The sequence below is a fragment of the Micromonospora sp. NPDC000207 genome, assembly GCF_040300925.1.
Classification (GTDB): domain Bacteria; phylum Actinomycetota; class Actinomycetes; order Mycobacteriales; family Micromonosporaceae; genus Micromonospora.
In genome coordinates, this window is record NZ_JBEPEQ010000027.1 from 1 (window position 1) to 53,136 (window position 53,136).

Genomic DNA, 53,136 nt, shown 5'->3' on the forward strand with positions numbered 1-53,136 from the left:
CCATATTAAAATGCATAAGATGTCAAAGGAGTTCATTAATGTGGTGTATGGATTTCAGACGTTTGCTCTTCATATCTTCCGGACCGGGCGCGCCGACGCCGGCACGGCCGGTCCCGGCCGACGGTCGGCCCGGTGGGTCGAAGACCCGGCCCGCCCAGCCGACGGTCGTGTCGACGACGCGGCAGCCCGTCCCGGTCGAGGGGGTCCGCCAGGCCGCCCCGCAGGTGGTGACGGCTCCCCAGAGCCCGAAGACGCCCCCGGTCGCGGTGACCGGGGCACGGTCGGGAGGCGCACCCCGGGCGTCGACCACCGCCGGACCGTCGACCCCCGCGAACGCGGCGGCGACGGAGCGGGCCGCCGCGCCCACCGGGGGGACCGAGACGCCGTCGGAGGTGACCAAGCCGCCGGTGGGGTCGATCGCCACGCCGGGCAGCGAGTCCCGCGGACCCATCGTCGGGCACCGCAAGCGGTCCCGGCGACGGGCCGCCCCGGTCCTGGCGGCCACCGCGGTGCTGGCGGTCGCCACCGCCAGCGGGTACGTCCTCAACCAGAACCCGGGACAGTCGGGCGGCCCGACGGCCCCGGCGGCCGAGGTGGCGTTGCCGCCCGAGTCGTCGATCGACCCCGCCCTGCCCCCGCTGCCGGACCCCTTCCCTGTCGATCCGGCCAGCGCCGACCCGGAGGCCGACCCGGACGCCGACCCGACCGCCGACCCGGGTAGCCCCGCCCCGACCCCCAGCGGGACCGCCCCGGCCGGATCCCCACCGGAAGCCGGTGGCACCCCCGGACCGGCCGGATCCCCACCGAGCCCGGCCACCGGCGGAGACGGTCGACCCGTGGCCCCTCCGCCGGTCAGCCGGACCAGCGACCGGCCCGCCGCGCAGAACCCGGCACCCCCGGCGGCCACGACGATGCCCGGCCGGGTCAACAGCTCCGGCCGGAACCTGGCCCTCGGGGGCGTCGCCAACGCCTCCAGTGTCGAGGTCAACGCCGTCTGGGACGCCCGGTACGCCATCGACGGGAACACGGAGAGCCGGTGGAGCAGCGCCTTCGGCTCCGACCCGCAGTGGATCGCGGTGGACCTCGGTGACGTGTGGCAGGTGACCCAGGTGCGGCTGCTGTGGGAGCGGGCGTACGCGACGGCGTACCGGATCGAGGTGTCGACCGACGGCAGGACCTGGCGGGCCGTCTACCGGACCACCACCGGAGCCGGCGGAAGCGTGACTGTCGCCGTGCCCCGCTCTCCGGTGCGCTACGTGCGGGTGGTCGGCACGGCCCGGGCTCTGCAGGGCTACGGGTACTCGCTGCACGAGATCGAGGTGCGCTGACCGGACTGATGCGCCCGGAGTCGGCCTGTCGGAGACGCCCGGAGCTGGGTCTTTCGACCCGGCTCCGGGCGTCGGTCGTAGCCGGAGGTGGACGGGGCCGGCGTCAGCCGGCGGCCTGGAACGCCCGACCCACCACAGTCGCCTCGGTGCCGCTGCGGAACAGTCCGGTCCGGTCCCGGTCGGTGGCCGGCAACCCGAACCAGGCGTACCGGTGCACGTACGAGGTGTTGCCGAGCATCTTCGTCGCGCCGGTGAGGAAGGCGGCCTGCTGCTGCTGGGTGGGGAAGCGGACCGCCCCGCCGGAGAAGTCCATCAGCGCGAACTCGGTCAACCAGATCGGCAGCCGGTACCGGGCGTACACGTCGGCGAGGTAGCGCTGGAGCTGCCCGACAGCCCGCTCCGAGTCGAAGTCCCCGCCGTACCAGTGCAGGGCGATGAAGTCGACCCGGTAGCCGCGCTCCTTCGCACCCGACATGAACCGGTCCAACCAGCCGCCCGGGTCGGCCCCGCCGTACGCGACGGCCGGACTGCCCAGCCGGCTACCCGTCGACATCAGCCTCGGCCACAACCGCAGCGCCTCCTCGACGCTCATGTTGGACTGCTCGGCGAGGTCCGGCTCGTTGAACCCGAGCAGGTACGGCCCGGCCGCCCGCGCCTCGGCGAGGGCCTGGTCGGTGACGCTGCCCGGACCCCAGATCATCGGTACGAACTGGACACCCCTCGGGGTGTCGATGCCCTCACGTCGGGTGCTCCACGTGTAGTACCAACTCGCCGTCGACGCCTCCAACGCCTGACTGACCCCGTCGAACCGCCAGGCGCCGACGCCCTTCTTCGCGGAGGTGACCGCCGCCTGCGGTGCCGGGGCGGTACGGCGGGGCGCCCGGCTCGACTCGACGGCCTCGGGTGCTGCGGCGACCCGGGTCGGGGAGGGCGACGGGACGGTGCTGGGGGTGGGGGTGGGGGAGGCGCTCGGGGACACGCTCGGCGACCCGGCCACGCCGGGGGTGAGCACGACGCCCGGACCGTCGAGGACCTCGATCGGCGGGGCCGCGCCGAGGGCCGTCTGGGTCGGTGCGGGCGGGGAGACCCGGGCGGTGGCCAGTAGCCCACTGCCCAGGAGCACCGAGGCGACCGCGAACGCGGTCAGCGCCAGTCGGCCACCCGGCCGGTTGACGAGGCTATTCTTCATACCTCCATGACGGACACGAGGGGGCGGGCGTTCATTCTGAGATCTTGGGACCGGGCCTAGGCCCATGTGAGTCCTTCGCCTCAGGACCGCCCGAGCGACGCTTTACTAGCGTCCGTCACGAGCGCGTGGGGATCAGCAGGGCCAGGGGAGGCGGCAGCGGTGAACAGCGACGTGTGCACGAAGGTCCGGGAGACCGACACCGACATCGACACCGACGCGGACCGGGAACGCCGGATGCGGGCGGTCTTCTCGGCGAACGCCCAACCGCTGTACTACTTCCTCCTGCGGCTGACCCGGGGGCAGCGTGAGGTCGCCGAGGACCTTCTCCAGGAGACGATGCTGCGGGCCTGGCGGCGGCTGCCGGACCTGCCCGACGAGGCCGAGATGGTCCGCCGGTGGCTCTTCATCGCCGCCCGCTACCTCGCCATCGACGCGGCCCGGGCCAGGTCCTCCCGCCCGACCGAGGTCTACGGTGTGGACGTCAGCTGGGCGCCGGCCCCCGACGGGGCGTACGACGACCTGTTGAACCGGTTCACCCTCGCCGACGCGCTGCGCAAGCTCAGCCCCGAGCACCGGACGGTGCTGGTGGAGCTGTACTACGGTGACGCCTCGGCGGCCGAGGCCGCGGCGCGGATCGGCATCCCGGAGGGCACCGTACGGTCGCGCTCGTTCTACGCGCTGCGGGCCGCACGCGGCATCCTCAGCGGCGTCGACGAGATGGTCTGACGACCCCACGGGTGTCATCTCCGTTCAGCCCGCGGCGACCACGCCGGCCGGGTTGCGCAGTGACCAGCTCGCCGCCGCCACCGCCACCGGGGACAACCAACCCAGTCCACCGGCGACCGCACTGACCGCTCGAAGCAGGTCGGACGGCTCGAAGTGGTCGTACACCAGGCATCCCCGGACCGGGGTGCGCAGCTTCGCCGTGATGGCGTCCCGGTCGGTCGCCCGGGTCAGCAGCAGCACCCGGGAGCGTCGCGCCAGTGCGCGTACCAGGTCGGTGCCGTCGGGGCTGGTCACCCGGTCGTCCAGCAGGGTCACGTTCGGGCGGAGGCGGTGCGCCAGCCGTACCGCCTCAGCGCCGTCACCGGTGAGCCCGACGACCCGTATCCGCTCGCCGGTGTCGAGTACCCCACGCATGGTGGCCTGCTCGAACCCGCCCGGGTGCACGATCAGGGCGCTGACCGTACCGGCCCGGCGGGAGGCGAGGTCGCCGACGTCGCCCATCACCTGGCCGTCGATCCGTCGTTCATTCGTCTGCCATCCGCTCGGCGTCCACTCCGGCGGAAAATGCCCCGCCGCCCATACAACGCGCCGGGGGGCGGTCCCGTTCAATCCATGCGCGACTTTCGCCAGAACTTCGGGGGCGGACCTATTCCCGGCCCGTCCACCTGACGACCGCCTCGGTCCGGTTGGTGGCCTGGAGCTTGGTGAAGATGTGGTTGAGGTGGTTCTTCACCGTCTTCTCGGTCAGCAGGAGTCGCCGGGCGATGGCCGCGTTCGAGTGCCCGGCGCAGAGCAACTTCATCACGTCCTGCTCGCGGGGGGTCAGGCCGAAGCCCTGCCGGGTCCGGCGCAGCTGCTCGTCGCGGTCGACCCCCTCCCGTTCCCGGTCGGCCTGTTCGCGCAGCAGCGCGATGGTGACCGAGGCGCTGCGTGGCGACAGCCACCCCTGGCCGGAGGCGACCGACCGGACCGCCCGCAGCAGCTCCGCCGGGTCGAACTCCCCGTGGACCAGGTAGCCCCGGGCCCCGCCGCGCAGCATGGCGGCGATCAGGTCGTCGGCGGAGTCGCTGGTCAGCACGAGTACGGCGGAGCGTTCGGCGAGCGTGCTGACGACGCTGAGCCCGTCGGCGATGGGCATCCGGTAGTCCAGCAGGATCACGTCGGGGACCAGCCGTTGGGCCATCGTCACGGCGGTCCGCCCGTCGGGTGCCTCGCCGACGATGTGCAGGTCCTCGGCGCTGGCGAGGTATCCGCGCAGCGCCATCCGCACGATGGGGTTGTCGTCGACGATCATGACCTCGATCACCAGTGCACCGCTCTCCGGGAGGATCCCTGCTCGACAGGGGCGGCCCCCGAGAGGGGGATCCGCGCCTGCACCGTGGTACCGGTTCCGGGACCCGAGTCGACGCGGAGGGTACCGCCGACGGCGTGGGCCCGTTCGGTCATCCCGACGATGCCGAAGTTGCCGGAGGCGGAGAGTCCGGTCAGCTCCGCAGGGGTGGCGAATCCGGCCCCGTTGTCCCTGATGGTCAGGACGAGGTTCCCGTCGTACTGGTCCAGGTCGACCCGGACCACTGTCGCCCTGGCGTGCCGGGCCACGTTCTCCAGCGCCTCGGCGAGGATCTGGTTCAGTTCGTACCGGGCCGCCACCGGGGGTTCGACGGCGGTGGTGGCGACCCGTACCGGCACCCGCGTCCGCTCGGACCAGGCCTCACACACCCGCCGTACCTGGTCGGGGAAGGGCCGGTCCAGCACGTCGCTGCGGAGCCCGGACAGCAGGTTGCGGGCCTCCCGGATCGCGGTGTCGGCCCCGACCGAGACGGTACTGGCGAGCTGCTCGGCCAGGTCGGGTTGGCGGCGGAGCAGGTTGGGCAGCGCCACCGCGGCGAACGACACCCCCCGCAGGGTCTTGGCCACCGAGTCGTGCAGTTCCCGGGCCAGCCGGGCCCGTTCCGAGGCCGCCGCCGAGTGGTGGGCGCCGGCGACCGCCGTGACGGAGGCGTCGATGTACCGGGCCAGGCTGGCGGTCACGACGGCGGCACCGATCCCGCAGACGATGAAGATCATCGGGAAGGCGAGGACGAACGGGGCGACGATGGAGGTGGCGGCCTCGGTCCCGGCGGTCTTGAGCAGTTGGGTGGCCACCGCCAGGCCCAGCCCCGCGTTGACGATCCACAGCAGCAGTCCGTGGTTGCCCAGCAGGGCCCCGCTGAGCGCGGCGTACCCGGCGGCGTAGCAGAAGTAGGCGAGCCCACCCTCGGTGAGTATCAGGACACCGATCATCAGGGCGGCGTCGACGGCCAGGACGCACAGCCGCCATCGGATGACTGTGGGCCACCGGCCCAGCACGCTGACCTGCACCATCGTGATCACGGTGATCACGGCGAGGGTGCCGGCGGCTCGCCACGGGTCGTCGATCAACCGCAGGCCGATGCCGACGGCGGCGAAGGTGAGGACGAGCCGACCCAGGAGCATGGCCCGGCACAGGGCGGCGTACGCGACGAAGCGGCTCATCGGACGCCGGTCAGCTGATGGTGATCTTGTCGATGTCCGGTGGTGGCCCGGTGTCATTGAAGAAGCGCAGGCTGACCCGGCCGGCGGGCAGGGAGGCGGTGTACTGCAGGGTGTGCTGCTTGTCCCAGCCGGTGCCGGTGACGACGTGGGTGGTGGGGGTCCGGTCGTTGACGGAGATCTTGATCTCCCGTTGGCCATCCACCTGGTAGGTGACGGTGATGGTGCGCCGACCGGCGGTGGGGTTGTTCAGGTAGGCGGTGAGCGTCCCCAGGTAGCGGACGCGGGCACCACCGTCGCAGGCGGAGCAGGCGGCGACCTTGGCGCCGCCGCCGAGGTCGTTGCCGGGGTCCTCGGCCTGCACGGTGATCGGCTTGAACGACGACGAGCCGGAGTCACGCGTCGGCGTCGGGGTGGCAGGGGCGGTGGCTGTGGGTCCGCCCTGCTCCGGCTGCTCGGAACGGCTCGGGGTGGGGGTGGGCCCGGTGTCGCGGGGGCTGGGGCTCGGCCCGGAGGGGGTGTCGGTCGGGGTCGGGGTGGTGACCGGCGGGGCGGCCGGGCCGCCGTCCGGGGTGGACCCGACCTCCGGGGGCCCGCTCGGGGTGGCCGCGACCCCGCCCAGGGACCGGTCCGGCAGTTGGTCGTCGGCGGGGGCCAGCTGCGGGGGGATCACGACGGCAGCCAACACGATCCCACCGGCCAGGGCGCTGATGCCGACCCAGTGCGGCATGCGGATCGAGCGGATGGGATCCGGTGGGGCGGCCAGCAGGCGCGGCACGGAATCGGCGGTATCGAAAGCCGCTTTGGTGGGCACCACTCGACTCCCCGCGGTATGAGCCATGAACCGGAAGCGCGATTCGTCTAACGGTACACCGGATGTCGCACCTTGCCGACGTCCACCCGACCGCCTGACGTGCTGCTATCCGTCCTGCGCGGAGCGTGAGATGTGTTCGGGCGGGCGAGGTGACGGTAGGTGTCGGCTCCATTCCTCCTCGCGCGGACCTGGGCCTCGACGGTGCCCGCCTGGGTCCTTCGCCTCATTCGTCCCGGCCTCGGGTCTGGTTAGCGTACGCCGTCGTCCAGACTCGATTCGTTGCTTTCTCGGAGGCTTCATGGGAACCCCGATCTCGCCGTCGTCCGGCCCACGCCGGTTGCGTCTGCGCTATGCCCTGGTGGCGGCCGCCCTCGCCACGACCGTCGGTGTGGCGTCCTGGACGGCGGTCGGTCCGCTGCAGCTCACCGGTGCCGAGAAGGCCCCGGCGCCGCAGGGCGAGCCGGTGCCCGCCGTGGCACCGGAGCACGAGCACTCCTCGGAGCCGACCGAGGAGGCCAAGCCGGCCCCGGCCGCGTCCGAGTCCAGCGAGACGAAGCGGCCCCGTCCGCAGTCGTCGACCGGGAGCCCCCACCAGGGACACCGGGCCCCCGCGCCCGGCGAGTACGTCCTGGCCGAGAACCCGGTGACCGGGGTGGTCCCCTCCACGAAGACCCCGCCGCGCAAGGCGCACCGCGAGTTCCAGGCGAACTGCTCGGTGAGCCACCGCCTGGACGACGACCCGATCGTCTTCTTCAACCAGGCGGGTGCCTCGCACAACCACACCTTCATGGGCAACACCACCACGAAGGCGTCGAGCACCACCGAGTCGCTGATGCGCGGCTCGACCCTGTGCCGGGTCCCCGGCGACCGGTCCGCCTACTGGATGCCCACCGTGCTCAACGGTGACCAGCCCATCCAGCCGGTCGGCCCGCAGGTCATCTACTACAAGAGCGGTGTACGCGACTACACCAGCGTCCGGCCGTTCCCGGTGGGCCTGCGGTACCTGGTGGGCAGCCCGATGACGACCGCGCAGCAGTTCGCCGCGGCCCCCGGTTACCAGAAGGGCTGGGAGTGCGGCGACAGCTACGACAACGTCGACTTCCCCGCCAACTGCCCGTCCGGGACCCAGCTCAACATCCGGATGCAGGCACCGAGCTGCTGGGACGGCAAGCACCTGGACTCCCCGGACCACGTCAGCCACATCGTGTACCCGAGGGACGGCGTCTGCCCGACGAGCCACCCGGTCGCCGTGCCGATGCTCGAGTTCAAGATGGCCTTCCCGGTCAGCGGGGACATGTCCCGGGTGAAGCTCGCCAGCGGCAGGGGCTTCACGTTCCACTACGACTTCTACAACGCCTGGGACGCCCCGACGCTGAGCGCGCTGGTCAAGCACTGCATCAACGCTGGTCGGCAGTGTGACGCCCGTGGCTACTCGCAGTTCGATCCGCAGGCCGGTGCGGCCCTGGACGAGCACTACCAGGTCCCGGGCAGCCGTACGGTCCTGGACCGCAGCGGGTGGACCGCCACCGCGTCCGGTGCCGGGCGGGGCAGCGAGCCGGCGAAGATGCTCGACGGTGACCCGCGCAGCCGGTTCACCACCGGCAACCCGATGGTGAACGGTCAGTCGGTCACCGTGGACATGCGCTCGTCGCGTTCGGTCAGCGGGATCTCCCTGGTCAGTAACGGTGCCGACTACGCCCGCGGCTACCAGGTGTTCCTCTCCACCGACGGGTCGAACTGGGGTTCCCCGGTCGCCAGCGGACCGGGGGCGGAGACGATCGCCGCGGACTTCTCGCCGCGTAACGCCCGCTACATCCGGGTGGTCCAGACCGGGTCGGCCAGCAACTGGTGGTCGATCTCCGAGTTCGTCGCCTTCTCCCGGTGACCGTCCGGTAAGACCCTTCCACCCACCGGCGCCGAACCGCAGGGAGCGAACCCGGATCGGTGTCGGCCGGGGGAAGTCCAACCGACCACTGTCAGCTTGCTGACAGTGGTCGGTTGTCGTTCACTGTAGAAGTCCATCGTGGGAGGCATGGTCTTGCGTTCTCCCGTCGGCGGGTGGGGGGATCTGCTCCGGCACCCTCCGATGCCCGCGCCGGTTCGGGTCACGGTGCTGCTGTTCGGTCTGCTGGCCCTGTTGTTCGCCCTGGCCACCGTGCATCGACTGGTGTCCGACTCCGGGTCGATCGGTGCCGCCGCGTTCTTCGCCGTCATGGCGGTGGCCAGCGTCGGCGTGGCGGCCGCACTGGTCACCCGGCGACGCTGGGCGGCCTACCCGGCGTTCGCGCTGTCGGCTCTGCTTGCAGTGGCCTCGTTGGGCATGTTCGGGGCGATCACCGTCGTCGGGATCGGCCTCCTGGCCTGGGTGCTGGTGGCGCTCAACGGCACCGCCGCCCGCGTCTGGCTCAGCGGGCGTCGCCGACTGCGGTGACAGGTGGGTGGGATCCGGAGCGACCGGGGGTCCCCCACCGTGTGCGGGACCCCCGGTCGTGGTGCGCCTCGGATCACCGGGGTTCGTACGTCTGGCAGTCGGCGATGTCCTGACCGGGGCCGACCCGGATCGACGGGGCGTTGCACTCCAACTGTTCGTTGAACCGACAGTCCGCTCGCTGGCAGGCGCCGACCTGGGCGATCACCCGGTCCAGTCCGCCCTTGGCGGAGGTGTCGATGAAGGTGGTGCAGGCGGCACTCTCCTCGCCGATGGTGATGGCGAAGGCGTGGCAGCCGTCGTGGTTGTACCCGCAGTCGGTCACCGTGCACTCGTGGACCCGGGGCATCTCCAGCATGTCGGTCATGATCAGCCTCTTCTCACAGGTGGTGTCCGGTCCCGGGGTTACCCGCTGACGACCCGGTGACGCCCCGAGAATCTGCCCCATTTCGGGGTGTTTCGGGAAGGGCTGCCTCACCTGACCGGGTCTGCCGGGTGGCCGGTGTGGCACTCCGGGTGGCGATCGTCGGGAACCAGCCGGCACGGCTGTGCGACTACTCCTCGACGCACCGCCCCGAGCGGCGTCGCCGCTGCCAGTCAGGAAGGCCCGCCCATGTCACTCGCCCCGGAGCTGCCGAAGACGGCCCCGTCGACACCTCCACCCGCCGGACCGCCCGGACGGCGGCAGCCGACCTCCGGCGCCGGTGCCCTGCTGTTGCGGCTGCACTTCTACGCCGGGGTGCTGGTCGCCCCCTTCATCGTGGTGGCGGCGTTGACCGGGCTGTTGTACACGGTCGTACCGCAGCTGGACGCGGTGGTCTACCGCCAGGAGCTGTTCGTGGACGCCGTCGGTGACCAGCCCCGGCCGCTCGCCGAGCAGATCGCCGCCGCCCGCGCCGCCCACCCGGACGGCACGCTGACCTCGGTCACCACCCCGGCCGCGCCGGACCGCACCACGGAGGTGGTGTTCTCCCTGCCGGAACTGGGAGAGAAGTCGCACACCGTGTACGTCGACCCGTACACCGCTGTGGTGCGCGGTCAGTTGGTCACCTGGTTCGGGTCGACCCCGGTGACCACCTGGATCGACGACCTGCACCGCAACCTGCACCTCGGCGACCTCGGTCGGCACTACTCGGAGTTGGCGGCGAGCTGGCTCTGGGTCGTCGCGCTCGGCGGCGTGGTCCTGTGGTGGCGTCGCAGCCGTGGGCGGCGGTTCCTGGTGCCCGACCTGAAGGCCCGCAAGGGGGTACGCCGTACCCGGGGCTGGCACGCGGCCGTCGGGGTGTGGTTGCTGGCCGGGTTGCTCGTCCTGTCCGCCACCGGGTTGACCTGGTCGCGGTATGCGGGTGGGAACTTCGGGTCGGCGTTGGACGTCCTGGACGCTCGCACCCCGCAGGTGTCGACCTCGCTCACCGGTGCCCCGGCGGTCTCCGGTGGACACCACGGTGCCGCTCCCGTCGCCGTCGAGGTGGACCCGGCCGACGCCGACACGGTGCTGGGGGTCGCCCGGGACGCGGGCCTGTCCGGGCCGGTGACGGTGACCCCGCCGGCCGAGGCGACCTCGGCCTGGCGGGTCGGCCAGGTCGACCAGGTCTGGCCGACCCGCTCCGACGTGGTCGCCGTCGACCCGTCCGCCGGGACCGTCACCGACCGGGTCGACCACGCCGACTGGCCGGTGCTGGCGAAGCTGACCTCCTGGGGGATCCTCGTGCACATGGGCGTCCTGTTCGGGGTGGCCAACCAGATCGTCCTGGCCGCGCTCGCCGTCGGTCTGCTCTGCGTCACCTTCTGGGGATACCGGATGTGGTGGCAGCGTCGCCCCACCAAGGACGGTCGCCGGGCGCTCGTCGGTGCGGCGCCGGCCCGGGGCGCCTGGGACTCCGCTCCCACCTGGCTGATCCTGGTCGGGGTCCCGGTGAGCATCGCTGTCGGCCTGGCTCTGCCCCTGCTCGGGGTGAGCCTGCTCGGGTTCCTCGTCGTCGACGTGGTCGTCGGTCTCCTCAGGTCCCGCCGGGCGCGGACGGGGGCACCCACCGCCTCCTGATCCCCGTCGTGCCGGACGACCCCGCCCCCGGCAAGGGGCCGGGTCGTCCGGCCTGGTCGCCTTGGTCGGGGACCAGCACGATCGGTCGCCTCAGCCGGGGGCCGGGGCGAGTGGTGTTCGACCGGGGGACCGGTCAGCGCGAGTAGTGCTCGACGACGAGCTGCTCGTCGCAGATCACCGGCACCTCGGCGCGTTGCGGGAGCCGGATCAGCCGCGCGGTGAGCCCGGACAGGTCGACGTCCAGGTACGGGGCGGTCCGTTGCGGAGCGTGCGCCCCGGCGGCGGCGACGAGGAACGGGGCCTTGGTCCGGCTGGACTCCACCACCCCGATCCGGTCCTCCGGCTGCAGCCGGGCCGAGGGGCGGTCCACCCGTCGACCGTTGACGGTGACGTGACGGTGGGTGACGAGCTGGCGGGCCGCGTAGATGGTCCGGGCGAAGCCGGCCCGCAGGACGAGGGCGTCGAGGCGGCACTCCAGGTCGACGACCAGCTCCTCGCCGGTCTTGCCGGGCCGGCGTACCGCCCTGTCGAACGCCCGCCGCAGTTGCCCCTCGCGCAGGTCGTACTGGGCCCGCAGGCGCTGCTTTTCGAGCAGCCGGACCTTGTAGTTGCTCTCTGTCCTGCGGGCGGCCCGGCCGTGCACTCCGGGCGGGTACGGGCGGCGTTCGAAGTACTGCACGCACTTGGGGGTCAGCGGGATACCGAGTCGGCGGGACCGCTTGATCTTCGGGCGGGACTGGTTCATCATCACCTCTCAACTAAGGTAAGCCTAACCTAATCGGAGGTGGTGGAGTTGGGCAAGATCCAGCAATCCCCGGCGATCGTCGACACCCCGGCAGTGCGGCTGCACGCGCTGCTGGCCCGCGCCGACTCGCTGACCCTGCACACCCCGCACCACCGGGCCGAGCTGTTCGCCCGACACGCCGTGACGCAGGCCGGTGGGCTCCGGCTCACCCTCCCGGCGGCGGCCGGTCTGGCCCGGCACCTCGTCGACGTCGGGGAGGTGCCGGCCCGGGTGGAGTTCGCCGAGCTGGGTACCGGCCGGACCGGTGACCGGGTGCGCGCCCGCGCCGCCCTGCTCGGGTGGCTCACCCCCGACGCACTCCACGGCGACGACCTGGTGGCGCACCTCGACCTCGCCTCCGCCGACCTCGTCGACCCGGACGGGGCGGAGGAGGTCGACCCGGACGAGTTCCGTGCCGCAGCCGGCTGTCCGCCCGACCCCTCGGGCCGCTACTGCACATAGGTTGCAACAGCCTCCCTGTGGCGGTATTCATGAGGGGGGATGCCGTTCGGTGTGGACGCTGCCGGACGACACACCCGGCCACCCCGGCGCTTGCGATGATCCGAGCCTCCGCCGGGGTGGCCACTCCGCTTCGCCGCAGCCCTGCGACGACCTCGACACGCCCGGACCCGACATGTTGGGTGTGACAATGCTGCGCTCCCTATATATGGTGTCGAGCGCAGCTGGTTCGGCCGTTCATCCCGAGCGGACGAGGCAAGAGGGAACCCGGTGGGAATCCGGGACTGCCCCGCAGCGGTGAGTGGGAACGACCGCCGTCATCAGCACTGGGCCGACACCGGCCTGGGAAGCGACGGCCAGTAGGAGACCGGTGATCCCGGCCAGGCCCGCGAGTCCGAAGACCTGCCAGCGCGCCGCGTACCCCGCAGTGGGTGGGCGGCGGTCCGAGGCCGCGTGGGACGGCCGACGCCCTCGCGAGCCCGCGTCGACACCGGCGTGCGTCCGCCGGTGTCCGTCCCGTGCTGCTGTCGGACCCTCCGGTCTCGAACTCGCGAGGAGTCAGTGGTGACAGTCACCGAGATGTTCCCGGCCGCCGCCGTCGGCGAGTCCGACCCGTCCGGGCCACGACGGGTCCGGGTCCGCACCCGTGACGGCGCCGTCGACCTGGTCGACGCCGGCCAGATCGCCCACTCGGTACGCCGGTGGGCCGCCGACCTGACCGACGTCGACCCGATGCGGGTGGCCACCCGTACCGTCGAGGGCCTCTACGACGGCGCGAGCAGCGACGAGGTCGACCGCCTCGTGGTGCAGACCGCGGCCGAGCTGATCGGCACCGAACCGCAGTACTCCCGGCTCGCCGCCCGGCTGCTGGCCGCCGAGGTCGGCACGGAGGTCCGGGGGCAGGGGCTGGCGACCTTCAGTCAGGCCGTCGCCCACGGCCACACCCTCGGCCTGATCGGCGACGACACGGCGCGGTTCGTCGCCACCCACGCCGACGTCCTCGACGCGGCCGTCGACGACGCCGGTGACCTGCGCTTCGAGTACTTCGGACTGCGCACCGTGTACGACCGCTACCTGCTCCGCCACCCGACCGGCCGGCAGGTGGTGGAGACCCCGCAGTACTGGTTGCTGCGGGTGGCCTGCGGGCTGTCCCAGGAGCCGGGGGAGGCCGTCGAGTTCTACCGACTCATGTCGAGCCTGGCCTACCTGCCCAGCTCACCGACGCTGTTCAACTCCGGCACCGCGCACACCCAGATGTCCTCCTGCTACCTGGTCGACTCTCCGCGTGACGAACTCGACTCCATCTACCAGCGCTACGCCCAGGTCGCGAACCTGTCGAAGTTCGCCGGTGGCATCGGCATCGGGTTCTCCCGGGTCCGCTCCCGGGGCGCGCTGATCCGGGGCACCAACGGCCGCTCCAACGGGATCGTGCCGTGGCTGCGCACCCTGGACGCCAGCGTCGCGGCGGTCAACCAGGGCGGCCGGCGCAAGGGCGCGGCCTGCGTCTACCTGGAGCCGTGGCACCCCGACATCGAGGAGTTCCTGCAGCTGCGGGACAACACCGGCGAGGACGCCCGTCGGACCCACAACCTGAACCTGGCCAACTGGATCCCGGACGAGTTCATGCGCCGGGTCGAGGACGACGGGATCTGGTCGCTGTTCGACCCGGACGAGGTCCCCGGCCTGTCCGACCTGTGGGGGGCGGAGTTCGAGGCCGCGTACCGGGCCGCCGAGGCCGAGGGCCGCTACGTGCGTCAGCTGCCCGCCCGGGAGCTGTACGGCAAGATGATGCGGACCCTGGCCCAGACCGGCAACGGGTGGATGACGTTCAAGGACGCCTCGAACCGGCTGTGCAACCAGACCGCCGAGCCCGGCAACGTCGTGCACCTGTCCAACCTGTGCACCGAGATCATCGAGGTGTCCAGCGACTCCGAGACCGCCGTCTGCAACCTCGGCTCGGTCAACCTCGCCGCCCACCTCGCCGACGGGGACCTGGACTGGGCGAAGCTGCGCGCCACGGTGCGGACCGCCGTCACCTTCCTGGACCGGGTCATCGACATCAACTACTACCCGACTCCCCAGGCGGCGGCGAGCAACCCCCGCTGGCGTCCGGTGGGGCTGGGCATGATGGGCCTGCAGGACGTCTTCTTCGCCCTGCGGCTGCCCTTCGACTCGCCGGAGGCCAAGGAACTGTCCACCCGGATCGGTGAGGAGCTGTACCTCACCGCCCTGGAGACCTCGGCCGGACTGGCCGAGCGCTTCGGCCCGCACCCGGCCTTCGCCGAGACCCGGGCCGCCCGGGGACAGCTGCAACCGGACCTGTGGGGGGTCACCGGCGTCCAGACCGACAGGTGGTCGGCGCTGCGCGAGCGGGTCGCCGCGTCCGGTCTGCGCAACTCGCTGCTGGTGGCGATCGCCCCGACCGCCACCATCGCCGCCATCGCCGGGTGCTACGAGTGCATCGAGCCGCAGGTGTCCAACCTGTTCAAGCGGGAGACCCTGTCCGGTGAGTTCCTCCAGATCAACACCGCCCTGGTTCGGGAGCTGAAGGCGCGGGGGTTGTGGACCGACCGGATCCGTACCGAGATCCGCCGGGCCGACGGGTCGGTCCAGGGGGTGTCGGAGCTGCCGGCGGACGTACGGGAGCTGTTCCGAACCGCCTGGGAGCTGCCGCAGCGGGCGCTGATCGACCTGGCTGCCGCCCGCTCGCCCTTCATCGACCAGTCGCAGTCGCTGAACCTCTTCCTGGCCGCGCCCACCATCGGCAAGCTCTCCTCGATGTACCGCTACGCCTGGAAGTCGGGACTGAAGACCACCTACTACCTGCGGTCGCGTCCGGCGACCCGGATCCAGCAGGCCACCGTCGCCGCCGGTTCGACGGCCGTCGCGCCCGCCGTCCTGGCCGGTTCGGCAGCGGCTGCCGCCTCCGCGTCGTTGGTGGCAGTGCTGCCCAGCGCCGCCGAGGCGGAGGCCCTGGCCTGCTCCCTGGAGAACCCGGAGTCCTGCGAGGCGTGCCAGTGACGGTCTCCGCGACACCCGCCGCCGTGCCACGCGACCCCGACGCCACGAGGACCACGCACATGCTGCTCGACCCCGGGATGAACCTCACCCTCCGGCCCATGCGCTACCCGCACTTCTTCGACAGGTACCGCGACGCGATCAAGAACACCTGGACCGTGGAGGAGGTGGACCTGCACTCCGACCTCACCGACCTCGACCGGCTCAGCCCGGCCGAACGGCACCTGGTCAGTCGGCTCGTCGCGTTCTTCGCCACCGGGGACACCATCGTCGCCAACAACCTGGTGCTCAACCTCTACCAGCACGTCAACTCGCCCGAGGGGCGGCTCTACCTGTCCCGTCAACTGTTCGAGGAGGCCGTCCACGTCCAGTTCTACCTGAACCTGCTCGACACGTACGTCCCCGACGAGCAGGAGCGGGCCGAGGCGTTCGCCGCGATCGAGAACATCCCGTCGATCCGCCGCAAGGCGGAGTTCTGCTTCCGGTGGATCGACTCCATCGACGAGCTGCGGGAGCTGCGTACCCGCGAGGACCGGCGGGCCTTCCTGCTCAACCTGATCTGCTTCGCCGCCTGCATCGAGGGGCTGTTCTTCTACGGCGCCTTCGCCTACGTCTACTTCCTGCGGTCCCGGGGTCTGCTGCACGGCCTCGCCTCCGGCACGAACTGGGTCTTCCGCGACGAGTCGATGCACATGGCGTTCGCCTTCGACGTGGTCGACACCGTACGGCGGGAGGAGCCGGACCTCTTCGACGACGACCTCTCCCGGCAGGTCGGCGACATGATCGCCGAGGCGGTCGAGTGCGAGGTCCAGTTCGCCGAGGACCTGCTCGGCCAGGGGGTGCCCGGTCTGACCCTGACCGACATGCGGGAGTACCTCCAGTACGTCGCCGACCGTCGACTGGCACAGCTCGGCATCGCCCCCCGGTATGGCTCGGCCAACCCGTTCGGGTTCATGGAGTTGCAGGACGTGCAGGAACTGTCCAACTTCTTCGAACGTCGGGTCTCCGCGTACCAGGTGGGCGTGACCGGGACCGTCGCCTTCGACGACGACTTCTGACCCGTCCGGACGGTTGTTCCCGCCGCAGTCGCCCTCGGTGACTGCGGCGGCGGCGTTGACGTCCTCCCCGGACTGGCCTTGGCCTGGGTGCTCCCAGGCCAAGGCGGTTCGTCACCGCTTCGCGGCGTCGTTACTCGGTGGTGTCGGACCCGGCGTCGGCCTTGTCGTCGGAGTCGGTCTCGGCGGTCGGCTCGGTGGTGGCCTCGGCCGGCTTCGCCTTGGTCCAGGAGAACTCGATCTCGACGGAGAGCTCGTCGCCGTCCTCCTCGATCTCCAGCTCGCACTCGACCTCGTCGGCGACGACGACCGCCCCGCCGGCACCGTAGAAGATCTTGCCGGTCTCCTCCAACTGGCTGGCCAGCTGGCGCAGCCACGCGGCCAGGTCCGCCCGGGACACGGTCCGCTCGTCCTCGTAGATATCCATGCCCGACATGATGTCATCCCACCCCGGCAGAGCTGATCATGGGGAGGGGGCATCGGACCGGGATCACCGGTGCAGCCTCCGATAGATCGGGGCGAGGCGTCTGTGCAGGTCACGGTAGATGTCGAAGGTCTCGTCGTAGACGGCCCGGTGCGCCGCTGTCGGCTCGAAGACCCGGTCGGTGCGGACCAGGTCGGGCAGGTCGGCGAAGGTGACCTGCCCGGTCCCGACCGCCCCGATCCACCCGGCTCCCCGGGCGTTGACGGCCAGCGGCCGGGCGTCGCGTCGGATCTCCACGTCGAGGACGTCGGCGAAGATCTGGCACCACGACTGCGAGGACGCGCCCCCGCCGGTGATCGCCATCGAGGTGACCGGGGCGCCGAGGAACCGGTCGACGGCCCGCATCAACCACCGGGTGTTGAAGGCGACCCCCTCGAAGACCGCGCGCAGCAGATCCGACCGGTTGGTGTCCAGGGAGATGTTGACGAACCCGGCGCGCAGGTGCGGATCGTCGACCGGGGCGCGTTCGCCGTACAGCCAGGGGGTGTAGAGGACGCCGTTGGCCCCGGCCGGGACGGTGGGCAGGATCGCGTCGAAGGCGTCGAAGATGGACCCCTCGTCCCGGGTGACGTGGCCGGCCCCGACCAGCGGGTCGTCGAACTCCACCACCTTGTCCCGCAGCCAGGTCAGGTTCGCCCCGGCGGTGGCCTGCAGGGCGGTCATCAGGTAGCGGTCCGGCAGGGCGCACGGCACCGCGGCGATCCCGGCGGCCACGTCGGTCTTCTTGCGGGGTACGTGCGCCGCGACCCAGGACGAGGTGCCCAGGTAGAGGTGCGGGTCGTGGTCGCCGGTGGTGCCGGCCCCGACGGCGGCGGCGGTGTTGTCGACGGCCCCGGCGACCACCCGTACCGACTCCGGCAGGCCGAGGTGGACGGCGGCGGCCGGGGTGAGGGTGCCGATCACCTCGGTGCAGGCCACGATCGGTGGCAGCTTGTCGGCGTCGATGCCGCAGTCGGCGACCAGGGCGGGGGAGTACCGGATGTCACCGGGGCGCCGGTTGTCGGTCACCCACGAGGTGAGGATCGAGTCCACAGTGGCGACGGTCCGCCCGGTCAGCTTCAGGTTGATCCAGTCGAGGACGTTGAGGAAGGCCGCGGTCCGGGCGTACACCTGCGGCATCTCGTCGCGGACCAGGAGCATGTGGGCGGCCGGGTCCTTCCCGGTCGCCGAGGGCATCCCACCGGTGAGCCGCAGCCACCTGGCGATCCGCCGCACCGACATCCCCTGGTACGCGGGGAACCCGCCGAACTGTCGGCGCAGGTTCGCCGCCCCGCGCATGTCCAACCAGCTGATGCAGGCCGTCAGGGGCTCCCCGGCGGCGTCCACGGCGATGGTCCCCTCGCCCTGGGTGGAGGCGCACACCACCCCGACCGCCGCAAGGTGCTCGGGGTGGGACCGTCCCAGGTCGGCGGTGACCTCGCCGAGCGCCGACCACCAGGCGCGCGGGTCCTGCTCGGCGCCCCCACCGGGCAGGACGTGCAGCGGCACCGCCCGCTCCGCCCAGCCGGTGACTGTGCCGTCGGCGGCGACCAGGGCGGCCTTCATCCCGGAGGTGCCCAGGTCTACCGCGAGCACCTGCGGGGCGGGTGCCGCCATTCGCGTCAGACCCCTTCGACCAGGGCGAAGACCTGGTCGAACCGGGTCAGGGCGTCGTCGATCACCTCGTCGGTGTCGGCCATCGAGGTGTACATCCGGGACCCGGCGAGGGTGATGACCCCGTGGGCGGCGTACGCGGCGCCCATCTGTTCCATCAGCCGTTTGCGGGCCTTGTTCTCCTTGAGCAGCTTGACGGGGTTGCGCATGTCCAGCAGCATCACGCCGCTGCACTCCAGGTGCACGATCGACCCCTGGTTGTAGGCGACGTACGGCAGACCGTAGCGGTCGATGAGGCGTTGCAGCCCCCGGGTGAGCCGGTCACCGGCCCGTCCGGCGATCACCGGGGCGTTGGTCCGGGCCATCTCCTCGATGGCGAAGTAGCCGGCCGCGCAGGACAGCGGGTTGGCCGACAGGGTGCCCCCCACCTGGATGTGCGCGCCGCTCCTGCCGTCCAGCCCGGACCCGAACACTGCCATCACGTCGGCCCGTCCACCGACCCCACCGGCCATCGGGTAACCGCCGGAGACCGCCTTGCCCAGCACCGTCAGGTCGGGGGTGACCCCGAAGTAGCCGGCCGCCCCGCCCAGTCCGAGGCGGAACCCGGTGACCACCTCGTCGAAGATCAGCAGCGCGCCGAACTCGTCGCAGAGGCGTCGGACCCCGGCGTTGAAGTCGCGGGGGGCCGGACGGGTGCCGGACTCCGGGCCGACCGGTTCGACGATCACCGCCGCCGTACCGCCCCGGACCCGGTTCTCGATCAGCTTGCGGCGCAGCTGCCCCAGGTCGTGCGGGAAGGACTCGCGGGTCCGGCTGGTCGCCCCGAACGGGATCCCCTTGGCGTTCATCCGGTACGTCCCCGGCACCCGCAGCCCGTAGACGACGGTGTCGGACCAGCCGTGGTACGCGCCACCGACCTTGATCACCATCTTCTTGCCGGTGAAGGCACGGGCACCGCGTACCGCAGCCATCACCGCCTCGGTGCCGGACCCCAGCGCCCGGTACATCTCGACGTGCGGCAGGTAGCGGTGGATGATCTCGGCGAGTTTGAGTTCGTACTCGTGGAACAGGCCGGTCACCGGCCCGGACTCGCGGACCACCTCGGCGACCTTATCGTTGACCGGGGCGTAGTTGCTGCCCAGGATCGTCGGACCGCCGGCCTGGAGGAAGTCGATGTAGACGTTGCCGTCCCGGTCGACGAGGTGGGCGCCCTCGGCCTTGTCCACTGCCAACGGGAAGGGGTAGTTGAAGGCCAGGTTGTGCTGCACCCCGCCGGGGATCCGTCGCTTGGCCCGGTCGGTGATCTCCCGGCTGGCCCGGCACCTGGTGTCGAAGTAGCCGAGGACGTCGAGCAGGGCGTCGTGGCGCAGCCCCCGGACCGGTTGGGCGGTGAGCGCCTTCAGCCGCCGCATCACGTCGTCGACGTCGGGGTACTCACTGATCGCGTACCCCGGTCGGGCGGCCTCGTCGTCGGCGGCCGGGGCCTCGGACGCGGACCCGGCGGTGGTCTCGGCGGCGTGGGCGTCGGCGCTGGGCAGTTTCTCGTCGGCGGGGACCCGACGCGGTTCGACGGCCTTGGTGATCTGCGCGGCGATCCGCTTCTCGTCGGCGCGCAGCTTCCCGAAGGCGATCTCCCTGATCGCCGTCGGAACGGTGTAGACCCGGCCCGACTCGGTGGTCAACGCCAGCAGGTACGCGATGGAGACCTTCTCCAGCAGGGCCATGTTGAACACCGCCCGGTCCGGGTCGGTGCCCAACGCGACGATCCCGTGGTTGGCGAGGATGAACGCGTTGTCCCCGGAGGCCACCTTCTTCTGCACGTTGCGGGCGAGGAACCCGGTGCCCGAGGGGGCGTAGTCGACGATCGCCACCTCCCGGCCCAGGAACCGGACCTGCTCGTCGGAGAGGGCCGGGATCGGCTTGCGGAGCACCGCCAGGGCCGAGGCGTACGGCTGGTGGGTGTGCACTATGGCGTTGACGTCGGGCCGTTCCCGGTAGATGTTGGCGTGCATCCCGCACTCGATGGAGGGGGCCAACCCGGCACCGGAGTCGTCGGGCACGTGCCTGCCGTCGAAGTCCACGATGCAGACGTCCTCGACCCGCATCCGGTCGTAGTCGTAGTTGCTCGGGGTGACCGCGTACAACCGGTGACCGGGGATCCGGACCGACACGTTGCCCTCGGTCGCCTTGAGGTAGCCCCGTTCGAGCATCGTGGCGCACATGTCGACGACATGCCGGCGGGACAGGCGGTGCTCCACGGGATCCTCCTCGCTCGTCGTTCCCGACCATCCTCGCCCGGCCGGTCCGACGGATCACCGTCTCCCGGGCAGCGAGAAAACCGGCCCGATCTGTCACCGCGTGACAAAATCCGGTGGTGATCCCGTCGGTGACCCCGTGGCGACGCCTCCCGGTCGACCTGGCGACCGCGATGCGTCCGCAGCTCGGCACGACGGTCGGGGCGGTGGCGGGGGCGGTCACCGAGGCGACCCCGGCCTTCGCCGGCATCTCCGACGCCAAGTTCGACAGGGACGTCCACACCGCCGTCGAGGTGGCGTTGGAACGCTTCGTCGACCTGGTCGGCACCGACGAGCCGGCACTGCCACCCCGGTTCCGGGCGGTCTTCGTGGCGTTGGGGGCCGCCGAGGCCAGGGAGGACCGGGGGCCGGAGGCGCTGTTGGCGGCACTGCGCACGGCGGCGCGGCTGCTGCTGCGGACGGCGTCGGAGTCCCTGGCCGGGCTGCGTCCCGTCGACACCCGGGAGCTGATCGACCTCGCCGACGCGGTCAGCGCCTACGTCGACGAACTGACGGCGGCCAGCACCGACGGGTACGCCCAGCAACTGCGCGAGCAGGCCGGGGAGGGGGACCGCCGCCGTCGGCACCTGGCCGAGCTGCTGTTGCGCGGCGACGGCCTGGCCGAGGCGGTCGAGACGGCGGCGACCCGGGTCGGCTGGTCCGACCTCGGCGCTGTGGTGCCGGTGCTGCTGCCGCAGGACGAGGCGCGCGACGCCCGGTTCCGCTACGGGTCCGACGCCCTGGTCGCCGAACGCGGTCGGGACGCGGTCCTGCTGTTGCGGGCGGGTGCCCGGACGACCCGTGTCCGGCTGGTGGAGGTGTTGGCCGGCCGGTCGGCGGTGGTCGGCCCGGCCCTGGACTGGTCCCGGGTGCCGGCGGCGGTACGGCTTGCCGAACTCACCGCCGAGACGACCGGTCCCGGTCCGGGGCCGGTCTTCGTCGACGACCAGCTGACCGCGTTGACACTGCGCGGGGAGACCGGGGCGTTGGCGGTGCTCACCGACCGTCGTCTCGCCCCGCTGGCCCGGTTGCGTCCGGGGCAGCGGGACAGTCTGATGTCGACCCTGTACGCCTGGCTGCGGCACTGGGGTTCACGGACGGAGGTCGCCGCCGAGCTGTTCGTCCACCCACAGACAGTCAGCTACCGGCTGGGCCGCCTCCGTGAGCTGTACGGCGACGCGTTGGAGGACCCGGCCGCCCGGTTCGAGCTGCTCCTGGTGCTGGCCCGCCGACTTGACCACCCGGTGACCGCACCCTCGGGCCGGGACCGGGCCACCCGGTGACCCCACCCCCCGGGCCGGGACCGGGCCACGTGAGAGGGGTTCCCGCCGTCGACAGGCGGCCGTTCCCTGCGCCTCAGGCGGAGCCGACCCCGGCGGCGAAGTCGCTGAGGGCGATCCGGTTCGGCAGCCCGGTCTTGGTGATCAGACTGGAGACGTGGCGCTCCACCGTCCGGGGTGACAGGTGCAGCCGCTCGGCGATCTCCCGGTTGCTCAACCTGCCGGTCAGCAGGCGCAACACCTCGAACTCGCGGACGGTGACCCCGGCCGAGCGCAGCGCCGACGGGATCTCGCCGGCACCCTGACGCCGCTGGGCGACCCGGGCCCCCGCCTGGCGCAGCAACGCCCGACAGGCCCCGGCCACCGGGGCGATCTCGGCCCGGTGGAAGTAGTCCTCGGCGGTACGCAGCCACTCCACCGGGGTTCCCCACCCGTCGGCGAGCGCCGCCTCGGCGACCAGCCGCAGGGCCAGGTGGCGGCCCATGGCGTACCGGGCGCCCACCTGGAGCGCCTCGGCCACCGTCTCGGTCGCCGCCTCGTCGCGTCCGGCCCGGCCCAGCAGGACCGCCCGGGCGAAGAGCGCGAACTGTCTGTCCCACCGCAGTCGGCTGGCCGGGTCGGTGGTGAGCCTGTCGTACGTCGCCCAGTCGAGGTCGTCGGCCACGGCCCTGAGCAGCATGTCCAGGCCGAGTCGTCCGCCCAGGTGGAACACCGTCGGGTTGGTCTCCTCGGCCCGTACGGCCACCGCCGACTCGGTCAGCGCGGTGGGTCGGTCCTCCTCCAGCAGGGCGCAGAACGTGCCGGCGAGCCCGTGGACCCGTTGCGCGTGCAGGCTCTCGTCGCCCTCCCAGCGGCGGAACTCGGCGAGCGACGACTCCATCTCGGCCCGGCGGCCCTGGTGTGCGGCGAGGACCGCCCCGAGCAGCAGGACGTACTGGGTGGTCTCGATCAGCTTGAGGCGGGTGGTGGCGGTCAGCACCTTGTCGATCAGGTCCCGGGCGGTCGGATAGTCACCCCGCATGATCAGGTGCAGGGCGATGCTGGCCTCGGCGTGCTGGCGGGCGGTCACCGCGCCGGTGCGCCGGGCGCGTTCCCGGGCCTCCTCCAGCCGGTCGAGGGTGCCGTCGCGCAGGGCGTCGTCGTTGCCCAGCCGGATCAGGGCGTGGATCTCCCAGATCGGCAGGTCGTGGTCGGCGGCGATGGACCGGGCCCGTTCCAGGCACCGGGTCGCCTCGGCCGGGTCCCGGTGCCGGACCAGGGCGCCGAGCAGTTGCCAGGCCTGACAGGCCACCACCGGCAGGGGAACCGCCGCGCCGACGGTGGCCGCCCGTCGGGCCAGCGCCTCGGCGACCTCCATCCGGTCCTGGCCGGGGGTGTCCAGCGCCAGGTGTGCGGCGACGACGTCGATCGGTGCGGTGTCCTCGGCGGCGGCGTTCGGGCCGAGGAGCGCTCTGGCGATCTCGACCTGGGCCAGGGCGTCGGGCAGGTGACCGGCGACCACAGCGGTCCAGGCCAGCCTGGTGTGCAGGGTCGAGCGGCGGCGCGGGTCCAGCCGGGCCACCTGGTCGGGGCTGTTGACAAGCTCCAGGGCCCGCTTGACCTGGCCGGTCTCCCCGAGGGCCTGCAACAGGCTCTCCAGGGTGTCCGCCCGGGTCTGCGGCGCGTCGTCGGCCTGGAGGGTCCATGCCTGGTCGAGCAGGGTGAGCGCGGAGGTGGGTGCACCCTGGGCGAGGGCCCGCCGGCCCGCCTCGGCGAAGAGCCGACCGGCCTCCCGGGTGTCCCCGGCGTCGAGGTGCAGGGTCGCGGTGATCTGACACCACTCCCCGGGCAGGTCGGGGTGGACCTTCATGACGGCCTCGGCGACGGTCCGGGCCAGCTCCACCCGACTGTCCGGGTCGACGAGGGCGAGCAGCGACTCCCTGGTGATCCGGTGCCGGAAGGCGTACCAGTCGCTGAGCTGGTCGTCCGGGGCGACCAGCTGCGACACCAGGTCGTTGTGCAGGTGGTTGAGCAGGTCCCGTTCGGTCAACCCGGTCGCCGTCTGCACCACCGCCACCGCGAACCGCTGCCCGATCAGGGCACCGACGCTGAGCAGTTCCCGGGCCTGCGGGCTGAGCCGCTCGATCCGGTGGGCCATGCTCCGGGTGAAGGCCGCCGGCAGGGTGGCCGGCGGTCGGGGGGCCAACCGCCACCCCGCCCCGTCGGGCAGGAGCAGCCCCTCCTCCACCATGGCCGCCACGATCTCCTCGATGAGGAACGGGTTGCCGCCGCTGCTGCCCCAGACCAGGTCGGTGGCGGCGGTGGGCAGCTCGTCGCCGGGCACGCCCAGGCACGCCCCGGTCATGGTGCGCAGCTCCTGCGGGCCGAGCCGGTCCAACTCGACGAGCGTGCACTGCCCGCGTCGCGCCGCCGCCTCGACCACCTGGAGGGCCGGGGTGTCGTCGGCCCGGATGGCACCGACCAGCAGGGTCGACTGCCCGGCGAGGTTGTCGATCAGGTATTCGACCACCATCAGGGTCTCGGCGTCGGCGTCCTGGAGGTCGTCGAGGACCATCAGGCATCCCCGGCCCTGTCCGGCCAGGCTGGTCAGGCGCAGGACGGCCTCGGCGAGGATCACCACGGAGCCGCTCTCCTGACCGGCCAGGGGCGGACCCCAGTCGGGTACGAGTCGGCCGAGCACCGGACCGTACGGGCCGAGGGCGGCGACGTCCACAGTGGTGGAGCGCAGCAGGGAGAGGACGGCCTCGGTCAGCGGTCGCAGCGGGACGGCGGTGCCGAGGGCGCTGCCCCGCCCGCGCAGGAGGGTCATCTCGGCGGTGTAGCCGAACTCGATCGCCGCCCCGGCCAGCCGGGACTTGCCGATGCCCGGCTCGCCGACGAGGAAGACGGCACCGCCGTGCCCGGACCGGGCCGCGTCGATGCGCTCCCGTAGGGTGCCCAGCTCCACGTCTCGCCCCACGATGATCCGGGATCGGCTGTGCACGTGAGAAACGATAGCGATGCAATTCCCGCAAGACCAGGGTTCGCCGGTGACGGTCCCCATCGATGGGATTTGAGGACCGTCACCGGCCGCCGGCAGTGGTGGTCCCGACCGCTGCCGACGGATTCCCGACCTGCCCGGTGACGCCCGGACGGCCGGGAACGTCACATGGGGACGGTCGGGCAGCAGGTCGTCAACGGGGAGGCGACGGCGTCACCGGCGTCCCCGGCGACCAGCCGGCCGACAAGCAGACCGACGGGGACCACCAGACCGGCGAGCGCCGCCGTCCGCAGCCCGAAGGCCAGCAACGAGCCGGTCTGCGGCTCACCGACCGCCTCGGCGTCGACTGACACCTCGTCGTACGGAGCCCCGTCGTGGCGGGTCTCGTCGTTCGGGAGCTGAGCGTCCAGGTGTGACATTCGCCTTCTCCTTCTAATCCATCGGGGTGGTGGTGCCGGGAGGCGGCGGACGACCGGGTTCGATCGGCCGCGAAGTCGGTTCGAGCAGCAGCGCCGACGGCACCTGCTCGGCCAGGCCACTGCGGAGCAGGCCGTAGCCGATGCCGGCCAGACCGGTGAGCAGCCCGGGGGTGGGCACCCCGCCGGGTGTGCCGCAGACCCGGCCCGGCCATCCGAGGGCGTCCAGGACGAGGGCGGCCCGGCGGCGACGGGCGCGACCCGCCGCCGCGCCCGCCGCCGCGCCCGCCGGGCCGGCGGCCAGGACGGTGAGCGCCTCCACGACCCCCGACTCGCCGTGGCACAGGCTGAGGTCGTCGGTGAAGGGCCGCTCGGCGAGTCGCCGGACGAGGCCGTCCAGGTCGGTGGGGTTCCCCCCGCCGGGCACGTCCGGTGCCGTCGAGGCGGGGTCGAGGGTCGACGCGGCCACCGCCAGGGCGAGACCGGCCGCCCCGCCGCACCACCCCGAGGAGGCGGGTGCGGTCCCGACCGCCCGGGTCAGGGCGGCCTCGGCGGCGGCGGCGTGCCTGTCGGTGCCGGCCCCCGAGGCGACGTATCGGTGCAACGCGAAGGCGACGCCCGCCGCGCCGTCGGCGAAACCTGTGGCGGCCGGTGCCCCGGTGTCGGTGACCGTCAGGTCGGCGAGCTGGTCGGCGCAGGCCCGGGCGACCGATCCGGCCCGGTCCAGCCCCAGCTCGGCGTGGACCGAGGCCATGGCGGCCAGGCAACCGGCCTGACCGGTCGCCCAGTCCACCCCGCCGTCGGCCGGGGTGACGACGGTGGCGGCCAGCTCGACAGCCGTACCCGTCCACTCGCGCAGCTGCCCGTCGTCGAGCAGCGTCGACAGTCGGGCCAGGCCGTACGCCACTCCGCCGAGGCCGTGCAGGGCACCGCAGCCGACCGCCCTGACCAGCTCCGGCCGCTGCGCCAGCAGGTCCAACAGCGGGCCGGTGGCACCGACCGCCCGCCGGGCCACCTCCCCGTAGCGGGGGACCCCGCTGAGTCGGGCGAGTTCACCGAGGAACAGGGCCACCCCGAGGTACCCGTTGGCCAGTCCCGCCCCCATGGGCAGCAGCAGCCACTGCCTGTCGTCGACGAGCTCCAGGCCGAGCCAGTTCACCCGGCCCCGACCGGGTACGCCCCGGGCGACGAGCTGGTCGGCGACGGCGCAGGCCGCAGCGAGGAGTCGTGGCGGCGGAGCCGCCGTGCCGGGCGGCGGTCCCGAGGAGACGACGGCGTCGTGGTGCCCTGCGACCGGCCGACGGGTGGCCAGGCAGGCGGAGATCACCCACTCCTGGTCCTGCCGGTCCGACTCCCCGAACCCGGCGATCCGGTCCAGCGCCCCGTCCACCCCCCGACGCCGCAGCCGCAGGCCGGTCCGCTCCCCGTCCTGGCCGGTCAGCCACAGCCCGCCGACCGAGGCGGTGAAGTACGGGACGTCGCCCCGCCACAGCGCGGTGACCTCGTGCCGGGCGAACACCGGGTCACCGTGGCCGCCCGTACGGCCCCACAGCACCCCGTACGCCCGGTCGGTGTCCAGGCCGTCCCGGAGCAGGTCCGGGTGGGTGGCCTCGTCCAGCAGGGTCCGGTACGACCAGGTGGGCCTGACGACGAGCCGGACGGTCGCCGACGCCGACTCCTCGACCAGCCTGCCGAACGTGTCCCGGTCGGCCTCGATCGCTGCGTAGCCGAGCCGGAACCCGTGCAGGAAGTCCGCCTCGTGCTCCTCCGGACGTGCCACCCGGTCGCCGATGCGGGGCTGGTTGAGCGCACCGTCGAAGGTGCCCGCCCGACGGACCAGCCGCATCCGGTCGGTGCCCGCCTCGGCCCACTCCACCCGACTGGTGGGGCTCTGCCGCCCCCCGTCGCCGCCGACCCCGGACAGATCCATGATCCCCTGGTCGCCGACCACGATCATCGGCAGCAGGGCGGTCCGGTACACGGAGGCGGCCAGCAGGTCGGCGGCCGGGTCGCCGCTGTCGACCGGGTCACCCCACCCGGGGTGGAACAGGGTCTCCGCGTCGACGAGCACCGGATACTCGCCACTGGCGATCAGGTTCTCGTAGTGCAGGTCGGTGGTGTCGAGGGCGTGGGCGAGCGCGAGCAGCAGGCCCTGACGTCGGTAGAACCGTCCGGCGGCGTCGGAGTCGGCCAGCGGGGCGGCCGACACGTACTCGGTCCAGCCGTAGCCGGTGCGGGGCAGGCAGTCGGCGGTCCGCAGGCCGACGGCGGGCACCGCCGTGTTCAGCCAGTCGACGAAGACCCGCAACCGGACGTCGGGGGTCAGGTCCCGGGGCTTGTAGACCAGCCGTCGGCCGTCGGCGAACCGGACGACGGAGGTGCTGCGCCCACCCCGGTGCGAGTCGCCCCGGCGGTCCTCGACGGCGACCAGCGGGCCCGGGTCGACGCCGTCGAGCAGTGTCCCGACCAGGTCGGGGCGGTCGGCGGCGTACCGGGTCACCAGTTCCCGCAGGACGTCGGCGGCCTGCATCGCCGCCTGCCCCCACCACCGGGCCAGCACCGGATGCCGGGTGACCAGGTCGGCCAGGCCCGTCGGGGTGCACGAACGCCGGACGAAGTCGACGAACCGGGCCCGACCGTCGTCGCCGACCAGGAGCCCGGCGGTCCGCTGCCGGTGCAGTTCGGCGACGAGGGCACGGGCGCTCGTGCCGGCCAGTCGGCGACCCAACCTGTCGGCGAGGGCCGCTGTCAGCGTGGCCGTGTCGACGACGTCCCCGCCGGGGGCACCGGCCCGGAGCCTCGCCGTCGCCTGGTCGAGGAGGGGACGCAGCGGCAGGGCGAAGGCGGCCCGCCAGTCCGCCGGAACGTCGGCGTCGGGGTGCAGCGGTTCGGCGGCGCGGACCGCGGACTCCACCACGTCCACCCAGTCCGGTCGCCGGACCCGGGCGGCGAGGGCCGACCTCGGCTCGGCCAGGATCGCCACCAACCGGTCCTCGTCGAGATCCAGCTCGTGTAGGCGCGGGGCGAGCCGGGGACCGTGGTCGGTCCGCCACCTCGCCAGCCGCTGCCGGGCGACGGTGAGCCGGTCCCCGTCGGCGTCCGGGTCACCCCACCGGCCGGTCTGCGGGCCGACCCGCTCGTGCAACGCGAGAGCCCCCGCCCACCAGTCGGCAGCCAGCAGCTCCGGCCCGTGCGGGGCGCGGCTGCGGGTGGTGTCGGCGGTGGTGGGGCTCACCGGAACGAGGGTGCCAACGACAGCCCGCGAACTCATGCGTAGGAACCACCCAAATTCTGTCCGTCGCCGCTGCTCGCCGGGGCTTCCGGGACCAACCGCAGGTCAGGGCAGGTGCGACAGACCGTGCCGGAACCCCTGCCGTACGCATCGGTCGTAATCGCTCATCATTGCCCCGGCCGCACCGACCGCTACCCAGAAATTACGTACCCCGTACACATGCGTCGGCGGCTGATGTTGGTGAGTCTCCGACAGTCGGATGAGCCGACCCGATCGGAGCGACAGTGGAGTTTCGTGTACTGGGGCCGGTGAGCGCCTGGCAAGGCGACGGCGAGGTCCCGTTGGACGGCGCCAAGCAACGGACGGTGCTGGCGGCGCTGCTGTTGGCCCGGGGGCGGACGGTGCCCGACACCCGCCTGTGTGAGCTGCTGTGGGGCGAGAGACCGCCCGCGACGTTCGCCGCCCAGCTCTACAACTACGTCTCCCGCCTCCGCAAGTACCTCGGTGACGGGGTGGAGATCGTCAGGCAGTGGTCCGGCTACCTGATCCGGATCGGGGCCGGCCGGTTGGACCTCGACGAGTTCGAACGGTTGGCCGGTCTCGGCCGGCAGGCGTTGCGCACCGGGGAGCACCGGGAGGCGGCCCGACTGCTGCACGCCGCCCTGGCACTGTGGCGGGGGACCACCCTGGCCAACGTGACAGACCAGCTCGTCGAGGCCGAGGCGCACCGGATGACGGAGCTGCGGATGGCGGTGCTGGAGCACCGTATCGACGCCGACCTGCTGCTGGGTCGGCAGGTCGAGTTGGTGTTGGAGCTGACCGACCTGGTCACCACCTACCCGCTGCACGAGCGGCTGCGCAGTCAGCTGATGACAGCGCTGGCCCGCTGCGACCGGCAGGCCGACGCGTTGACCGTCTACCACGAGGGGCGGCGGGTCCTCGCCGAGGAGCTGGGGGTGGACCCGGGACCGGCGTTGGTCGAGGCGTACCAGGCGGTGCTGGCCGGAACCCCGGTGCCCGCCGTCGAGGCACCGGCGATCACCGACCGGGGTCGGCGTCCGATGCATCCGGCGATGCTCCCGCCGGCCGCCGACGACTTCTGCGGCCGGGCCGAGGAGTTGCGGCGGCTGACCGGGCTGCTGGCGGGCCCGGCGGCTGCAGCGCCGCCGACGGCGTTGCTCACCGGGATGGCCGGGATCGGCAAGACCGCCCTGGCGTTGCGGGCCGCGCACCTGTGCCGCCCGGACTTCCCCGACGGACAACTCTACGCCGACCTGGGCGGCACCCGGGGCAACGCCCCCGACCCCCACGACGTGCTCGGCTGGTTCCTGCGCAGCCTGGGCAACTCCGAGGCGCAGATCCCCACCCGACTCGACGAGCGGGAGCGCCTCTACCGCAGCCAGTTGGCCGGCCGCCGGGTCCTGGTGCTGCTCGACAACGCCGCAGACGACGCCCAGGTCCGCCCGTTGCTGCCGGGTGACCCGTCCTGTCGGGTGCTGCTGACCTGCCGGGGGCGCCTGTCTGAGCTGCCCGGGGTCACCCGGATGGAGGTGGGGATCCTCGGCCCGGTGCAGGCCCTGGCCCTGTTCGCGGCGATCGTCGGTCCGCAGCGGGTCTCCGCCGAACCCGCCGCAGCCCGGCGGATCGTGCAGATGTGCGGGCGACTGTCGATCGGGATCCGGGTCGCCGCGGCCCGGCTCATCGCCCGTCCGCACTGGTCCCTGGGGTACCTCGCCCAGCGGCTCGCCCACGAACGGTTCCGCCTCGACGAGCTGCGGCTGGGCACCCTTGACGTCCGTGCCCGGATCGAGGGCAGCTACCAGGCGCTCGGCAGGGACAGCCAGGCCGCGCTGCGTCGCCTGGCCCTGCTCCGGACCGCCGATTTTCCGATCGGGGCCACCGCCCGGGTGCTCGGGGTGTCCCGCCGGGTCGGCGAGGAGGTGGCCGAGACCCTCGTGGACGCCCGTCTGCTGGAGGTCGCCGGATCCGACGGGGGACGGCGGCAGCGGCACCGGTTCCACAACCTGGTCCGGGTCTTCGCCAGGGAGAAGGCCGACCGGGCGGACCGGCGGATCATGGCCGGTGGGCGGGAGGGTGGAGCGCGGCCCGTCGTCGGGGTGCGGCATAGAGAAGATATAGCCGCCCTCGGGACGGTCGGGTGGTGACCACCGTCATCCCGCCCGAGTGCGCGACCACCGCGCGGATCGAACTGACCGCCGCCACCCCCGACGAGATCGTCGCCCGGGTACGCCCCGACCGTGACGACCCGGCCTTCGCCGGACACTACCCGGGCTTCCCGCTGCTACCCGGGGTGTACCTCTTCGACTACGTGCACCGCACCGTGCTCGCCGCCGACCCGGAGCTGGTCCTGACCGAGCTGGTGTCGTGTCGGTTCCTGCGCACGGTCGACCTGGACGACGAGCTGACAGTCACGGTCCAGGGCACCGGGAGCCGCCGCAGCGGCACCGTCACCGTCGACGGCGTCCCGGTCGCCGAGGTGGTGCTGCACTACCAGGACGGCGAGGAGTGACAGTGGAGATCGACGAGATCCGCCGGATCATCCCGCACCGCCCACCCCTGCTGCTCGTCGACCGGGTCCACGAACTGGTGCCCCGCCGTCGGCTGGTGGGGAGCCTGACGGTGACCGGGGACCGTCTGCTGCCCGCCGCGCTGCTGTTGGAGTCGTGGGGGCAGGCCGCGCTGGTGCTGATCCGACACGACCGGCCGATGCCGGACGTCCTCACCGACGGGGTGCCGGTGGCCGGTGTCTTCGAGCAGATCCGGTTCGGCCGCCCGGTGCGCCCCGGCGAGACCGTCGAGCACCGGGTGGAGCTGATCCGGCTCATCGCCGACACGGCGTTCGTCAGGGGCGAGAGCGTCGTCGGGTCCGAGGTGGTCCTGCGGGTCGGTCGCCTGGTCGGCGCGATGCGCCCGGCCACCTCCCTGCGTCCCACCGCCCGGGTACGGGCGACCGAACCGAAGGAGTCGACATGAGTGCAGTCCGGCGGCCGGTGGCCCTGGTCAGCGGCGGATCCCGGGGTATCGGCCGGGCGGTGGTCAGACAGCTCGCCGAAGACGGGTACGACGTCGCCTTCTGCTTCCAGAGCAGCGAGGAGGCGGCGGAGAAGAGCGCCGCGGCGGCGGGGGAGGCCGGTGCCCGGGTCCTGGCCCGCCGGGTGGACGTGGCCGACCCGGTCCGGGTACGCGACTTCGTCACGGAGGTCGAGCGGGACCTGGGCGAGGTGGACGCGGTGGTGACGGTCGCCGGGATCATCAGGGACCGACCGGTGGCGATGATGGCCGACGAGGACTGGACCCGGGTGCTCGACGTCAACCTCGGCGGGGTCTACCACGTGTGCCGGGCGACGATCCGCCGGATGATGCGCCGCCGCCGGGGTGCGATCGTGACCGTCTCCTCGGTCGCCGGGATCACCGGCAGCCCGGGACAGACCAACTACTCGGCGTCCAAGGCCGGCATCATCGGTTTCACGAAGGCCCTCGCCAAGGAGGTCGGCCCGTACGGGATCCGGGTCAACTCGGTGGCACCGGGTTTCGTCGACACCGACATGTTGTCCGGCCTGCCCGCCGGGCTGACCGAGGGCATCGGGCGGCGCGCCGCCCTCGGTCGGCTCGGCCGGGTGGAGGAGATCTCCCCGGTGGTGACGTTCCTGCTGTCGGAGCGGGCCTCCTACCTGACCGGCCAGGTGGTCACCGTGGACGGGGGTCTGACCTTCTGACCCGCTGCGCGGCGAGCCGGGCCCGCATCGCGTCGGCACGGGCCCGGTCCGCCTCCCGTCGGACCCGGCGGGCGGTGAGCCGGGGATAGGCCGACCCGAGCAGCCGCGACAGCAGGTCGACCCGGCGGGCGTCGGCCCCGACGAGGATCTTCGGCCGGTTGGCCAGGACACCGCGCAGGATGGTCCGGGCGGCCTGCTCGGGGCTGGTCCGCGCCTCCTCGGCGAACCGTTCCCGCAGTCCCTGGTAACCGAGGCCCCGACCGACGCGGGCGTGCCGCAGGATGCCGGTGCGGACCTGGCCCGGGTACACGCAGCTGACCCCGACCGGCAGCCGACCGACCCGCATCTCCTGCAACACCGACTCGGTGAAGCCGCGTACCGCGAACTTCGCCGCGTTGTACGCGCTCTGCGCCGGGGCGGGCACCATCCCGTACATGCTGGAGACGTTGACCAGGTGACCGCCGGAGGCGACGAGCATCGGCAGGAACGCCCGGGTGCCGTGGACCACCCCCCAGAAGTCGACGTCCATCACCCACCGGACGTCCTCCCAGGTGGCCTCGGTGACGGAGGCGAGCAGTGTCACCCCGGCGTTGTTGACCACCAGGTCCGCGCCGCCGAAGTCCTGGCGGACCCGGCGGGCGTGCGCCAGGACCGCCGACCGGTCGGCGACGTCCAGGTGGTACGCCCGGACCTCGGCACCCCGCTCGACGCAGGCAGCCGCAGTGCCGGCCAGGCTCTCGGGCGAGATCTCGGAGAGCGCCAGCCGGGCACCCCGGGTGGCCAGTTCGACGGCGAGGGCCCGGCCGATGCCCGATCCCGCGCCGGTGATCACCGCGACCCTGCCCCGGAAATCCCTCATGCCTGCTCCCTCGTCGGTGCGCGGTGGACGTCGGGGGAGCACCCGACCCGGCACACCCCACCGGGCACGCTCACCGGACGGGCTATCTCTTTTCCATAGGGCGGCGATGTAGAGAAGTTATGAGAGTCGCTCCCGACACTGCCTCCGGGCGGTGCCAGCAGGCTGCCGACCCGCGGTGTGGGGAGGAGCGATGCCACAGATGACTGGCGCGGCGATAACCGGACTCGGTGCGTACCGCCCGAGTCGACTGATCACCAACGAGGACATAGCCGCCGAGACCGGGGTGACGCCGGAGTGGATCGAGGAGCGGACCGGGATCCGGTCCCGCCACCGGTCGGGGCCGGACGAGACGGTCACCATGATGGCCGCCGAGGCAGGCGCGAAGGCGCTGGCCATGGCCGACGTCGACCCCGCCGAGGTGGACCTGGTCATCCTCGCCTCGGCGACGAAGAAGGACCGGATCCCGGGCGGGGCGCCCGAGGTGGCGAGCCGGATCGGCATCCCCGCCACCGGGGCCTTCGACCTGAACGCCGCCTGCGCCGGGTTCGCGTACTCGATAGGCATCGCCGCCAACGAGATCCGGATGGGTGGTGCCCGTAACGTCCTGGTCGTCGGCGCGGAGGAGCTGAGCCGCTTCATCGACCCGGAGGACCCGGCGACGTACGTCATCTTCGGCGACGGTGCGGGCGCGGCGGTGGTCTCCCCGTCGGAGCAGGAGGGCATCGGCCCGACGGTGTGGGGCAGCGACGGGACGCGAGCCGGCATCCTCGGCACCAGGTGGGACGCCGACGGACGTGAGTTCGCCAGCATGGACGGCCCGCTCGTCTACCGGTGGTCGACGAAGAACGTGCCGAGGGTGGCCCGGAAGGTGTGCGCCCTGTCCGACGTCGAGCTGTCCGACATCGACTGGTTCGTGCCGCACCAGGCGAACCTGCGGATCGTCGACCAACTGGCCGAACTGCTCGGCATCCCCGACGAGAAGGTCGCCCGCGACATCGTCGACACCGGTAACACCTCCGCCGCCTCCGTACCGCTGGCCCTGAGCCGGCTGTACGAGAGCGGCCGGACCTCCCCGGGCGACCGGGTGCTGCTGCTCGGCTTCGGGGCGGGACTCGCCTACGCCGGCCAGCTCATCCGGATGCCCTGACCCGCAGTGCCAGCCCAACCGGAAAGGACCACCAGCATGACCGTGACCATCGACCAGGTCGGCCCGGACGTCACCGCCCTGACCCGCAAACTGATGACCGACGACGTCGACCGGGACATCAACCCCGGTGACACCTTCGTCGAGCTGGGCCTGGACAGCCTCAAGCTGGTCGACCTGCTGGCCGCGGCGGAGTCGCACTTCGACATCGAGGTGCCCGACGAGGAGGTCGGGAACTTCACCACCGTCCAGGACCTCGTCGACTTCGTCGTGGCCAACCGGCCGACGGTGTGACCACCGACGCCCGGGAGCTGTCGGTCGGGCAGCGGGCCCTGTGGCTGGTGTACCGGATCGCTCCGGAGAACCCCGGCAGCAACGTGGTGCACGGGCTGTACCTCACACCCGGCCTCGACCTCGACACGCTGCGCCGGGCGGTGCCGTTGGTCCGTCGGCGGCACGACGTGCTCCGGTCCCGCTTCGTCCAGACCGAGGCGGGACCGGTCCGGGTGGTCGACCCCGACCTGCCCTGCGAGGTGGCCGTCGAGGACGTCGACCACCTCGACGACGACGGCCTGCTCACCCGGTGCCGGGAGGTCGGTGACCAGCCGATGCGGCTGGCCGAGGAGGGGCCGCTGCGGGTGGTGCTGCTGCGCCGGCGCACCGACTGCGTCCTGGTGGTGGTCGTCCACCACATCGCCACCGACTTCCACTCCCAGCGGATCATCTGGCATGACCTCACCGAGGCGTACGGTGCCCTGCACGACGGGCGGCCGGTGGACCTGCCCCCGCTCACCGGCAGCTACGACGACTTCGTGGCCCGGGAACGGTCGGCGCTGACCGGGCCGCGCGCCGAACGGTTGAGCGCCTACTGGGACCGGGTGTGCGCCGGTGCCACAGCGGCGACACTGCCCACCGACCGGACCCGCCCGCCGGTGCGTTCCTTCCGGGGGGCGGCGTTCAGCCGGGACGTCGACGGTGACCTGGCCGGGCTGCTCCGGGACGCGGCAGCCGCCGCCGGGGTCACCCCGTACAGCGTGGTGCTGGCGGCGTTCACCGCGACGCTGTACCGCTACACCGGGCTGACCGAGTTCACCGTCGGGTGTCCGGCGTCGCTGCGGCGCGGCCAGGCCCTCCGGAAGGTGGTCGGTCTGCTGGTGAACACGATCGCGTTGCGGGCGTCGTGGGGTCCGGAGACCACCTTCGCCGAGGCGGTCGCCGGGGCGAGTCGGCAACTGGCCGGTGGCCTGGCCCACGCCGCGTACCCGTTCGCGCTGGTCCGGTCGGACCGGCGGGACCGGGACCCGGTGGTCCGGGCGACCGTCAGCCTCCTGGTGCACCAGCACGACGACGACTACACCGAGGAGCGGCACAGTTTCACCGGGCATCGGATCCGGTTGCTGGACATCGCCTACGACGAGGGACAGTTCGACCTCTCGGTCACCCTCACCCAGTACCAGGACGGCCGGGTCGCGGCCGAGTTCGGCTACGACACCGACCTGTTCGACGAGGAGACGGTGCAGCGGTTCGCCGGGCACTTCCTCCGGATGCTGCGGCTGGCGTGCACCGCCCCCGACACGGTGGTGTCCCGCGCCGCGATGGTCGACGAGGCGGAACTCCGCGACCTGTTGACGCTCGGCACGTAGTGGCGTGGCCGCACCCGGCGCACCCGGTGTCGTCGGGTCGGTCACCCCGTCCATATCGGCCCCACCCGCCGGTATGGCGGCGATATAGCCCCGGCCGCCAGCCTCGACGGTGTCGGTCACATCGATGGTGGAGGGAGGTACACAGGTGCGCGAGGGCATCCTCTCGGCGGTCGGGAACACCCCACTGGTCCAACTGGTCCGACTGTTTCCGCAGTTTCCCTCCCAGGTCTTCGTCAAACTCGAACGGTTCAACCCCGGCGGCAGCATCAAGGACCGGACCGCACTGACGATGCTCCGGGACCGGGTCCGCTCCGGTGAGCTGGTCCCCGGACGGTCGGTGGTGGTCGAGTCCAGCTCCGGCAACCTCGCCATCGGCCTGGCCCAGGTCTGCGCCTACTACGGCATCCGGTTCGTCTGCGTGGTCGACCCCCGCACCACCCGGCAGAACCTGGCCATCCTCACCGCGTACCGGGCCGAGATCGAGGTGGTCGAGCATCCCGACCCGGCCACCGGCGAGTACCTTCCGGCCCGGCTGGACCGGGTACGGGAGCTGTGCGAGCGGATCCCGTACGCCTACCGTCCCGACCAGTACGCCAACCCGCTCAACGCCGCCGCCCAGCGCGACACGATGGCGGAGATCGTGTCCGCCCTGGACGGCCGGATCGACTACCTGTTCTGCTCCACCGGCACCTGCGGCACCCTGGTCGGCTGCGCCGGTTACCTGCGCGACGCCGGACTGTCCACCCGGGTGGTGGCTGTCGACGCGGTCGGCAGCGCCATCTTCGGCGGTGCTCCGGCGCCCCGGCTGATCCCCGGTCACGGGGCCTCGGTCGTGCCGCCGTTGGCCGCCGGTGCGAGCCCCGACGAGGTCGTCCACGTCTCCGACCTCGACTGTGTGGTCGGCTGCCGGTTGCTGCTGACCCGGGAGGCGATCCTGGCCGGGGGTTCGTCCGGGGCCACCGTCGCCGCCCTGCGTCGGCTGATCGCCGACATCCCGGCGGGCGCCACGTCGGTGCTGATCCTGCCCGACAACGGGGACCGCTACCTCGACACCGTCTACTCCGACGAATGGGTCACCCGGCACTTCGGGGAGATCACCCACCTGTGGAAGGACGAGCGGAGCTGACCCGTTCGACTTCCTCCCCTGTCGGTGACGACAGGGGTGTCCACGAAAGGAATCCGATGACCGACGACCGCAGCTACCGGGTGGTGCTCAACGACGAGGAGCAGTACTCGGTCTGGTGGACCGACCGTGACCTGCCCGCCGGGTGGCGGGCCGAGGGGACCGAGGGCACCCGTGACGAGTGCCTGGCCCACATCGACGAGATCTGGACCGACATGCGTCCGCTGAGTCTGCGTCGGCGGATGGACACCCAGACCGCCGCCTGACCCGGTCCCGCGTCCCCGGCCGGGGTCCTCCCGGCCGCTGGTCCACCCGCCGTCGTCCGGCCGGGCCGTGTCCCGGTCCGGACCCGGCCTGCCCCTGCCCGTCCGCGTCCGCTCCAGGAGCCTCGATGAGCATCGTTTCCCCTGCGGCACCCGCCGCCGCAGCCCCCGCCCGGGCCACGGCGACCCTGTCCGAGCTCGTCGCCCGGCAGGCCGCACTGACGCCGACGGCGACCGCCGTGCAGGACGCCGTCGGGGGCACCCTCGACTACGCCGCCCTGGACGCCGCCGCGAACCGGTTCGGCGGGTACCTGGCGGGGCTCGGGGTGGGGCCGGAGTCCCTTGTCGCCGTCGACCTGGACCGGGGGTTGGACCTGGTCGTGGCGCTGTTGGGCGTCTGGCGGGCCGGGGCGGCGTACCTGCCGTTGGACCCCACCCACCCGACGGACCGGCGGCGGTGGATCCTCACCGACAGCGGGGCGTCGGTGCTGGTCACCGGTGCCGGTCGGGCAGGCGGGGAGGCCCCCGACCGGTGCCGGGTCATCAGGCTGGACCCCGACGGGCGGGACCGGATCGCCGCCCTGCCCGCCGTCGCCCCGGTCCCGGCCCCCGACCCGGACGGCACCGCGTACGCCGTCTACACCTCCGGCTCCACGGGCCGCCCCAAGGGGGTGCTGGTCACCCATGCGGGGATCGCCAACCGGGTCACCTGGACGGTGCGGGAACACCGGATCGGCCCGGGGGACCGGGTCCTGCAGAAGACGTCGCTGAGCTTCGACGCGGCGGGGTGGGAGTTCTTCGCCCCGCTGGTCGGGGGCGCGACGGTGGTCCTGGCCCCGGACGGCGCGCACCGGGACCCGGCGGCCCTGGTCGCCGCCGTCGCCACCGGTGGGATCACCGTCCTCCAGGGGGTGCCCTCGGTGCTGGGGCTGCTGGTGGAGGAGCCGGGGTGGGCCGACTGCGGGTCGCTGCGGCTGGTCTTCTCCGCCGGGGAACCGCTCCACGCCGAGCTCTGCCGACGACTGGCGACCACCCCGCAGGTCCGGATCTGGAACACCTACGGCCCGACCGAGTGCGCCATCGACGTCACCGCCCACCCCGTCGACCCGACGCAGACCACCGGTCCGATCCCGATCGGACGACCGCTGCCCGACGTCCGGGTCCAGGTCCTCGACGCCGACCGTCGGCCCGTCCCCGTCGGCGTGGTCGGCGAGCTGTACCTGGGCGGGGTCAACCTGGGTCGGGGCTACCTCGGTCGCCCGGACCTGACCGCCGACCGGTTCGTCCCCGACGAGTACGGCCCGCCGGGCGGTCGCCTCTACCGCACCGGTGACCAGGTCCGGTGGCGTGCCGACCGGACCCTGGAGTTCGTCGGCCGGGTCGACCACCAGCTCAAGGTCAACGGCGTACGCGTCGAACCGGCCGAGGTGGAGGCAGCCCTCGCCACCCACCCGGACGTCCGGGCGGCGGTGGTGGTCGGGCGGACCGGCCCCGACGGGTGTACCCGGCTCGTCGGCTACCTGGCCACCCGACGGCCGGTGGCCGCCGCCGCGCTGCGGGCCCACCTCACCGGACGGCTCCCCGAGGCGCTGGTCCCCGGCGTGTTCCAGCCTGTCGACGACTTCCCCCGCACCGCCAGCGGGAAGATCGACCGCAACGCCCTGCCCGAGGTCGACGCGGCGGACCGGCCGCCGCTGCGCCCCCCGGTGACGGCCAACGAACTGGTGGTGGCGGCGATCTGGCGGGACCTGCTCGGCGTCGACGAGGTGGGGCTCGACGACGACTTCTACCGGCTCGGTGGCTCGTCGCTGGTGACCCTGCGGCTGGAGAGCCGGCTCGGTGCCGCCGTCGGCGGGCGGGTGGACCTGCGTGACCTGCTCACCGCGACCACCCTCGCCGCGCAGGCCCGACTGCTGGACCGGGCGGCGGCCACCACCACCGTCGGGGTGGCCCCGGTGACCCCGGTTGGCCGGGACCGGCCGCTGCCGCTCTCCGCCGCCCAGCACCGACTCTGGATGCTCGACCGGCTGCACCCCGCAGGCCGGGAGTGGGTGGTGCCGATCTACCTGACGGTCCCCGCCGCGACCCGACCCGAGCAGGTCCGGGCGGCGCTGCGCGACCTGGTGGCCCGACACGAACCGCTGCGCACCAGGTACCTGCTCGTCGACGGGGTCGCCCGGCAGACCGTCGCCCCACCCGGGGAGGTAGCCCTGACGGTCCGGGACGTCACCGACGGTGGGTTGGCCGACCTGGTCGGCGAGCAGCTCGGGACGGGCTTCGACCTGGCCGCCGGGCCGCTGTGCCGGGCCGCCCTGGCCACCGCCGCCGGTCGGGACCCCCTCCTGGTCGTCGCCGTGCACCACATCGCCTCCGACGCGGGCACCGCCCTCGTCCTCGAACGTGACCTGCGGGAACTGTGCCGGGCACGGGCGTGCGATCAGGCCCCCGACCTGCCGGACCTGCCCGTCCAGTACGCCGACTACGCGCACTGGCAGCACCGGCAGCTCACCGACGAGGTCGTCGAACGGGAGCTGGGTTTCTGGCGGGCGGAGCTGGCCGACCTGCCCGAACTGGCCCTCCCCACCGACCGGCCCCGCCCCGCCGAACGGGACCCGAACGGGGCGATGCTCGGTTTCGTCGTACCGGCCGAGGTGGCGGGGGCCCTGACGGAGCTGGGACGCCGGTGCGGGGCGACCCCGTTCACCACAGTGCTCACCGGGTTCGCGACCCTGCTGGCCCGCTACACCGGACAGTGGGACGTCCCGGTCGGCACCCCCACCTCCGGGCGCCGGCCCCCCGAACTCGACCAGGCCGCCGGGATCTTCCTCAACCCGGTGGTGGTGCGCTGCACCCTCGACCCGGCCGCCACCGTCGCCGAGGCCCTCCGGCGGGTACGCGCCCGCACCGCCTCCGCCCTGGCCCACCAGGACCTGCCCTTCGACCGGGTGGTCGAGGAGCTGGTCGGGGTGCGTGACCTGTCTCGTACCCCGCTCTACCAGGCGATGCTCAACTACCAGGAGGGCGGGATCACCGCCCGGGTCGCCGACGACGCCGACGCCGTGGAGGCGCTGCGCCGGGCCTCCACCGTGGCCAAGACCGACCTGACGGTGCACCTGTGGCCCCAGCCGGACGGCTCCCTGTCCGGTGCGGTGGAGTACGCGACGGCCCTGTTCGACGAGGCCACGGCGGCCCGGTTCGCCGACCACCTCGTCCGGCTGCTGCGCGCCGCCGCCGCCGACCCCGACACCCGCCTCGACGAACTCGACCTCCTCGGGGCCGCAGAACGCCGTCGACTCCTCGACGTCGGGACCGGCCCGGAGGTCGCCCGCCCGACGACCACCGTGGTGGACCTGTTCGAGGCCCGCCGTCGGGAGACCCCGCACGCCCCGGCGCTGCGGCACACCCCGACGACCCTCGACCCGGCTCCGCACGCCCCGACGACCCTCGCCTCCACGACGTCCGACCCGGCCCGTCCCGGGGTGGCAGCGGTGGAGACGAGCTTCGCCGAACTCGACGACCGGGCCAACCGGTTCGCCCACCACCTGCGACGTGCCGACACCGCCCCCGGGGACACCGTCGCCGTCCTCCTGGACCGGGGTCCGGACCTGGTGGCGGCGATCCTGGGGTGCTGGAAGGCGAGCGCCGTCTGCCTGCCGCTGGACCCCTCCTACCCGGCCCAGCGGGTCGCCCACATGCTCGACACCGCCGGGGTCGGGCTGGCCGTCACCGTCGCCGGGTACGCCGACCGGTTCGCCGTACCCACGTTGCAGGTGGACACCCACCGGCTGATGCTCGGCGCCGAACCGGTCACCCCCTGTGACCGTCGGCTCGACCCGGCCGCCGGGGCGTACGTGCTGTTCACCTCCGGGTCGACAGGCCGCCCGAAGGGGGTGGTGCTCTCCCACGCCGCGGTGACGAACTTCCTGGCCTGCGCCGAGGAGACCGAGGCCCTCGGCGACCGGGGCGACCGTCCGGCAGGTGGCGGGGCACCACTGTTCTCCACCGTCGCGTTCGACCTGTCGATCGCCAACCTGTGGGGGCCGTTGACCGCCGGGCAGCCGGTGACGCTCCTGCCGCAGGAGTTCGACCTCGCCGACCTGGGGGCGCTGCTGCTGGCGGGCGGGCCGTACGACAGGTTCATCATGACCCCGCCCCACCTGGAACTCCTCGCCGACCAGGTCGCCCCGGCGCAGGCCCACCGGCTGGCCGGTCAGCTCTGGGTGGCCGGTGGGGTGCTGCGAGGGTCGGTCGCCACCCGGTGGCTGGAGCTGCTCGGCTCCGGTGGGCTGATCAACTCGTACGGCCCCACCGAGACCACGGTGATCATGTCCGCGTACCCGGTGGTGGACCCGGAGACCGACGAGATCGTCTCGATCGGTCGGCCGATGGCGAACACGGTGGTCCGGATCCTCGACGAGGCGATGCGGTTGCTGCCGGTGGGGGCCGTCGGGGAGCTGTACATCGGCGGCGGATGCCTGGCCACCGGGTACGCCGGACGTCCCGACCTGACCGCCGACCGGTTCGTCCCCGACCCGTACGGGCCGCCCGGCGCCCGCCTCTACCGCAGCGGTGACCTGGGCCGGTGGCGACCCGACGCGACGATGGCCTTCGTCGGGCGCACCGACGACCAGGTGAAGGTACGCGGCTACCGGATCGAACCCGGTGAGGTCGCCGCCGTCGTCGCCCAACACCCCGACGTCGGCGACTGTGTGGTCCTCGCCCACCAGGACCGGCTGGTGGCCTTCCACACCGGGGAGCCCACCGACCTGCTCGCCCACTGCGCCCGGCAACTGCCCGGGTTCATGCTGCCCGGACTGTTCGTGCCGGTGCCCCAGCTCCCCCTCAACGCCAACGGCAAGGTCGACCGGGCCGCGCTGCGCGCCCGGCTGGACACCGCCCTGGCCGACGGGACCGCCGACGACACCGAGTTCGTCGCCCCGGCCACCGTCGTGGAGAAGCGGATCGCCGCCGTCTGGTCCGACCTGCTGGACGCCCGGGTCGGGGCGACGAACAACTTCTTCCTCCTCGGTGGGCACTCCGTGCTCGCCGCCCGGCTGATCGCCGAGCTGTCCGAGGAGTTCGACCTGGACCTACCGATCCGCCTGGTGTTCGAGCACCCCACCGTGCGAGCCCAGGCCGTCGCCGTGGAAGACCTCATCCGGGCCGAGGTCGACGCGCTCGACGCCGCCGACCTGACCCACGACCTGTCGCTGACCGAGGAGCACCGGGCATGACCAGCACCGCCAACGAGCCGAACCTGCGTGAAGAACTCGTCAAGCGTCGGCTGGCCGGACGCCGCACCGGCCGCCGGGACCGGATCACCGTCGTGGACCGGTCGGCCGAGCTGCCCCTGTCCTTCGGTCAGCAGCAGATGTGGTTCCACAACCGGATGGACCCGACCAGCGCCGAGTTCCTGGTCTCCACGGCGCTGCGGCTGCGGGGTCGGCTCGACGTCGCCGCCCTGCGCCGCGCCTGGTCGGCGCTGCTGGCCCGACACGAGATCCTGCGCACCCGGTACGCCCTGGTCGGCGCGGAACCGGTGCAGGTGATCGACCCGGTGGCCGCTGTCGACCTGCCGGTGACCGACCTGACCGACCGGCCCGCCGCCGACCGGGAGGCCGCCGCCGCCGACCTGGTCGCCCGGGTCGCGTCGACCGGGTTCGACCTGGAACAGGAGCAGCCGGTCCGGGCGGGGCTGGTCCGGCTCGCCGACGACGACCACGTCCTCGCCCTGGTGCTGCACCACATCGCCTGCGACGCCCCCTCCGTCGCGGTGCTGACCGGGGAACTCGCCGAGCTGTACCGTGCCGCCTCCACCGGTACGGAGTCCCGCCTGCCGGTCCCGGCCGTGCAGTTCGCCGACTTCGCCGCCTGGCAGCGCACCCGCCTCGACGACGACAGGTCCGCCGCCTCGCTGGCCCACTGGCGGGACCGGCTGGCCGGGGTGACCCCGGTGGAGCTGCCCGCCGACCGGACCCGACCGCTGTCGCGGGACTGGCGGGGCTCGTCGGTGCCGTTCGAGTGGAGCGCCGACCTCTCCGCCGCCCTGCACGACCTGGCCCGCCGCAGCGGCACCACCACCTTCGTGACGGTGCTCGCCGCGTTCGGGGCGCTGCTGTCGCGCTACACCGGGCGTACCGACCTCACCATCGGCACCGTCTCCTCCCTGCGGACCCGGGCCGAGCTGCGTGACCTGGTCGGGTACGGCATCGACAACCTGGTGGTCCGCGCCCGGTGGGAGGGCGACCCGTCGTTCGACACCCTCCTGGCGCAGACCCGCGCCACGGTGCTGGACGCCTTCGACCACGCCGAGGTGCCGTTCGCCCGCCTGGTCGACGAGCTGGAACCCGAGCGGGACCTCGCCCGCACCCCGCTCTACCAGGTCGCCTGCACCCTCCAGGACGAACCGCCGGTGATCGGCTGGGCCGGCGGGCTGACTGTCACCCCGATGGAGTTGCCCCTGCGCACCGCCAAGACCGACCTCACCCTGCACCTGGTCCAGGACGCCGGTGGGCGGCTGCGCGGGCGGTTGGAGTACGCCACCGCCCTGTTCGACAGGGCCACCGTCGAGCGGACCGTCGGACACCTGACCAGGCTGGTCGGCCACGTCACCGCCGACCCCACCGCCCGGATCTCCGACCTGACGATCCTCGACGACGTCGAACTGGCCGAGGCCACCCGGGGGGCCGTGCGTCCCACCCCTGTCGACGGCACCCTGCACGGCCGGTTCGCCGCCACCGTCGCCGCCGCCCCGCACGCCCCGGCCCTCACCGTCGACGGCACCACTGTCGACTACGCCGGGCTGGACGCCGCCGCCAACCGCCTCGCCCACCTGCTGGGAAGCCACGGTGCCGCTGCGGAACGGCTCGTCGCCGTGCACCTCGACACCGGACCCGACCTGGTCCCGACGCTGCTCGGGGTGCTCAAGTCCGGTGCCGCCTACCTTCCGCTGGACCCGACCTCACCGCAGGACCGCCTCGACTTCATGCTCGCCGACGCGGGCGCCCGGATCGTGGTGACCAGCACCGACAAGCGGGACCGGTTCGCCGACTTCGACGGCACCGTCGTCCTGCTCGACGACCCGGACCTGGTCGCGGAGCTGGCCGCCCAGCCGGCCACCGACCCCGACGTCCCGGTCGACGTCGACAACCTCTGCTACGTCATCTACACCTCCGGCTCCACCGGCCGTCCCAAGGGCGTCGCCGTCGCCCACCGTCAGGTCCTGCGGCTGTTCGACGTCACCGCCGACGACTTCGGGTTCGGCCCGGACGACGTGTGGAGCTGCACCCACTCGTACGCCTTCGACATGTCGGTGTGGGAGATCTGGGGTGCCCTGTCGACAGGTGGTCGGCTGGTGGTGGTGCCCCGGTCGGTCGCCCGTGCCCCGGAGGAACTCCTCGACCTGCTCGTCGCCGAGCGGGTGACGGTGCTCAACCAGACCCCGTCGGCGTTCCCCGGTCTGGTCCGGTTCGCCGCCGACGGCGACCCCCGGGTGGACCGGCTCGCCCTGCGGGTGGTGACCTTCGGCGGGGAGAAGCTGGACTTCGTCGGGCTCGCCCCGTGGGTCGCCCGGCGCGACCTGGAGACCACCCGACTGGTCAACCTGTACGGGATCACCGAGACCACCGTGCACACCACGTACCACCCGGTCGCCGACGTGGAGGTGGGCGGCACCGCCAGCCCGGTCGGCGTACCGCTGGGTGACCTGACCGTGCACCTGCTCGACCCGTACGGCCGTCCGGTGCCGGTCGGGGTGCCCGGTGAGATCCACGTGGGCGGTCCCGGGGTCGCCCGGGGATACCTCGGCCGTCCGGGGCTGACCGCCCAGCGGTTCGTCCCCGACCCGTGGGGGCCGTCCGGGTCCCGGCTGTACCGCAGCGGTGACCTGGCCCGCCGTCGACCCGGCGGGGGAATGGAGTTCCTCGGCCGGATCGACCACCAGGTCAAGATCCGGGGCTACCGGGTGGAGTTGGGTGAGATCGAGGCGGCGCTGACCGCCCTGCCCGGGGTCCGGGACGCGGTGGTGGTGCTGCGTGAGGACACCCCGGGAGACCGGCGGCTGACCGCGTACCTGGTGGCCGGGGACGACCCGCTGCTGCTGCGGCCGTCCCGGGTACGCGCGGAGCTGACCCGGACCCTGCCCGACTACATGGTGCCGACGGCGTTCGTGCCGCTGACCCGGATCCCGCTCACCGTCAACGGCAAGCTCGACCGGGCCGCCCTGCCCACCCCGGACCGTTCCGTGGCGGCAGTCGAACGGCCGTACCTGGCCCCCCGGACCACAGTCGAGCAGCAGCTCGCCGACGTGTGGGCGGCCACCCTCGGCCTGGAACGGGTCGGTGTCCTGGACGGCTTCTTCGACCTGGGGGGCGACTCGATCCGGGCCGTCGCGCTGGCCGGGGCGCTGCGGGACGCGCACTTCGACGTCGAGGTACGGGACCTGTTCGAGCGGCGGACCGTCGCCGACCTGGCCGAGTTGATCACCGCCCGGCCCGCCGCCGAGCCGGAGCCCGCCGTCGTCCCCTTCGCGCTCGTCGACGACGCCGACCGGTCGGCGCTGCCGGCCGGGGTGGTCGACGCGTACCCGTGCACCCAGGGGCAGCTCGGGATGCTCGTGGAACTCCTCGCCGACACCGAGCGCAACCATTACCACAACGTCACCAGCTACCGGGTGCACGACGAGGGGGAGTTCTCCCTCGACGCGCTGCGGGCCGCCGCGGCGCTGCTTGTCGCGCGGCACGAGGTGCTGCGGACCTCGTTCGACCTGACCGGCTACGCGGTGCCGATGCAGCTGGTGCACGCCACCGCCGAGCTGGCCGTCACCGCCGACGCCGCCCGGGCCACCGAACGGGCCGACCTGGAGCGGGAACTGCGTGACTTCATCGCGGTGGAGCGGACCCGGCTGTTCGACCTGGACCGCCCCGGACTGCTGCGGTTGCACGCCCGGACCTGCCCCGACGGCAGCTGGTGGTTGACCCTGACCGAGTGCCACCCGATCCTCGACGGGTGGAGCTACCACTCGTTGATCATGGAGGTGGTCCGCGAGTACCGCCGGATCCGGGCCGGTCTCCCGGTGCCGCCCCACCCGGCCCCCACCGTACGGTTCGCCGACGCGGTCGCCGCCGAGCGCCGGTCGGTGGCCGCCGGGACCGACGGGGAGTTCTGGCGTCGTACGCTGACCGGCCGGTCCCGCCACGAACTGCCCACCGGGTGGGGTGACCCGGACGCCCCCGAGGGGGTCAAGCACGAACGCTGGGTGCCGTTGCAGGACCTCGAACCCCAGCTGCGGAGCCTGGCCCGCACCCTCGGGGTGCCGTTCAAGTCGGTGATGCTCGCCGCCCACCTGAAGGTGATGAGCCAGCTCACCGGGGCCGGTCGGTTCTACACCGGCCTGGTCTGCAACATCAGGCCCGAGGCGGCCGGTGCCGACCGGGTGTACGGCATGCACCTCAACACCGTTCCCGTCGGCTACGACGGTGCGGCGGCGACCTGGGCGGAGCTGGTCCGCCGGACCTTCACCGCCGAGCTGGAGCTGTGGCCGCACCGCCGGTACCCGCTGTCCACACTGCAACGGGAGGTCGGCGAGGACACCCGGCTGCTCGACGTCCGGTTCAGCTACCACGACTTCCACCAGATCGACGCCACCGACATCGACTACGCCGAGTCCATCGACGACAGCCCGACCGAGTTCCCCCTCGGGGTGTTCAGCCGGCTCGGGTTCGTGACCCTCCAGGCCGACCGCCGGCACATCGGCGTCGACGCCCTGCGTCGCCTCGGTGGGATGTACCGGGCGGTGTTGGAGGCGATGGTGGCGGATCCGGGTGGGGATGCGCGGGTGGTGTGTCTGCCTGTGGGTGAGGTGTCGGTGGTGGGTGGTGACGACGCGTCGGTGGTGGAGCCGGTGTCGTCGTCGGTGTCGGGGTGGTTCGCCGGGCAGGTGGTGCGGGTGCCGTCGGCGGAGGCGGTGAACGGTGTCACCTTCGCCGACCTGGACGCGCGACCGGGTGTCATCGCCGGGTGGCTGGTGTCGCGGGGCGTCGGCCGGGGTGACGTGGTCGGGGTCCTCGCCGACCGTGGCCCCGACCTGGTGGCGGCGATGCTGGGGGTGTGGAAGGCGGGCGGCGCGTACGTCCCGGTGGACCCCTCGTACCCGGCCGGTCGGATCGAGGCGATCCTCGCCGACGCGGGCGCGGTACGGGTCCTGACCTCGGGGCGGTACGCCGACAGGTTCCCCGTCGGGGTGGACGTCCTCGTCGTCGGGGAGGCCCCGGTCGGGTTGCCAGTGGTGTCGACGCCGGAGGTGGATCTCGACGACCTGGCGTATGTGATCTTCACGTCGGGGTCGACGGGTCGGCCGAAGGGTGTGCAGGTCACGCAGCGGGGTTTGGCGAACCATGTCCGGTGGGCGGCCGAGGTCCTGGCGGGTGCGGGTTCTGGTGGTTCGGCGGTGTTCTCGTCGGTGGCGTTCGACCTTCAGGTGCCGAATCTGTGGGCGCCGTTGGTGGTGGGTCAGCGGGTGTTCATGGTGGACCAGGATGTGGACCTGGCGGAGTTGGGTCGGACCCTGGTGGGGGCGGGGCCGTTCAGTTTCCTGAAGTTGACGCCGAGTCACCTGGAGATCCTGGGTGGTCAGGTGTCCGACGCGGAGGCGTCCACGCTGGCGTCGGTGGTGGTGGCCGCCGGTGAGGCGTTGCCCGCCGCCCTGGCGAACCGGTGGCTGGAACTGCTCGGCCCGGGAAAGCTGATCAACGAGTACGGGCCGACCGAGGTCACCGTCGGCACCTGCATCCACCCCGTCGACGGGGAACAGACCCTGCCTGTGGTCCCGATCGGCCGGGCCCTGCCCGGCCTGCGGATGTTCGTCCTCACCCCCGAACTCGACCTGGCCCCGATCGGGGTGACCGGTGAGCTGTACGTCGGTGGCGTCGGGGTGGCCCGGGGTTACGCCGGTCAGCCGGGGTTGACGGCGGGCCGGTTCGTGCCGGACCCGTACGGTCCGGCGGGGTCCCGGTTGTACCGGACCGGGGACCTGACCCGTCGGTTGGCCGACGGGGTGGTGGAGTTCGTCGGTCGGGTCGACGACCAGGTGAAGATCCGTGGTTACCGGATCGAACTCGGGGAGATCGAGACCGTCGTCGCCGGGGTCCCCGGGGTCCGGGACGCCGTGGCACTGGTCCTCACCCCGAAGGCCGGGGAGCCCCGACTCGTCTGCTGCTACCTCCCGGAGGGTCCCGACGCCGACCTGGTCGAGCGGGTGCGGCAGGAGTGTGTCAGGCACCTGCCCGACTACCTGGTCCCCGCCGACCTGGTCGCCGTGGACGCGATCCCGCTCAACGCCAACGGCAAGGTCGACCGGGTGGCCCTCGCCGCCTCCGTCGTCCCCGAGGCCAGGGAGCAGGTGGCACCCCGCACCGACCTGGAGCGGCGGCTCGCCGACATCTGGGCCGAGGTCCTGTCCCTGGACACCGTCGGGGTCACCGACAGCTTCTTCGACCTCGGCGGTGACTCCCTGCGGGCCGTCGCGCTGGTCGGGGCACTGCGCCTCGCCGGGCACCCGGTCGGGGTACGCGACGTGTTCGTGCACCGGACCGTCGCTGCCCTCGCCGCCCACCTGAGCGCCGCCCAGGCCCCCGCCGCCCCGCAGTTCCAGCCGGTCGCCCCGTTCACCCAGCTCGACCCCGCCGACCGGGCCGCCCTCCCGGACGGGCTCGCCGACGCGTACCCGATCACCCAGGCTCAGCTCGGGATGCTCGCGGAGATGCAGAAGGACCCGGACCGGTCGCTCTACCACATCGTGCGCTGCTTCCGGGTGCACAGCCGTCAGCCGTTCACCAGGGACGCCCTCACCGCCGCCGTCGAGGAGGTGGTCGCCCGGCACGAGACCCTCCGTACCTCGTTCGACCTGGGCGGCCGTGCCACCCCACTGCAACTCGTCCACGCCGGGGCGTCGCCCGAGGTCCGGGTGGACCCGCTCGACGAGGAACGGGCCGAGGCCCAACTGCGGGAGTACGTCGACGCCGAGCGGGCCCGGCCGTTCGACAGCGAACAGCCCCCGCCGCTGCTGCGGGTCGGCGCCCACGTCGCCGCCGATGGGGGTTGGTGGCTGACGGTGTCGGTCAGCCACCTGGTCACCGGCGGGTGGGACCTCAACAGCCTCCTCGCCGAGCTGCTCTCCTGCTACGAGCGGCACTGCGTGGGGATGCCCCCGGAGTCGCCGGAGCCGGTCGCCGTCCGGTACGCCGACTTCGTCGCCGCCGAACGCGCCGCCCTCGACTCCGAGGACGACAAGGCGTACTGGCGGGAGGTCACCTCCGGGTACGCCAAGCTCACCGCACCGGCCGGGTGGGGTACGCCCACCGCCGAGCCCGGGGTGGCCCTGCGACACCGGATCAGCTACCAGGACCTCGACCAGCGGCTGCGCGACCTGGCCTCAGCCCTGGAGGTGTCGCCGAAGGCGGTGTTGCACGCGGCTCATCTGAAGGTGATGAGTCAGTTGACGGACGAGGTGGCGTTCTCGTCGGGGTTGGTGTGTGATGCGCGGCCTGAGGTGCGGGGTGCGGAGCGGGTGCACGGGATGTACATCAATGTGTTGCCGTTCGGGTTCGTGCGGGGTGTGGGGTCGTGGCGGGAGTTGGTGCGGTCGGTGTTCGACGGTGAGGTGGGGTTGTGGCCGCATCGTCGGTATCCGTTGGCGGCGTTGCGGCGGTTGACGGGTTCGGACGTGCCGCCCGTGGACGTCGTCTTCGACTACACCGAGTTTCGGCGGACCAACACCGACAGTGAGGAGTCCGTCGGGTTCGAGGCGGTGGCAGGCGAGGGCGGCACCGAGTTCGCCCTCCAGGTCACCGCCGCCAGCGGCTTCCTCGACCTGGTCAGCGACGCGCGGGCGTTCGACGCGGCGGCTCTGGTGCGGTTGGCGGGGATGTTCCGGGTGGTGTTGGAGTCGATGGTGGCTGATGTGGACGGGGATGCGTGGGTGGCGTGTCTGCCGTCGGGGGAGTGGGAGTGGTTGTCGGGGGCGGGGTCTGGCCCGGTGGTGGATGTGTCGGGGGTGGCGCATTCGGCGTTCGAGGGTGTGGTGGTGGGTTGTCCGGGTGCGGTGGCGGTGTCGGTGGATGGGGTGGGTGTGTCGTATGGGGAGGTGAATGCTCGGGCGAATGGGTTGGCGTGGTGGTTGCGGTCGGTGGGTGTGGGGCCGGAGGTGTTGGTGGGGGTGTGTCTGGATCGGTCGGTGGATCTGGTGGTGGCGTTGGTGGCGGTGCACAAGGCGGGTGGGGTGTATGTGCCGTTGGATCCGTCGTATCCGGCGGGGCGGTTGGGGTTGATGGTGGGGGATGCTGCGGTGTCGGTGGTGGTGACGTCGGAGGTGTTGCGGTCGGTGTTGCCGGAGGTGTCGGCGACGGTCCTGACCGTCGACGAGATCCCCGCCGACCTTCCCACCGAGAACCCACCCGTCCGGGTGGACCCGGACAACGCCGCCTACGTGATCTTCACGTCCGGCTCCACCGGCCGCCCCAAGGGCGCGATCCTCACCCATGCGGGCCTGGTCAACCGGACCAGCCACGTGGCTCCCACAGTCAACCGACTCGACGGGTCCGGGGTGGTGCTCCAGAAGACGGAGATCGGGTTCGACGTGTCTCCGGCGGAGACGTACGCGGCGCTGTCGGTGGGGGCGCGGCTGGTGGTGGCCCGCCCGGGTGGGCACCGTGATCCGGCGTACCTGCGTGACCTGATCGTCGCCGAGGGCGTCACCGCCGTGGAGCTGGTCCCCAGCCTCCTCGCCGCCCTCCTCGCCGAGGGGATCACCGGGTGCACCTCGCTGCGCTCGGTCGGCGTCGGCGGGGAGGAGCTTCCCGTCGACCTGGCCCGGTCGTTCCTGGCCGCCCTCCCGGGGGTGGAGCTGCACAACACCTACGGCCCCGCCGAAACCACTGTGGACGTCACCAGTTGGGCCTGCACCGAGGAGCTGACCAGGCTGGCCCGGGTCCCGCTCGGACGGCCGTTCCCCAACCTCACCCTCCGGGTCCTCGACGACGCCTTCGAGCCGGTGCCGGTGGGTGCGCCTGGTGAGTTGTTCGTGGGTGGGGTGGCCGTGGGTCGGGGTTATCTGGGTGCGGGTGGGTTGACGGCGGGTCGGTTCGTGCCGGATCCGTTCGGCCCTGCGGGGTCGCGGTTGTATCGGACCGGGGATGCGGTGGCGTGGCGGGTGGACGGGACTCTGGAGTTCCTGGGTCGGATCGACGCTCAGGTGAAGGTGCACGGGGTCCGGATCGAGTTGGGTGAGGTGGAGTCGGCGTTGCGGGCCTGCCCGGGGGTGCGGGACGCGGTCGCCGCAGTCGTCGACGTCGACGGCCGACCGGTCCTCACCGGCTACCTCCTTCCCGAACCCACCGCCGCCCCCGACCCGCAGACCGTCCGCAACCACCTGCGTGACCTGCTGCCGGAGGCCCTGGTCCCGACGGCGTACCTGTCGATCGACGCGATCCCGGTCGACCCGAACGGCAAGATCGACCGTCGGCAGCTGCCCGCCCCGACCCCCGCCGACCAGCCGACAGGCACCTACGTGGCCCCCGCCAACCCGGTGGAGGCCGCCGTGGCGCAGGTCTGGGCGCAGGTCCTCGGTGTCGACGTGGTCGGGGTGACGGAGAGTTTCTTCGACCTCGGTGGTGACTCGATGCTGGCTGTGACCCTGGTCGGGGCGTTGCGTGCGGCGGGTCATCCGACGTCGGTGCGGGACGTGTTCGCCCGTCGGACGGTCCGGGACCTGGTCGCCTCGTTCGAGGGTGGGCCTGCCGAGGTGTTCACCCCGGTGGAGCCGTTCGCCCTGCTCGACCCGGCGGACCGGGCGGGCCTGCCGGGCGGGCTCGCCGACGCCTACCCGGCCACCCAGGCCCAGATCGGGATGGCGGTGGAGGCCGCCAAGGACGAGACCGGTACGCCGTACCACATCGTGCACACCATGCGGGTTCCCGACGACCTGCCGTTCGCCGTCGAGCCGCTGCGGGAGACCCTGGCGGACCTCGTAGCCCGGCACGACACCCTGCGTACCTCGGTCGACCTGACCGGCTGGTCGGTGCCTCTGCAACTGGTGCACGCCACCGCCGACGTCCCGGTGACAGTGCACCCCGACGCCGCCGGACACCCCGGGTACGTCGCCGCCGAGCGGGACCGCCCCTTCGACCCGGCCCAACCCCCGCCGCTGCTGCGGGTGGCAGTGCACCAGGCCGACGACCAGTCGTGGTGGCTCACCGTGTCGGTCAGCCACCTGGTCACCGGCGGGTGGGACTTCAACCTCCTCCTCGCCGACCTGATCGACGGCTACCACCGTCGTCGGCGCGGCGCGGCACCCGCACCCGTCGACAGGCCCCCACTGCGGTACGCCGACTTCGTCGCCGCCGAACGCGCCGCCCTCGACTCGGCCGACGACGTCGCCTACTGGCGTACGGTCCTGGCCGGTCGACCCCCGATCACCCTCCCCGGCACCGGCGCACCCGGGCGGGACTCCCGGCAGGTGCACCGCCACACGGTGGACCTCACCGACCTGACCGACGCGCTGCGGGCGACGGCCGCGACTGTCGGCGTACCGGTGAAGGCGGTGTTGCACGCGGCTCATCTGAAGGTGATGAGTCAGTTGACTGACGAGGTGGCGTTCTCGTCGGGGTTGGTGTGTGATGCGCGGCCTGAGGTGCGGGGTGCGGAGCGGGTGCACGGGATGTACATCAATGTGTTGCC

34 protein-coding genes and 1 riboswitch are annotated in these 53,136 nt (G+C 72.6%); of the genes, 20 read left to right on the forward strand and 14 right to left on the reverse strand.

The features are described from left to right. Positions 1-167 precede the first annotated feature (167 nt). Positions 168-1,328 carry a discoidin domain-containing protein gene (locus ABT336_RS09350; protein ID WP_350896035.1) on the forward strand — a complete coding sequence of 387 codons (1,161 nt, stop codon included), beginning with the start codon at positions 168-170 and terminating at the stop codon, positions 1,326-1,328. Positions 1,329-1,431: 103 nt separating this feature from the next. On the opposite strand, the gene ABT336_RS09355 is transcribed toward ABT336_RS09350, so the two are convergent. After that, positions 1,432-2,517: a glycoside hydrolase family protein gene (locus ABT336_RS09355; protein WP_350896036.1), complete on the reverse strand. Its 1,086-nt coding sequence runs from the start codon at positions 2,515-2,517 to the stop codon at positions 1,432-1,434. 159 nt (positions 2,518-2,676) lie between these two features. On the opposite strand from ABT336_RS09355, the gene ABT336_RS09360 reads away from it, so the two are divergent. Then, the gene (locus tag ABT336_RS09360; protein ID WP_350896037.1) at positions 2,677-3,243 is read left to right on the forward strand and encodes a sigma-70 family RNA polymerase sigma factor; all 567 of its coding nucleotides are present in this window, start codon (positions 2,677-2,679) and stop codon (positions 3,241-3,243) included. 24 nt (positions 3,244-3,267) lie between these two features. On the opposite strand, the gene ABT336_RS09365 is transcribed toward ABT336_RS09360, so the two are convergent. The 4 genes from ABT336_RS09365 to ABT336_RS09380 all read right to left on the reverse strand — a co-directional run bounded on the left by ABT336_RS09365 (position 3,268) and on the right by ABT336_RS09380 (position 6,532). Then, positions 3,268-3,744, reverse strand: a complete 477-nt coding sequence (locus ABT336_RS09365; protein ID WP_350896038.1) for a transcriptional regulator — start codon at positions 3,742-3,744, stop codon at positions 3,268-3,270. Between the two features lie 145 nt (positions 3,745-3,889). Then, positions 3,890-4,549: a response regulator gene (locus tag ABT336_RS09370; RefSeq protein ID WP_350896039.1), complete on the reverse strand. Its 660-nt coding sequence runs from the start codon at positions 4,547-4,549 to the stop codon at positions 3,890-3,892. Continuing rightward, positions 4,546-5,757 (reverse strand): sensor histidine kinase, encoded by a 1,212-nt coding sequence (locus tag ABT336_RS09375; RefSeq protein WP_350896040.1) that lies wholly within the window; start codon positions 5,755-5,757, stop codon positions 4,546-4,548. Before ABT336_RS09375 ends, ABT336_RS09370 begins: the two co-directional genes overlap by 4 nt. 10 nt (positions 5,758-5,767) lie before the next feature. Further along, on the reverse strand, positions 5,768-6,532 hold the full coding sequence (locus tag ABT336_RS09380) for a carbohydrate-binding protein (protein WP_350896041.1): 765 nt from the start codon (positions 6,530-6,532) through the stop codon (positions 5,768-5,770). Between the two features lie 334 nt (positions 6,533-6,866). On the opposite strand from ABT336_RS09380, the gene ABT336_RS09385 reads away from it, so the two are divergent. Both ABT336_RS09385 and ABT336_RS09390 read left to right on the forward strand, forming a co-directional pair. Further along, positions 6,867-8,453: a DUF1996 domain-containing protein gene (locus ABT336_RS09385; protein ID WP_350896042.1), complete on the forward strand. Its 1,587-nt coding sequence runs from the start codon at positions 6,867-6,869 to the stop codon at positions 8,451-8,453. Positions 8,454-8,654: 201 nt separating this feature from the next. Next, positions 8,655-8,999: a hypothetical protein gene (locus ABT336_RS09390; RefSeq protein WP_350896043.1), complete on the forward strand. Its 345-nt coding sequence runs from the start codon at positions 8,655-8,657 to the stop codon at positions 8,997-8,999. A gap of 73 nt (positions 9,000-9,072) precedes the next feature. Here the strand turns inward: ABT336_RS09390 and ABT336_RS09395 are convergent, their stop codons facing one another. Further along, a complete protein-coding gene (locus tag ABT336_RS09395; RefSeq protein ID WP_350896044.1) occupies positions 9,073-9,363 on the reverse strand; it encodes a DUF1540 domain-containing protein in 291 nt (96 codons plus the stop codon). A gap of 246 nt (positions 9,364-9,609) precedes the next feature. Between ABT336_RS09395 and ABT336_RS09400 the strand changes: the two genes are divergently transcribed. Beyond that, positions 9,610-11,040, forward strand: coding sequence for a PepSY-associated TM helix domain-containing protein (locus tag ABT336_RS09400; protein WP_350896045.1), 1,431 nt, complete (start codon positions 9,610-9,612; stop codon positions 11,038-11,040). Between the two features lie 133 nt (positions 11,041-11,173). Here the strand turns inward: ABT336_RS09400 and rpsD are convergent, their stop codons facing one another. After that, the gene (gene rpsD / locus ABT336_RS09405) at positions 11,174-11,785 is read right to left on the reverse strand and encodes a 30S ribosomal protein S4 (protein ID WP_350896068.1); all 612 of its coding nucleotides are present in this window, start codon (positions 11,783-11,785) and stop codon (positions 11,174-11,176) included. Between the two features lie 39 nt (positions 11,786-11,824). Here rpsD and ABT336_RS09410 point away from each other — a divergent pair, with 39 nt between their 5' ends. From ABT336_RS09410 to ABT336_RS09420, 3 genes are all read left to right on the forward strand, one after another. Further along, positions 11,825-12,286, forward strand: coding sequence for a hypothetical protein (locus tag ABT336_RS09410; RefSeq protein WP_350896046.1), 462 nt, complete (start codon positions 11,825-11,827; stop codon positions 12,284-12,286). Between the two features lie 205 nt (positions 12,287-12,491). Then, positions 12,492-12,707, forward strand: a riboswitch (cobalamin riboswitch). A gap of 155 nt (positions 12,708-12,862) precedes the next feature. Beyond that, a complete protein-coding gene (locus ABT336_RS09415) occupies positions 12,863-15,304 on the forward strand; it encodes a ribonucleoside-diphosphate reductase subunit alpha (RefSeq protein ID WP_350896069.1) in 2,442 nt (813 codons plus the stop codon). A 59-nt stretch (positions 15,305-15,363) separates the two neighbouring features. After that, complete coding sequence (locus ABT336_RS09420) at positions 15,364-16,359, forward strand: ribonucleotide-diphosphate reductase subunit beta (protein WP_350896047.1); 996 nt, start codon at positions 15,364-15,366, stop codon at positions 16,357-16,359. 130 nt (positions 16,360-16,489) lie between these two features. Here ABT336_RS09420 and ABT336_RS09425 read toward each other — a convergent pair whose 3' ends face one another. The 3 genes from ABT336_RS09425 to ABT336_RS09435 form a co-directional block, all read right to left on the reverse strand. Continuing rightward, positions 16,490-16,783 (reverse strand): amphi-Trp domain-containing protein, encoded by a 294-nt coding sequence (locus tag ABT336_RS09425; protein WP_350896048.1) that lies wholly within the window; start codon positions 16,781-16,783, stop codon positions 16,490-16,492. A gap of 63 nt (positions 16,784-16,846) precedes the next feature. Further along, positions 16,847-18,436 carry a xylulokinase gene (locus tag ABT336_RS09430; RefSeq protein ID WP_350896049.1) on the reverse strand — a complete coding sequence of 530 codons (1,590 nt, stop codon included), beginning with the start codon at positions 18,434-18,436 and terminating at the stop codon, positions 16,847-16,849. A gap of 5 nt (positions 18,437-18,441) precedes the next feature. Continuing rightward, the gene (locus tag ABT336_RS09435) at positions 18,442-20,691 is read right to left on the reverse strand and encodes an aminotransferase class III-fold pyridoxal phosphate-dependent enzyme (RefSeq protein WP_350896050.1); all 2,250 of its coding nucleotides are present in this window, start codon (positions 20,689-20,691) and stop codon (positions 18,442-18,444) included. A 116-nt stretch (positions 20,692-20,807) separates the two neighbouring features. Between ABT336_RS09435 and ABT336_RS09440 the strand changes: the two genes are divergently transcribed. Then, positions 20,808-22,010, forward strand: a complete 1,203-nt coding sequence (locus ABT336_RS09440) for a PucR family transcriptional regulator (RefSeq protein WP_350896051.1) — start codon at positions 20,808-20,810, stop codon at positions 22,008-22,010. 73 nt (positions 22,011-22,083) lie between these two features. Here the strand turns inward: ABT336_RS09440 and ABT336_RS09445 are convergent, their stop codons facing one another. From ABT336_RS09445 to ABT336_RS09455, 3 genes are all read right to left on the reverse strand, one after another. Beyond that, positions 22,084-24,990, reverse strand: a complete 2,907-nt coding sequence (locus ABT336_RS09445) for a helix-turn-helix transcriptional regulator (protein WP_350896052.1) — start codon at positions 24,988-24,990, stop codon at positions 22,084-22,086. A gap of 161 nt (positions 24,991-25,151) precedes the next feature. Continuing rightward, positions 25,152-25,406 carry a hypothetical protein gene (locus ABT336_RS09450; RefSeq protein ID WP_350896053.1) on the reverse strand — a complete coding sequence of 85 codons (255 nt, stop codon included), beginning with the start codon at positions 25,404-25,406 and terminating at the stop codon, positions 25,152-25,154. 13 nt (positions 25,407-25,419) lie between these two features. Beyond that, positions 25,420-28,638, reverse strand: coding sequence for a type 2 lanthipeptide synthetase LanM family protein (locus ABT336_RS09455; protein ID WP_350896054.1), 3,219 nt, complete (start codon positions 28,636-28,638; stop codon positions 25,420-25,422). Between the two features lie 305 nt (positions 28,639-28,943). Here ABT336_RS09455 and ABT336_RS09460 point away from each other — a divergent pair, with 305 nt between their 5' ends. The 4 genes from ABT336_RS09460 to fabG are packed head-to-tail and all read left to right on the forward strand — an operon-like array spanning position 28,944 to position 32,372. Then, positions 28,944-30,800 carry an AfsR/SARP family transcriptional regulator gene (locus ABT336_RS09460; protein ID WP_350896055.1) on the forward strand — a complete coding sequence of 619 codons (1,857 nt, stop codon included), beginning with the start codon at positions 28,944-28,946 and terminating at the stop codon, positions 30,798-30,800. Then, positions 30,797-31,165, forward strand: a complete 369-nt coding sequence (locus ABT336_RS09465; RefSeq protein ID WP_350896056.1) for an ApeI family dehydratase — start codon at positions 30,797-30,799, stop codon at positions 31,163-31,165. The genes ABT336_RS09460 and ABT336_RS09465 overlap by 4 nt, the downstream gene beginning before the upstream one ends. A gap of 2 nt (positions 31,166-31,167) precedes the next feature. Continuing rightward, on the forward strand, positions 31,168-31,629 hold the full coding sequence (locus ABT336_RS09470; RefSeq protein ID WP_350896057.1) for a 3-hydroxyacyl-ACP dehydratase FabZ family protein: 462 nt from the start codon (positions 31,168-31,170) through the stop codon (positions 31,627-31,629). Then, positions 31,626-32,372 (forward strand): 3-oxoacyl-ACP reductase FabG, encoded by a 747-nt coding sequence (gene fabG / locus ABT336_RS09475; protein ID WP_350896059.1) that lies wholly within the window; start codon positions 31,626-31,628, stop codon positions 32,370-32,372. Before ABT336_RS09470 ends, fabG begins: the two co-directional genes overlap by 4 nt. Here fabG and ABT336_RS09480 read toward each other — a convergent pair. After that, positions 32,344-33,231 carry an SDR family NAD(P)-dependent oxidoreductase gene (locus ABT336_RS09480; RefSeq protein ID WP_350896060.1) on the reverse strand — a complete coding sequence of 296 codons (888 nt, stop codon included), beginning with the start codon at positions 33,229-33,231 and terminating at the stop codon, positions 32,344-32,346. The two genes, fabG and ABT336_RS09480, sit on opposite strands and share 29 nt — an antisense overlap. A 190-nt stretch (positions 33,232-33,421) precedes the next feature. Between ABT336_RS09480 and ABT336_RS09485 the strand changes: the two genes are divergently transcribed. From ABT336_RS09485 to ABT336_RS09515, 7 genes are all read left to right on the forward strand, one after another. Further along, complete coding sequence (locus ABT336_RS09485; protein ID WP_350896061.1) at positions 33,422-34,378, forward strand: beta-ketoacyl-ACP synthase III; 957 nt, start codon at positions 33,422-33,424, stop codon at positions 34,376-34,378. 36 nt (positions 34,379-34,414) lie between these two features. After that, a complete protein-coding gene (locus tag ABT336_RS09490) occupies positions 34,415-34,669 on the forward strand; it encodes an acyl carrier protein (RefSeq protein ID WP_350896062.1) in 255 nt (84 codons plus the stop codon). Then, the gene (locus ABT336_RS09495) at positions 34,666-36,018 is read left to right on the forward strand and encodes a condensation domain-containing protein (RefSeq protein WP_350896063.1); all 1,353 of its coding nucleotides are present in this window, start codon (positions 34,666-34,668) and stop codon (positions 36,016-36,018) included. The genes ABT336_RS09490 and ABT336_RS09495 overlap by 4 nt, the downstream gene beginning before the upstream one ends. A gap of 124 nt (positions 36,019-36,142) precedes the next feature. Further along, on the forward strand, positions 36,143-37,144 hold the full coding sequence (gene sbnA, locus ABT336_RS09500; RefSeq protein ID WP_350896064.1) for a 2,3-diaminopropionate biosynthesis protein SbnA: 1,002 nt from the start codon (positions 36,143-36,145) through the stop codon (positions 37,142-37,144). A 56-nt stretch (positions 37,145-37,200) separates the two neighbouring features. Beyond that, on the forward strand, positions 37,201-37,407 hold the full coding sequence (locus ABT336_RS09505) for an MbtH family protein (RefSeq protein ID WP_350896065.1): 207 nt from the start codon (positions 37,201-37,203) through the stop codon (positions 37,405-37,407). Between the two features lie 125 nt (positions 37,408-37,532). Further along, positions 37,533-42,638 (forward strand): non-ribosomal peptide synthetase, encoded by a 5,106-nt coding sequence (locus ABT336_RS09510; protein WP_350896066.1) that lies wholly within the window; start codon positions 37,533-37,535, stop codon positions 42,636-42,638. Continuing rightward, a partial coding sequence (locus tag ABT336_RS09515) for a non-ribosomal peptide synthetase (protein WP_350896067.1) occupies positions 42,635-53,136 on the forward strand: 10,502 nt, incomplete at its 3' end. The genes ABT336_RS09510 and ABT336_RS09515, both read left to right, overlap by 4 nt.

Coding starts and splice junctions, on each gene's coding strand:
- ABT336_RS09355 (WP_350896036.1), bottom strand. CDS start 2,517: ATGAAGAATAGCCTCGTCAACCGGCCGGGTGGCCGACTGGCGCTGACC.
- ABT336_RS09365 (WP_350896038.1), bottom strand. CDS start 3,744: ATGGGCGACGTCGGCGACCTCGCCTCCCGCCGGGCCGGTACGGTCAGC.
- ABT336_RS09375 (WP_350896040.1), bottom strand. CDS start 5,757: ATGAGCCGCTTCGTCGCGTACGCCGCCCTGTGCCGGGCCATGCTCCTG.
- ABT336_RS09385 (WP_350896042.1), top strand. CDS start 6,867: ATGGGAACCCCGATCTCGCCGTCGTCCGGCCCACGCCGGTTGCGTCTG.
- ABT336_RS09390 (WP_350896043.1), top strand. CDS start 8,655: ATGCCCGCGCCGGTTCGGGTCACGGTGCTGCTGTTCGGTCTGCTGGCC.
- ABT336_RS09395 (WP_350896044.1), bottom strand. CDS start 9,363: ATGACCGACATGCTGGAGATGCCCCGGGTCCACGAGTGCACGGTGACC.
- ABT336_RS09400 (WP_350896045.1), top strand. CDS start 9,610: ATGTCACTCGCCCCGGAGCTGCCGAAGACGGCCCCGTCGACACCTCCA.
- rpsD (WP_350896068.1), bottom strand. CDS start 11,785: ATGAACCAGTCCCGCCCGAAGATCAAGCGGTCCCGCCGACTCGGTATC.
- ABT336_RS09415 (WP_350896069.1), top strand. CDS start 12,863: ATGTTCCCGGCCGCCGCCGTCGGCGAGTCCGACCCGTCCGGGCCACGA.
- ABT336_RS09420 (WP_350896047.1), top strand. CDS start 15,364: ATGCTGCTCGACCCCGGGATGAACCTCACCCTCCGGCCCATGCGCTAC.
- ABT336_RS09425 (WP_350896048.1), bottom strand. CDS start 16,783: ATGGATATCTACGAGGACGAGCGGACCGTGTCCCGGGCGGACCTGGCC.
- ABT336_RS09430 (WP_350896049.1), bottom strand. CDS start 18,436: ATGGCGGCACCCGCCCCGCAGGTGCTCGCGGTAGACCTGGGCACCTCC.
- ABT336_RS09450 (WP_350896053.1), bottom strand. CDS start 25,406: ATGTCACACCTGGACGCTCAGCTCCCGAACGACGAGACCCGCCACGAC.
- fabG (WP_350896059.1), top strand. CDS start 31,626: ATGAGTGCAGTCCGGCGGCCGGTGGCCCTGGTCAGCGGCGGATCCCGG.
- ABT336_RS09480 (WP_350896060.1), bottom strand. CDS start 33,231: ATGAGGGATTTCCGGGGCAGGGTCGCGGTGATCACCGGCGCGGGATCG.
- ABT336_RS09485 (WP_350896061.1), top strand. CDS start 33,422: ATGCCACAGATGACTGGCGCGGCGATAACCGGACTCGGTGCGTACCGC.
- ABT336_RS09490 (WP_350896062.1), top strand. CDS start 34,415: ATGACCGTGACCATCGACCAGGTCGGCCCGGACGTCACCGCCCTGACC.
- sbnA (WP_350896064.1), top strand. CDS start 36,143: ATGGTGGAGGGAGGTACACAGGTGCGCGAGGGCATCCTCTCGGCGGTC.
- ABT336_RS09505 (WP_350896065.1), top strand. CDS start 37,201: ATGACCGACGACCGCAGCTACCGGGTGGTGCTCAACGACGAGGAGCAG.
- ABT336_RS09510 (WP_350896066.1), top strand. CDS start 37,533: ATGAGCATCGTTTCCCCTGCGGCACCCGCCGCCGCAGCCCCCGCCCGG.